The organism is Streptomyces sp. NPDC002403, assembly GCF_053593015.1.
Map to the genome: position 1 here is coordinate 1 of NZ_JBSFBQ010000049.1, position 56,949 is coordinate 56,949.

The 56,949-nt window shown below is 71.3% G+C and carries 46 protein-coding genes and 2 pseudogenes; 13 read left to right on the plus strand and 35 right to left on the minus strand.

Translation table 11 applies throughout. The annotated features are described in order from the left end of the window. Positions 1–182: pseudogene (locus tag ACWCPY_RS34410) on the plus strand (ATP-binding protein); the annotation flags it as partial. Positions 183–251: 69 nt separating this feature from the next. Here the strand turns inward: ACWCPY_RS34410 and ACWCPY_RS34415 are convergent. From ACWCPY_RS34415 to ACWCPY_RS34450, 8 genes are all read right to left on the minus strand, one after another. After that, positions 252–455, minus strand: a complete 204-nt coding sequence (locus tag ACWCPY_RS34415; RefSeq protein ID WP_451271688.1) for an acyl-CoA carboxylase subunit epsilon — start codon at positions 453–455, stop codon at positions 252–254. A gap of 70 nt (positions 456–525) precedes the next feature. Further along, positions 526–2,109, minus strand: coding sequence for an acyl-CoA carboxylase subunit beta (locus tag ACWCPY_RS34420; RefSeq protein ID WP_451271690.1), 1,584 nt, complete (start codon positions 2,107–2,109; stop codon positions 526–528). 153 nt (positions 2,110–2,262) lie between these two features. Then, positions 2,263–3,495 carry an extracellular solute-binding protein gene (locus tag ACWCPY_RS34425; protein WP_451271692.1) on the minus strand — a complete coding sequence of 411 codons (1,233 nt, stop codon included), beginning with the start codon at positions 3,493–3,495 and terminating at the stop codon, positions 2,263–2,265. Beyond that, a complete protein-coding gene (locus tag ACWCPY_RS34430; RefSeq protein WP_451271694.1) occupies positions 3,492–4,526 on the minus strand; it encodes a hypothetical protein in 1,035 nt (344 codons plus the stop codon). Before ACWCPY_RS34430 ends, ACWCPY_RS34425 begins: the two co-directional genes overlap by 4 nt. Then, entirely contained in the window at positions 4,523–5,932 is a 1,410-nt protein-coding gene (locus ACWCPY_RS34435; protein ID WP_451271696.1) for a hypothetical protein, read from the minus strand. Before ACWCPY_RS34435 ends, ACWCPY_RS34430 begins: the two co-directional genes overlap by 4 nt. Further along, positions 5,933–8,278 carry a tetratricopeptide repeat protein gene (locus ACWCPY_RS34440; protein ID WP_451271698.1) on the minus strand — a complete coding sequence of 782 codons (2,346 nt, stop codon included), beginning with the start codon at positions 8,276–8,278 and terminating at the stop codon, positions 5,933–5,935. Beyond that, complete coding sequence (locus ACWCPY_RS34445; protein WP_451271700.1) at positions 8,275–9,657, minus strand: S1 family peptidase; 1,383 nt, start codon at positions 9,655–9,657, stop codon at positions 8,275–8,277. Before ACWCPY_RS34445 ends, ACWCPY_RS34440 begins: the two co-directional genes overlap by 4 nt. A 156-nt stretch (positions 9,658–9,813) precedes the next feature. Further along, positions 9,814–13,689: an endo-alpha-N-acetylgalactosaminidase family protein gene (locus tag ACWCPY_RS34450; RefSeq protein ID WP_451271702.1), complete on the minus strand. Its 3,876-nt coding sequence runs from the start codon at positions 13,687–13,689 to the stop codon at positions 9,814–9,816. Positions 13,690–13,952: 263 nt separating this feature from the next. Between ACWCPY_RS34450 and ACWCPY_RS34455 the strand changes: the two genes are divergently transcribed. Next, on the plus strand, positions 13,953–14,420 hold the full coding sequence (locus ACWCPY_RS34455) for a hypothetical protein (protein WP_403778346.1): 468 nt from the start codon (positions 13,953–13,955) through the stop codon (positions 14,418–14,420). A gap of 92 nt (positions 14,421–14,512) precedes the next feature. Here ACWCPY_RS34455 and ACWCPY_RS34460 read toward each other — a convergent pair whose 3' ends face one another. Both ACWCPY_RS34460 and ACWCPY_RS34465 read right to left on the minus strand, forming a co-directional pair. Then, positions 14,513–15,385, minus strand: a complete 873-nt coding sequence (locus ACWCPY_RS34460; RefSeq protein WP_451271705.1) for an MBL fold metallo-hydrolase — start codon at positions 15,383–15,385, stop codon at positions 14,513–14,515. Between the two features lie 121 nt (positions 15,386–15,506). Continuing rightward, entirely contained in the window at positions 15,507–15,950 is a 444-nt protein-coding gene (locus ACWCPY_RS34465; protein WP_451271707.1) for an ATP-binding protein, read from the minus strand. Positions 15,951–16,061: 111 nt separating this feature from the next. Here ACWCPY_RS34465 and ACWCPY_RS34470 point away from each other — a divergent pair, with 111 nt between their 5' ends. From ACWCPY_RS34470 to ACWCPY_RS34480, 3 genes are all read left to right on the plus strand, one after another. Beyond that, positions 16,062–16,886 carry a helix-turn-helix domain-containing protein gene (locus tag ACWCPY_RS34470; RefSeq protein WP_451271709.1) on the plus strand — a complete coding sequence of 275 codons (825 nt, stop codon included), beginning with the start codon at positions 16,062–16,064 and terminating at the stop codon, positions 16,884–16,886. Continuing rightward, entirely contained in the window at positions 16,883–17,131 is a 249-nt protein-coding gene (locus ACWCPY_RS34475; RefSeq protein WP_451271711.1) for a DUF397 domain-containing protein, read from the plus strand. The genes ACWCPY_RS34470 and ACWCPY_RS34475 overlap by 4 nt, the downstream gene beginning before the upstream one ends. Positions 17,132–17,303: 172 nt before the next feature. Next, positions 17,304–18,518: a glycoside hydrolase family 64 protein gene (locus tag ACWCPY_RS34480; RefSeq protein ID WP_451271772.1), complete on the plus strand. Its 1,215-nt coding sequence runs from the start codon at positions 17,304–17,306 to the stop codon at positions 18,516–18,518. A 132-nt stretch (positions 18,519–18,650) separates the two neighbouring features. Here ACWCPY_RS34480 and ACWCPY_RS34485 read toward each other — a convergent pair whose 3' ends face one another. Beyond that, positions 18,651–19,175 carry a hypothetical protein gene (locus ACWCPY_RS34485; protein WP_362454161.1) on the minus strand — a complete coding sequence of 175 codons (525 nt, stop codon included), beginning with the start codon at positions 19,173–19,175 and terminating at the stop codon, positions 18,651–18,653. A 248-nt stretch (positions 19,176–19,423) separates the two neighbouring features. Between ACWCPY_RS34485 and ACWCPY_RS34490 the strand changes: the two genes are divergently transcribed. Continuing rightward, positions 19,424–20,056 carry a YceI family protein gene (locus ACWCPY_RS34490; RefSeq protein ID WP_451271713.1) on the plus strand — a complete coding sequence of 211 codons (633 nt, stop codon included), beginning with the start codon at positions 19,424–19,426 and terminating at the stop codon, positions 20,054–20,056. A gap of 91 nt (positions 20,057–20,147) precedes the next feature. On the opposite strand, the gene ACWCPY_RS34495 is transcribed toward ACWCPY_RS34490, so the two are convergent. From ACWCPY_RS34495 to ACWCPY_RS34540, 10 genes are all read right to left on the minus strand, one after another. After that, positions 20,148–21,146 carry an NAD(P)/FAD-dependent oxidoreductase gene (locus tag ACWCPY_RS34495; RefSeq protein WP_451271715.1) on the minus strand — a complete coding sequence of 333 codons (999 nt, stop codon included), beginning with the start codon at positions 21,144–21,146 and terminating at the stop codon, positions 20,148–20,150. 87 nt (positions 21,147–21,233) lie between these two features. Continuing rightward, positions 21,234–23,909: a SpoIIE family protein phosphatase gene (locus ACWCPY_RS34500; RefSeq protein ID WP_451271717.1), complete on the minus strand. Its 2,676-nt coding sequence runs from the start codon at positions 23,907–23,909 to the stop codon at positions 21,234–21,236. A 164-nt stretch (positions 23,910–24,073) separates the two neighbouring features. Beyond that, positions 24,074–25,447: a hypothetical protein gene (locus ACWCPY_RS34505; RefSeq protein ID WP_451271719.1), complete on the minus strand. Its 1,374-nt coding sequence runs from the start codon at positions 25,445–25,447 to the stop codon at positions 24,074–24,076. Positions 25,448–25,501: 54 nt separating this feature from the next. Then, complete coding sequence (locus ACWCPY_RS34510; RefSeq protein WP_451271721.1) at positions 25,502–26,929, minus strand: GH1 family beta-glucosidase; 1,428 nt, start codon at positions 26,927–26,929, stop codon at positions 25,502–25,504. 27 nt (positions 26,930–26,956) lie between these two features. After that, entirely contained in the window at positions 26,957–27,973 is a 1,017-nt protein-coding gene (locus tag ACWCPY_RS34515) for an ABC transporter ATP-binding protein (RefSeq protein WP_451271723.1), read from the minus strand. Beyond that, positions 27,970–28,974, minus strand: a complete 1,005-nt coding sequence (locus ACWCPY_RS34520) for an ABC transporter permease (protein ID WP_451271725.1) — start codon at positions 28,972–28,974, stop codon at positions 27,970–27,972. Before ACWCPY_RS34520 ends, ACWCPY_RS34515 begins: the two co-directional genes overlap by 4 nt. 3 nt (positions 28,975–28,977) lie before the next feature. Then, the gene (locus tag ACWCPY_RS34525; protein WP_451271727.1) at positions 28,978–29,958 is read right to left on the minus strand and encodes an ABC transporter permease; all 981 of its coding nucleotides are present in this window, start codon (positions 29,956–29,958) and stop codon (positions 28,978–28,980) included. Then, entirely contained in the window at positions 29,955–31,013 is a 1,059-nt protein-coding gene (locus ACWCPY_RS34530) for an ABC transporter ATP-binding protein (protein ID WP_451271729.1), read from the minus strand. Before ACWCPY_RS34530 ends, ACWCPY_RS34525 begins: the two co-directional genes overlap by 4 nt. A 30-nt stretch (positions 31,014–31,043) precedes the next feature. Next, positions 31,044–32,717, minus strand: a complete 1,674-nt coding sequence (locus ACWCPY_RS34535; RefSeq protein WP_451271731.1) for an ABC transporter substrate-binding protein — start codon at positions 32,715–32,717, stop codon at positions 31,044–31,046. A 79-nt stretch (positions 32,718–32,796) separates the two neighbouring features. Continuing rightward, the gene (locus tag ACWCPY_RS34540) at positions 32,797–33,771 is read right to left on the minus strand and encodes a LacI family DNA-binding transcriptional regulator (protein ID WP_451271733.1); all 975 of its coding nucleotides are present in this window, start codon (positions 33,769–33,771) and stop codon (positions 32,797–32,799) included. A gap of 277 nt (positions 33,772–34,048) precedes the next feature. Here ACWCPY_RS34540 and ACWCPY_RS34545 point away from each other — a divergent pair, with 277 nt between their 5' ends. Beyond that, the gene (locus tag ACWCPY_RS34545; RefSeq protein WP_451271735.1) at positions 34,049–34,354 is read left to right on the plus strand and encodes a hypothetical protein; all 306 of its coding nucleotides are present in this window, start codon (positions 34,049–34,051) and stop codon (positions 34,352–34,354) included. Between the two features lie 84 nt (positions 34,355–34,438). Here the strand turns inward: ACWCPY_RS34545 and cimA are convergent, their stop codons facing one another. The 8 genes from cimA to ACWCPY_RS34585 form a co-directional block, all read right to left on the minus strand. Beyond that, the gene (gene cimA / locus ACWCPY_RS34550) at positions 34,439–36,046 is read right to left on the minus strand and encodes a citramalate synthase (protein ID WP_451271737.1); all 1,608 of its coding nucleotides are present in this window, start codon (positions 36,044–36,046) and stop codon (positions 34,439–34,441) included. A gap of 280 nt (positions 36,047–36,326) precedes the next feature. Further along, complete coding sequence (locus tag ACWCPY_RS34555; protein ID WP_451271739.1) at positions 36,327–37,661, minus strand: MFS transporter; 1,335 nt, start codon at positions 37,659–37,661, stop codon at positions 36,327–36,329. Between the two features lie 98 nt (positions 37,662–37,759). After that, the gene (locus ACWCPY_RS34560; protein WP_451271741.1) at positions 37,760–38,365 is read right to left on the minus strand and encodes a TetR/AcrR family transcriptional regulator; all 606 of its coding nucleotides are present in this window, start codon (positions 38,363–38,365) and stop codon (positions 37,760–37,762) included. Positions 38,366–38,368: 3 nt separating this feature from the next. Continuing rightward, on the minus strand, positions 38,369–39,370 hold the full coding sequence (locus ACWCPY_RS34565; protein WP_451271774.1) for an agmatine deiminase family protein: 1,002 nt from the start codon (positions 39,368–39,370) through the stop codon (positions 38,369–38,371). 21 nt (positions 39,371–39,391) lie between these two features. Further along, complete coding sequence (locus ACWCPY_RS34570; RefSeq protein ID WP_451271743.1) at positions 39,392–41,080, minus strand: urease subunit alpha; 1,689 nt, start codon at positions 41,078–41,080, stop codon at positions 39,392–39,394. Continuing rightward, on the minus strand, positions 41,077–41,757 hold the full coding sequence (ureA, locus tag ACWCPY_RS34575; RefSeq protein ID WP_451271745.1) for an urease subunit gamma: 681 nt from the start codon (positions 41,755–41,757) through the stop codon (positions 41,077–41,079). Before ureA ends, ACWCPY_RS34570 begins: the two co-directional genes overlap by 4 nt. Before the next feature lie 173 nt (positions 41,758–41,930). Next, the gene (locus ACWCPY_RS34580) at positions 41,931–43,019 is read right to left on the minus strand and encodes a branched-chain amino acid aminotransferase (protein WP_451271747.1); all 1,089 of its coding nucleotides are present in this window, start codon (positions 43,017–43,019) and stop codon (positions 41,931–41,933) included. A gap of 239 nt (positions 43,020–43,258) precedes the next feature. Next, on the minus strand, positions 43,259–44,299 hold the full coding sequence (locus ACWCPY_RS34585; RefSeq protein ID WP_451271749.1) for a 3-isopropylmalate dehydrogenase: 1,041 nt from the start codon (positions 44,297–44,299) through the stop codon (positions 43,259–43,261). A 129-nt stretch (positions 44,300–44,428) separates the two neighbouring features. Here ACWCPY_RS34585 and ACWCPY_RS34590 point away from each other — a divergent pair, with 129 nt between their 5' ends. Then, on the plus strand, positions 44,429–46,003 hold the full coding sequence (locus tag ACWCPY_RS34590; RefSeq protein WP_451271751.1) for a purple acid phosphatase family protein: 1,575 nt from the start codon (positions 44,429–44,431) through the stop codon (positions 46,001–46,003). Positions 46,004–46,015: 12 nt separating this feature from the next. Here ACWCPY_RS34590 and ACWCPY_RS34595 read toward each other — a convergent pair whose 3' ends face one another. Continuing rightward, positions 46,016–46,144: a hypothetical protein gene (locus ACWCPY_RS34595; RefSeq protein ID WP_268246630.1), complete on the minus strand. Its 129-nt coding sequence runs from the start codon at positions 46,142–46,144 to the stop codon at positions 46,016–46,018. A gap of 610 nt (positions 46,145–46,754) precedes the next feature. Here ACWCPY_RS34595 and ACWCPY_RS34600 point away from each other — a divergent pair. The 4 genes from ACWCPY_RS34600 (at position 46,755) to ACWCPY_RS34615 (ending at position 50,210) form a co-directional block, all read left to right on the plus strand. Continuing rightward, entirely contained in the window at positions 46,755–47,327 is a 573-nt protein-coding gene (locus ACWCPY_RS34600) for a CDP-alcohol phosphatidyltransferase family protein (RefSeq protein ID WP_451271754.1), read from the plus strand. Then, the gene (locus ACWCPY_RS34605) at positions 47,324–48,184 is read left to right on the plus strand and encodes a phosphatidate cytidylyltransferase (RefSeq protein ID WP_451271756.1); all 861 of its coding nucleotides are present in this window, start codon (positions 47,324–47,326) and stop codon (positions 48,182–48,184) included. The genes ACWCPY_RS34600 and ACWCPY_RS34605 overlap by 4 nt, the downstream gene beginning before the upstream one ends. After that, positions 48,181–49,389, plus strand: a complete 1,209-nt coding sequence (locus ACWCPY_RS34610) for a lysophospholipid acyltransferase family protein (RefSeq protein WP_451271758.1) — start codon at positions 48,181–48,183, stop codon at positions 49,387–49,389. The genes ACWCPY_RS34605 and ACWCPY_RS34610 overlap by 4 nt, the downstream gene beginning before the upstream one ends. 110 nt (positions 49,390–49,499) lie before the next feature. Further along, a complete protein-coding gene (locus tag ACWCPY_RS34615; protein ID WP_451271760.1) occupies positions 49,500–50,210 on the plus strand; it encodes a nitroreductase family protein in 711 nt (236 codons plus the stop codon). Between the two features lie 91 nt (positions 50,211–50,301). Here ACWCPY_RS34615 and pruA read toward each other — a convergent pair whose 3' ends face one another. Both pruA and ACWCPY_RS34625 read right to left on the minus strand, forming a co-directional pair. Further along, complete coding sequence (pruA, locus tag ACWCPY_RS34620; RefSeq protein WP_451271762.1) at positions 50,302–51,933, minus strand: L-glutamate gamma-semialdehyde dehydrogenase; 1,632 nt, start codon at positions 51,931–51,933, stop codon at positions 50,302–50,304. 38 nt (positions 51,934–51,971) lie between these two features. Further along, entirely contained in the window at positions 51,972–52,898 is a 927-nt protein-coding gene (locus tag ACWCPY_RS34625; RefSeq protein ID WP_451271764.1) for a proline dehydrogenase family protein, read from the minus strand. Between the two features lie 179 nt (positions 52,899–53,077). On the opposite strand from ACWCPY_RS34625, the gene ACWCPY_RS34630 reads away from it, so the two are divergent. Continuing rightward, positions 53,078–54,220, plus strand: a complete 1,143-nt coding sequence (locus tag ACWCPY_RS34630) for a PucR family transcriptional regulator (protein ID WP_451271766.1) — start codon at positions 53,078–53,080, stop codon at positions 54,218–54,220. Here the strand turns inward: ACWCPY_RS34630 and ACWCPY_RS34635 are convergent. From ACWCPY_RS34635 to ACWCPY_RS34645, 3 genes and pseudogenes are all read right to left on the minus strand, one after another. Continuing rightward, positions 54,210–54,806 carry a TetR/AcrR family transcriptional regulator gene (locus ACWCPY_RS34635; RefSeq protein ID WP_451271768.1) on the minus strand — a complete coding sequence of 199 codons (597 nt, stop codon included), beginning with the start codon at positions 54,804–54,806 and terminating at the stop codon, positions 54,210–54,212. The two genes, ACWCPY_RS34630 and ACWCPY_RS34635, sit on opposite strands and share 11 nt — an antisense overlap. A gap of 80 nt (positions 54,807–54,886) precedes the next feature. Then, positions 54,887–56,479: a phosphoglycerate dehydrogenase gene (serA, locus tag ACWCPY_RS34640; protein ID WP_451271770.1), complete on the minus strand. Its 1,593-nt coding sequence runs from the start codon at positions 56,477–56,479 to the stop codon at positions 54,887–54,889. 273 nt (positions 56,480–56,752) lie between these two features. Then, a pseudogene (locus ACWCPY_RS34645) lies at positions 56,753–56,949 on the minus strand (ketol-acid reductoisomerase); the annotation flags it as partial.

Below are 56,949 nucleotides of genomic sequence, written 5' to 3' on the forward strand. Positions count from 1 at the left end.
CCTTCGTCATCGCCCTCAACGGCTTCGACGGACACCAGCCCTACACCCCCGACGAGGTCCGCGAGGCCCTCCAGATCGGACCCGACACCCCGATCCTGACCACGGACGCGCGCCACCGCGCCGACGCGAAGAGCGCGCTGATCACGCTCGTCGAGCACGCGCTCATGGCACGGCTCCGCTAGGAACGGTCCGGACGCACGAAAGGGCCCCGCACTCCGGAAGGAGTGCGGGGCCCTTTCACGCCCTGCGTATCAGTGCTGCCAGGAGTGCGGGGCGTGGAAGCCCGGGCTGCGCTCCAGGCGGCGCCATCCGGCGGTGTTGCGGCCGCGGTGGGCGGGGGGCGCGGCGGGCTGGGCGGCGGCGCGGGCGAGCAGGACCGCGGTTATCGCGGCCAGTTCCTCGGGGTCGGCGAGGCCCTTCTCGACACGCAGCACGGACTCGGCGGCAGTGGTCATGGGTGGTTTCTCCGTCTTCTCGGCAGGCAGGTCTTCGCGGGCCCGGCAGGGGTGCTGCGCGGCGTGCGGACTACTGCGGGGGGTTGCCGTGCTTGCGGGACGGCAGGTCGGCGTGCTTGGTGCGGAGCATGGCGAGCGAGGCGATCAGCACCTCGCGGGTCTCGGCGGGGTCGATGACGTCGTCGACCAGGCCTCGCTCCGCCGCGTAGTACGGATGCATCAGTTCCGCCTTGTACTCCTTGACCATGCGCTTCCGCATGGCTTCCGGGTCCTCGGCGTCGGCGATCTGCCGACGGAAGATGACGTTGGCGGCGCCCTCGGCGCCCATCACCGCGATCTCGTTGGTCGGCCAGGCGTAGGTCAGATCCGCTCCGATGGACTGGCTGTCCATCACGATGTACGCCCCGCCGTACGCCTTGCGCAGGATCAGCGAGATCCTCGGCACGGTGGCGTTGCAGTACGCGTAGAGCAGCTTCGCACCGTGCCTGATGATTCCACCGTGCTCCTGGTCGACCCCGGGCAGAAAGCCGGGTACGTCCAAAAGGGTGATGATGGGGATGTTGAATGCATCACACATCTGGACGAATCGAGCGGCCTTCTCGGAGGCCTCGATGTCCAGGACACCGGCCAGGGACTGCGGCTGGTTGGCGACGATGCCGACGACCTGGCCGTCCATGCGGGCCAGGGCGCAGACGATGTTGCGGGCCCAGCGCTCGTGGATTTCCAGGTAGTCGCCGTCGTCGACGAGCTCCTCGATGACCTTGTGCATGTCGTACGGGCGGTTGCCGTCGGCCGGGACCAGGTCGAGCAGGACGTCGCCGCGCCGGTCGGCGGGGTCGTCGCTGGCGACGGTGGGCGGGTTCTCGCGGTTGTTCGAGGGCAGCATCCCGATCAGGTACCGGACCTCGGCGATGCAGGTCTCCTCGTCGTCGTACGCGAAGTGCGCGACGCCGGAGGTCTCCGCGTGCACATCGGCGCCGCCGAGCCCGTTCTGGGTGATCTCCTCGCCCGTCACCGCCTTGACCACGTCCGGGCCGGTGATGAACATCTGCGAGGTCTCACGGACCATGAACACGAAGTCGGTCAGCGCCGGGCTGTAGGCCGCGCCGCCCGCGCACGGGCCGAGCATCACGCTGATCTGCGGGATCACACCCGAGGCCCGGGTGTTGCGCTGGAAGATGCCGCCGTACCCGGCGAGCGCGGAGACGCCCTCCTGGATACGGGCGCCCGCGCCGTCGTTCAGCGACACCAGCGGGGCACCGGCCGAGATGGCCATGTCCATGATCTTGTGGATCTTCGTGGCGTGGGCCTCGCCCAGCGCACCGCCGAAGATCCGGAAGTCGTGCGCGTAGACGAAGACCGTACGGCCGTCGACCGTGCCCCAGCCGGTGATGACACCGTCGGTGTACGGCTTCTTCTCCTCCAGGCCGAAGCCGGTCGCCCGGTGCCGGCGCAGCTGCTCGACCTCCTTGAACGAACCCTCGTCCAGGAGCAGCGCGATGCGCTCACGCGCCGTCAGCTTGCCCTTGGCGTGCTGCGCCTCGGTCGCCCGGTCACTCGGTCCGCGACGGGCCTGCTCACGCAGTGCCAGCAGTTCGGCCACACGGCCACGGGTGTCGCTCGGCTCGCCCGGGGTTTCGTCCACAACGGTCATGTACTGACCCTACGAAGCCCGGCAAGTAAATCCTGCCGTCGACTCCGTACAGTCTCCTGACCCGTTTCCTGGTGGAGCCCGACAGAAAGCGAGCCGCATGCAGGCGAAGTACCAGCCAGTACGGGGCAGTCTTTGTGCGAGTCCGACAAAGACTCACTGTGGTCTGCTGCACACCCCGGTCAGCCTCCGGGTGTGGTCCGGTTGGGCGTTCTGCACGCGTTGGACGTCGTTGAGCCGTGTCCTCACCGGGGCTCCGGGGTGGGCGATGGTCAGCAGCACCGCCTCGTAGAAGGCGTCCCGCACGGCGGCGGGCATCACGTCCGAGGCGTCCAGGCAGAGCGGCACCCGCTGGTCGGTGAGACGGCCGCTGATCCGCTTCTCGACCGTACCCTTCCTGGCGGGGACGTCGGGGTCCGGCGAGAATACCCCGGCCCTGCGGCCCCACTCCTCCTGCGCCGGGCGCGAGGTGAGCCGGGTGAGCAGATCGCGGGCCTGTCCGGAGTCGCCGAAGAGCGCGGCGAAGTCGGCGGACACCTCGCGGCCCTTGAGCGTCGGGCCCGAGGGCAGCAGCGCCGCGGAGTCCGTGAAGGCGGCCCGCCCGCTGCGGTCCCGGTAGAAGGACCGGGCGAAGGAGCCCTGGTGCTCCAGGACGCAGCCCTTGCCGCCGAAGAGCAGTCCGTGCTCGCCGGGCTCGCCCCGGTGGTCGTCGAGCAGGGCCCGGCGGGCGGTGTCCGGGGCCTGGGCCAGCAGGCCGGCCCACAGGCTCCAGGCATGGACCACGCGGGCGTCCGTCCAGCTCAGGTCCCCGGTCGCCCAGCGCTCGTACAGGACCGGGCCCGCCGTCTGCAGCATCAGGTCCTCGATCCAGTCGCTGCCCGGCCAGCCCGAGGCCCCGTCGTCGCCCATGCCGATGCACCAGGAGGTCAGCGGCGCGGGCCGGGAGGGCGGCGGCCGGTCCTTGCGGTACCAGACGATGCTCTTGAGGTCCGCCTTGAGCGGTACCCAGAGGCCGGCCTCTATGCCCTTCGCCTCCGGCTGCCAGGGCCTGCCGTACTTCGCGCCCGCGCCCTTGCCCAGCGGGCGCAGCCGACCCTCCGCGGCGTACTCGACGAGATCCCCGACGCCGGGCAGGATCGCGATGTCGGGCGGATTGCCCGCCTGCACCGCGGCGAGCAGGACCTCCCGGGTGGCGGCGGTGCCCTGGTAGGTGTACGGGGTTCCCAGGGTGTCCAGGACGGCCTGGAACTGGGCCTGCTGGTCGTCGGTCCACGGCCCGAGGATCGTCACCTTCGGCTGTTCGCCGCCGCCGGGCGCGGCGAGTCCGCAGCCCGCCGCGGCCAGTGCCAGACACAGGACGAGCAGGACGGCTCGGGCGCGCAGCATCATCCGGTCCTCCAGTAGTCGGCGTTCAGATGCCGGCCGATACCGACGGCGGGCAGCAGCACGAGCAGGGCACCGACCGCCAGCGCTCCGTAGTAGATGCCGCTCTGCCAGCCCTCGGCGGCCAGTCCGGCACGCGCCCTGGTCGACTCGTCGGTGACGGCCTGCTGGGCTCCGGCCAGCACGCGCAGGTCGTGGGTCCGTCGGCCCTGGGTCTGTTGGGCGTGGGCCTGCTGCTCGATCCGGATCAGCCGGTCGCGGGCGGTGGTGAGCTGGTCCTGCGTCCTGTTCGCCGCGATCAGCGGGACCGTCGCCAGGAGGACGACGGCCAGCAGCGAGAACAGCAGGCAGGCGTCGAGGCTGTGGCCGCAGCGGGTGCGCAGAACCCACAGCGCGGAGAGGGTGATCAGGGCCATGGCCAGCAGGCCGAGCTCGGCGACCGCCCAGCCGGACCACCGCAGGGGACTCATCGAGGTGAGCGTGCCGATCCGGTCCATCTGGTGCCCCTGGAGGACGTCCAGACGCGGCACCACACCGGTGCCCTTGCGGGTGAGGAGGGTCTCGGCCTCGGTGAACTTCTCCGTCTGCATCGGTTCGTCCGACACGTACTTCACCGCACCGGGGGTGATGGAGCTGCTGTACGAGGTGAGCAGCCCGTTCACGGTTTCGAGTACCCCGCGCCCCCGGTCCCCGTCGATCTGCACGTCGGAGAGCCGGGACAGGCCCTGGTCGGCGGCGGCCAGTTGGTTCTCGTAGCGGGCACCGGCGCCGACCACATCGGCGATGCCGCTGCTCACGGAGAGCTCGGCCTCCCGGTGGGCGCGCAGCAGGGCGAGCTGGGTGGCGGCCACGCCCTGCACGGCCGGGGCGCCCCGGTCGCGCATCTCGCCCGCCGAGATCTGCACCTCGCGGTACGAGACGAGCAGGGCGCTCATCGAGACCAGCGCGGTCACCAGCATCGCGGCCAGCTGCCGCTCCAGCAGCCGCCGGGTCCTGGAGCGGTAGGCGCGCTCGCCCGATCGGCGTCCGAACCTCACAGCTGCCTCCCGCAGTGGATGCAGAACACGGCCGCGGGTCCGGCCGGACGGTCGCAGTACGGGCAGCGGAGCGCCGGTCCGTCCGGGGGTGCCGGGGGCAGTTCCATGGGGTGTCCGGAGGTGATGCTCAGCATCCCCTCCCGGACGGCACCCGGGTCGACGGCCGGTCCGATCCGGACGATCCCCCGCAGGCCGTCCACGATGCGGGCGACCTTGCGGACCTCGTCCAGGACCCAGTCCGCGGCGATCTCGGTGGCGAGCCGGACGGCGAGTCCGAGCCGCGCCTCGGCCCGCTCGCGGCTCCCCAGGTCGAGGGCGGCGTACCCGTCGTTGAGCGCGGTCCGCATCCGTGTGGAGACGTTCATGGTGTGGATGTCGCGGCCCGCGGCGCCGGAGATGCGGGCGGTGGCCGCGGCGGTGCCCGACGGCAGCCAGCGGACCACGACCGCTCCGGTGGCGCCGCCGACGGTGACGGCGGCGAGCTGGAGGGGTACGCCCAGCGGGTCGTTGCCCGCGTCGGCCCGGAGGGTGAGGAGGTAGTCGCGGGATTCCGGCTGCCACTGGTGGGTGCGGAACTCCAGCCGTCGCGGGTCGCCGCGGACCGGTTCCGCCTCCAGCCGCTGCTGGTGCGGTGCGGTCTCGATCAGTGTCGCTTCCCGTACGTTCGGACGCATGGTCACCTCGATGGGCAGCTCGGGGCTGCGGACCTGGCGCAGCCGGCCCAGTGCGGTGGCCACGGCGGGGGCGAAGGCGTCGGGCGAGGAGGCGGCGGCGCCGTGCAGCCGTTTCGCGACGGCGATCAGCGGAGCCGGGTCCCAGCCCGCTCCCGGGGCGATGACATCAGCGGTGAACTCCCCTTCGCAACGGGCGAGTTCGACGCTCAGAGCACTGTCCGGGCGGGAGGCGTCGTCCTCGTCGGCCCGGCCGGCGCCGTCGGTGACGAGCACGAGATGCCGTACGGGGAGGGCGCGTTCGGCGAAGAGTTCGCGGGCCCCGGCCAGCCAGGTGGTGTATCCGGCCGGCGGCCGCCCCTCGGCGGCCGCGGCGATCCGTCCGACGCTGAAGGCGGCGTCCCGCCGGTCGTCGGGATCGGCGAGCGCCCACCGGCCGCGCAGCGGGTAGCACTGCGCGGCCCCGCCTCCCAGCACGGTGTAGGAGATCCCGTCGGGCAGGGCGCCCATGGTTTCGGCCAGCGCCGCGACGGCCGCGTCACGCCGCCCGGCGGCCACGTCCACCGCGAGGACCAGGGCGATGTCGACGGCGGGGATCCGGTCGCGCGGCCCGACGGCGGCGGCCCGGACGCGCACATGGGCGTCGATCCGGGCGTCCGGGTCCGGCCGCTGCTTCTCCGCGGCGTGGACGGACAGGCTGATCCCGAGGCCGGCCGGCGCGACTGTGCGGCCCATTCAGCTGCCTCCGGGGGTACGGCGCCGGGGTGGCAGCCAGAAACGGGTCTGCGGGCGGACGGCGTGGGAGAGGTCGATGAGCTTCTCGTGGTCGGCGGTGTCCTTGCACTGCCGGGCCATCCAGCGGTAGCACCGGGCCAGTTCCTCCCGGACGGCCCGTTCCCCGGGCGCCGGTGCCGGTGGCAGTCCGCGCCGCCACCAGCGGCCGTCGGGCCCCGGGCGGCCTGCCTCGGCCCGGACCGCGTCGAGCTTCCACTCGTACAGTTCGGTGCGCAGCAGCCGGGCCGGCTCGTCGCCCGTCACCACGGACGCCGGATGCGGCCCGGGGCCGCCCTCGCGCAGCGGGACGGCGGCGAGCACGGTGTCGATGCGCCGCCTGCCGGGCAGCGGGCGCCCGCCCGCAGCGAGCCGGGCCGCCCGGATGCGCAGCGCGGCGATCCGGGCGACGGCGTGGTCGCGCGACTCGTCCGGCACCAGGTCCAGGACCTCGGCCGCCGCGTCCCGGTCGCCGCGGGCCAGGGCCAGCCTGGCCAGGCCCAGCGCGGCGCCGACGTGGGAGGGGTTGCGGGCGTGCACGGCCCGGAAGAGTTCGTACGCCGAGGGGACCGGACCGGCCGGGCGGTCCGGCCCCAGCTGCTCCGCGGCGTAGGCCAGGGCCAGCTTCGCGGCGTACTCGCCGGGCAGTGCCCGGTGGACGGCGGCGAAGTGTTCCAGGGCTGCCTCCAGCAGCTGCCGGCGGTCGTCCAGGACCTCCGCGCCGCGCAGCGCGACGAGTCCCCGGTGCCAGCTGAGCCGCCACTGCCGCACCGGTCCGGGGCCGGGGATCGCGTCCGCCGCCGCCACCTGTTCGCGCGCCCGGGCCAGCGCCTCGCCGCCCTCCTGGCCGAGCAGCAGCCGGACGTTGTGCAGACAGATCTCCACCGACCGCTCCCCCTCGGCGGGCTGGGCGAGCAGCCGGCCGGGGTCGTAGCTGCTCACCAGGAACCGGGCCGCCTCCGGGTCCCCGGGGTAGGGCCTGGGGACCGGCAGCCGCCGGGCGATCTCGGTGGGGGTGGGGAGCCCGGAGTCCAGGACGGGCGCCTCGGGCGTCTGGTCGCGGCGGTGCGGGGCCCGGTCCAGCCAGTGCGCGTACTCGGGCACGGTGCCCAGCCGGGCGCCGAGCAGTTCGGTGGACGGGGTGAAGTAGGCGGACGGTTCGGTCCGGTCCCGTTTTCCGCGCAGCGCCCGGATCTCGCGCAGCACTCCGCGCAGCTGGCCGGCCATCTCCTCGGCGTCGGCGAACCGGCGTTCGGGGTCCACGTCGGTCGCCCGCTCCACCACCAGGCGGAACGAGCTGGTGCCGAGACCGGGTACGTCGTCGCCGACAGCCCAGCCCGCCAGTTCGGCCAGGGTCACCCCGACGGTGTGGATGTCGTGGGCGACGGTCAGCGGACTGCCGCCGACCGTCTCGGGCGCGGCGTACCTGGGGGTGATGACGGGCGGCGGCCCGGCGGTTCCGCTCCTGCGTACCCCGCCGAGGTCGATGACCTTGACCCCGTCGTACTCGTGGACGACGTTGGACGGCTTCATGTCTCCGTACAGGAAGCCCATGCCGTGCAGATGGGTGAGGGCTTCGAGGATCTGGCAGCCGTAGGTGATGACGTGTTCGACGTCGAGGACGAAGTTGCCCTGCCGGGTCGCCTCGATCACGGCGGAGAGTGTGCGGTCCCCGACGTCCTGCATCACGATGTAGCCGCCGGAGACCGTGCCGTCCGCGCTGCTGGTGCTGACGAAGTCCCGGATCTGGACGATGCGTTCGTGCCGGATGGCGACGAGGCTGCGGCGCTCCTCGGCGGCCTGGGCGGCGCCCCGTTCCGCGTAGCGGTTCAGCATCCCCTTCACGGCGACGAGGTCTTCCAGGTGGGTGTCGAGGGCGAGGTAGACCCAGCCCTGGCCGCCGTGGGCGATGGGCCCGAGGATCCGGTACTGGTCCTGGAGGAGGGGCCCGTCCCGGCTGAGCTCGGGGCGGTAGGAGTACGGGGCACCGCACTTGGGGCAGTGGCCCTCGTCGGGCGGCGGGGCGGCGGTGTACGGGGCGACGAAGTACGTGGCGCAGGACTTGGACGAGCAGCTCATCCGGACCTGCGCCTGTGTCACGGCGGCGCCCAGCCGCTGCTCCGGGGTGCTCGGGCTGAGCGGGGGCAGTTCCAGCAGCCCTCTGGGTCCGCACCGGTCGGGGGCGGTGGGCAGCGGCGGGAGTCCCGGGCCGTCCTCGGAGCGGCCGCAGGTGTCGCAGTAGCCGGTGGACAGTACGGCGCCTTCGCAGGGGGCTCCGGTGAACCGGCGGTGCGGGCAGGGGATCCTCATCGGCGGCCCGCCCGGTCCTGGTCGCCGCGTGGTCCGGGTACGCCCGCCCGGCCGTACCGCTCCAGGTCCGCCCGGAGTTCACGCAGCAGGGCGCGCAGGCCGCGGAGCTGCTCGTGCGGGTCCGGGGCGGCGCGCAGGCGGGCCAGCTGCTGGCGGCGGCGGGCCGCGCCGGTCCGTGGCAGGGGGATCAGGGAGCCCGACTCCACCAGGCCGTTCAGCCCGGCCCAGTCCGTCTCGATCGCCTCGACGCGGCGGATCAGCCGCTCGGCCCACTCGTCGAGTGCGGGCAGGAGCAGCTGCCGCGCGACCTCGGTGACCTCGTCGCCGTGGCTGTCCCGCACGATGACGAGCAGCCGGAAGCCGAGTGTCCGCACCCGTGCGAGCAGGGGCACCAGCCCGAGCGGGCGCGGGTCCTCGTCGAGTCCGATCACGGCGAGGGTGGGCCCCGCGCTCCCCTGCTCCCCGTCCGGCGGCCGCTCGGGCGGGGTGCCGCCCGCGAGCAGCCACTCCCGGCAGGCCCGGGCGAGGTGCGGGGGCAGTCGCAGCCGGGTCACCAGCTCGTCGGCGAAGCCCTCGGGGGTGGTGCGCCCGCCCCGGTAGACGAGGTGGGCTCGGTGCAAGTGGTGCTTGAGGGTGCGGTCGCGGCCCCCGCCGTGGGGTACGACGCTGAAGCGCACCGCGGGCTCGTCGCCCCCGGCGAACCATCTCCGCAGCCGCCGGTCCAGCCCGTGGTCCCAGCCGTCCGGGCCGCTCAACTCGGCTACCAGCGGAACGAGTTCGGCGATCCTGTCGATCGGGATCATGTACGAGAACGCCAGGTCGTTGTCGGCGGGCAGCGCCAGATCGAGGTCGCCGCGCCAGCTGACGACCATCCCGACGACCCGCTCGGGCGGTCCGGCCGGCCCGCCGCGCACCTGCACGGCGGCCCCGCTGAACCCTTTTCTCACCACGTGCTCGTTGCGCCCGGCGTCGAGCTGGATCCAGGCGCCGTGCGCTCCGCTGATCCGCCCGGTCAGCCACATCCCGTCGGCGAAGGACCGCGCGTAGCCGCCGATCCACACCTCGTCGCCGCGCTCCAGGCTCCGTTCGAGGGTCGCGGGGGTGGCGTGGGGACGTGGGCTGTCCAGGGCGAGTACGGCGACGTCCTCGCCGGTCGCCCCGAGTCCGGGCAGCCAGCCGCCCTCGGTCACACGGGCCCCGACGGGCGCGATGGCGGGGTTCTCGGCGAACTCCACCCAGATCCGGGCGTCGGGCTCCTTCACGACGTGCGCGCAGGTCAGTGCCCGGTCGCGGGTGAGCAGCACCCCGGCGCCGCAGACCGGTCCGTCCGCGCCGCCGCACCGTAATCGGAGCCGCCAGTCCGCCTTCAACTCCCCCATGCCGCAAGAGAATACGCGCGTAGCGGGTGCCGCTCCCAGCCCTCGGACACACTCCGGTCACCTGATGTCCACCGAATGTCACGGCCGGGGCCGGGGCCGCACGCGTGTGCGGGGCGGGTGCACCGGTCGGGTGCGCCCGCCCCGCATCGCGCGGGTTCAGCCGCCGCAGTGGAAGCGGGCGTCGCCCCAGTCGGCGTGGTCGTTGCCGTTGCCGTCGCCGCCGTCGCCGACGACGAGTTCGACGTACTTGGCTCCGGTGACGTCCGCCGTCAGCGACCAGGCGCTGTCGGCCGCCTTCAGCACGGGCGACTTCACCTTCTCGGTGCCGTCGGCCCTGACGGAGAACTGCACGCTGCCGGCGGTCTTCTGTACGTCGTCCACGCCGACCTGGGCGGTGAACGAGGTGCACTTCCCGCCCAGGTAGTAGCGGATCCTCGCCGGTGCGTGGCTGCCGAGGCCCTTGGTGTAGACGGTGCCGCCGATGGTCAGCGGGGAGCCGTCGCCGGTGCCGGTCTCACCGTTGGAGAGGTCCTTCTCCACCGGGCCCCAGCCGTTCTCGGCGGCCGTCCAGTCCAGGTCGCTGGCCCAGCTGTCGGTGGTGGGCGGCGGCGGCAGCGTCCGTACGGAGGTCTGCGCGCCGAGGGTGCGCCGTGCGCCGCCGACGGTGTACGCCGCCTCGGACGTCAGGCCGTACGTCTGGTACTTGGCGTCGACCGGCGGGGTGACCTGCCAGCTGCCGGTGGCCTCGGCGCCCGCCGCGACCGAGTCGAAGGTGACGGCGCCCGCGGGCTCCGCCTTCCAGCCCTCGGGTACGGACAGGCTCAGGGTGACACCGGTCGCCGCCGTCGCCTCGTAGTTGGTGAACGAGACCTTGACGGTGTTGGCCGTGCCCGGCTCCAGGGTCTCGGCGGCCGGCTCGACGCCGAGGGTGCCGCAGGCGGCCTGCTCGGAGTCGGGGGCCGGGCCGAGGTCGGTCACGGTGAAGGAGTCCAGGACGAAGTCGGCGCCGTCGGGGGCGTCGCCGCGCTTGCGCAGCCCGGTCCAGGTGTCGCCGCAGCCCGCGGTGACGGTCTCGGCGAAGTGGCCGGTGGTGCGCTGCTGTCCGATGGCGGTGGTCCGGGTCTCGACCGAGTCGGGCTTGCCGTCGGCGGTGATCCGGTCGTAGCCGTCGACCCACTCGTAGGCGCCCGCGTGGCTGGACTGGTAGTCGTACTCGACCTTGTAGCGGTGCCCGTCGGCCATCGGCACGGTCCACGGGGCGGTGCGGTAGACGAGTCCGGCGTTCTCCTCGTGGGACTTGAGGGACTCCTTGCCGCCGATCACGTCGTCGATCAGCTTCCCGTTCCACCCGGCCTGGGTGTACGGGGCGTGCAGCTGGGAGATGACGGTGCGGGGGTCGGTGGAGCCGCCCGCGTCACCCTTGAGGAAGGGGCCCCAGCCCTGGTCCACGGCCTCGAAGTCCTCGTAGGAGAGGGTCTTCGCCTTCGTCGCAGGGGCGTTGGCGACGATACGCACGTCGTCGGCCCGCACGCTCGCGGCACTGCCTCCGGCCGCCTCGACGCGCAGGGTGGTGCGGCCGTCGGCGGGGGCGGTGAAGTTCACCTTGGCCCGCTGGAAGTACGTGCCGTGCCGTTCGGACGCGGCGACGTAGTCCTTCGCGGTGGAGCGGTCCACCGAGACGGACTTCCCGCCGATCGAGAGCGTGGTGTGCCGGGTCTTCCCGGGCTGGACCTCGATGAGCGCGGAGGCGGTGTAGCGCTTGCCGGGGGTGAGGCCGTCGATGCGCTGTGCGAGTGCGGCGGTGCCGCTGCCGGAGAGCCGGGCGCTGTGGAGGCCGTTGGCGTCGGTCTCGCGGGCGACGGTGCCGGTCTGCGACCAGGCGGTCAGTGCCTGGTCGTTGAAGCCGGGGTCGTCGACCGGGGTGCCCTCGCCCCACTGGGGGTCGGCGGCCTTCGGCGCCTGCTTCGGGTAGAGGACGTACGGCTGACCGGCCTTGGCGGTCAGCGTGATCCTCCCGTCGGCGGGCTTGACCGTGCCGGCCTTGACCCGCCCGTTGTCGGTGAGTTCGTAGACGGTGTACGTGCCGTTCGACGGCACCGCCCAGCTGCTCGTGCCTCCGGACCTGCTGTAGTGGTACAGCTTCTTCCCGCCGTCCCACGGCAGCAGGTAGTCGGTGCCGCTGAGGACCTTGCGGCCGTGGTCGTAGAAGGTCCGCTTGCCGTCCTCGACCGTGCCCCGGACACCGCCGGTGAGGGTGATGTCATTGCCGTCCCAGCGGGTGATCCGCTGCTGCTGGAGGTACTTGGCGGGCAGGTTGCGCTGCCAGATGTTGTCGTAGAAGGCGTTCCAGTCGGTCTCGTTGGTCCAGCCCTCGAACTCCTCGATGGCACTCTGGCCGAGGACGGGGTCGTTGTTCCAGACGTCCTTCTCGCCGTTGCGGATGAACCGGATGATCTTCGAGTTGAGGCCCTTGTTGGTGGCGCCGCCGTAGTCGAGGTCATTGGCCCAGTGCGACCAGAGCGAGCCGCGCTCGAACTTGTCGGCCCACTCGGTGGCGACGTTCCAGCCCTGCTTCTGCACGGACTGGAGGGTCTTGTCGGCGATCCAGCCGTGCGAGTAGTAGACGTCGATGTAGAGCAGGCTGAGATTGGGGTCGGTCTCGTCGCGCAGCTGCTGGAAGCGCTTGGCCAGGTCGCCGCTGTTGATGTCGCGGCGCTGGTCGATGTAGTAGCTCTGGCCCAGCCAGTTCCACCCCGGCTTGGTCTTGTCGACGAGCTTCTCGTCGAAGGCCTTGGCCTCCGGGTACGCCTCGGTGGCGTTGACGTGGACGCCGAAGGTGGCGCCCCACTTCTTGCCGTCCTTGAGGAGCTCGTTGAGGTCCTTCAGCCCGCCGGCCCGCTTGTTGTAGTCACCGCCGTAGTCGGGGTGGGCGGAGTCGTGCCCCTCGGAGGCGTACCCCTTGAGGAGCGCCATCTGCCCGAGGCCGTCGGTGGCCAGGGAGATCCGCTTGACGTCGTCGAGGGTGCGCAGGAAGGGGTGGGTGGCCTGGCTGGCGAAGTTGAACGGGATGTGGGTGATGACCCGGTCCGCGGTGTCCTTGCTGCCGGGTGCCTCGACGCCGATGGAGCGGAACGCGACGGCGCCGTCCTGCCAGTCGACCGTCTTGTCGCCGTTGGCGTCGGGCGTGACGACGACCTTCGCCCAGGGGAGGTTGTCCCCGCTCTCCGGCTTCGGGGCCCCGTCGCCCCGGTAGGTCCACTGCCCGGACCAGACGCCGACCCGGACGCTGCCGTCGTCGGCCTTGCGGGCCTGGTGCCAGAACCGGGCGTCGTCGCCGCCGGTGGCGCCGGACGGCTTGTCGTACGAGGAGTTGGACTCGACGGCCGCGGCGAGCGAACCGGTGTTGACGATCGCGTACGAGGCCCCGACCGGCGCCTTGTCGGCGGCGGTGTCCGCGGTGACCTTCGAGAAGACGTCGGCGGTCTTCGTCGAGTCGTTGTCCAGCCGGGTGAAGGCAGTGGCGCCCCCGGTGTCCGTGGACCCCACGGACACCAGGTCGTGGCCGGGTATGTCGATGGTGCCGACGCGGAACGCCTCGGTGTCGCGGACGGCCGTCACCTTGAAGGTGGTGGCGCGTCCGGAGACGGAGAGCGAAGCGTCGATCTCGATGCCGGGCAGGTCGGTGAAGGTCAGCGTGTAGCGGGCGGCCGAGGCAGTGACCTTGGGGGCGCCCTTGAGCTTCACCGGGTGCGCGGTGCCGTTGAGGGTCACGGCGGTGACCGGCTGGGTACTCCCGAACAGCCGGCTGCCGGTGGCCCTGTCGGTGTACGCCAGGACGCGCGGGAAGTCGTCGGCGACGGCGACCGAGAGCTGCGCGGACCCGATGACGGTGGCGCCCGCGGGAACGGCCGGTCCGACTGCGGCGGGTGAGGGAGCGGAGGCGGCGGTGGCGGGGAGCGCGGTCCCCACCAGCGCCAGGACGGCGGCTGAGGCGGCGGCGACAGCGCCCGCCGAAGTGAATCTTCGCGACATGTGCTCTGAGTAGTCCCCGTGACCGGACACCGTCAACGACCTGCGGCGACTCGGAGCCCTCCAGTCCAACAACCGCGTTGCGTAAGTCCAAGCGGGGCTCCGGACAGGGGAAGTGTCCACTCGTCGGGCACGTGGAGGAGTTCCCCGAAGCCGGCCCCCGTCCCGAGGCCCTCCACGTAGCCTGGTGCCGGATGACGAGCGCGCGGTGGGGGCGGTGCGTGTGCGCTGCCGCGGCTCACCGACGGATGACCTCAGGAGGCGGCATGCTCAAGCTGGACGCTCCGGGTAAGTCTTTCCAATCCGCGATCTCCAACCACGACTATCCGGATACGGAGGCCGAGTGGAACGGGACCGGGCCGGGGTGGAGCTGGATGTGGGTCCCGTACCCCTTCAACTCTCAGTACGTACAAGGACAGTTCAGTCGTCAGGTCTTCAGGCGCAACCACACGTCACGCGATGATCTCCGGGCCTTCATCGGCGAGAACCTCGCCGAGAACGACCGACGCTGGTCCAAGGCGGCCGCTGCCGCCCTTCGTGGTGTCACTGCGCAGGAGTTCGTCCTGACCTGCTCGCACGTCTGGGCGTTCGCCTTGTTCGAGGTCAACTCGGGCTCGACCGCGAGTTCCGGAACCGCGTTCTACAACCGGTGGGTCGCAGCGGTGAACGCCGATCCGCAGGCCTCGTACATGCTGATGGCCGCGGAACAGCCGACCGTCATGGCGATGGGCTGACCACGGTTTCACCTCGCGGCCGAGCGCCTGCCGGACGGCGTGGAGCCGGTCCGGCAGGTGTCACGGCAGGCGCCACCGGCAGACGTGGAACGTCACCAGCGCAGGGCGGTGAAGTCGATCGGCCGGGGCCGCAGCAGCGCGGTGCGTTCCGCCAGCGCGTGCAGCCGCCGGGACATCTCGTCGGCGTCCCGGCGCTGCCGGTCGCCGTGGCCGGGCAGCACCCACTCGAACCGCAGCCGCCCCGCCGTCCGCGCCAACGAGGCGGCCAGCTCCTCGATGGAGTACCAGGTCACGCTCTCCGCGACTTCGAGGTCGTCGGTCGTACGCGACCAGTAGAAGCTGTCGCCGCTGAAGCAGTACCGGTCGTCCGCGAGGTAGAGCACGCTGCCCCGGGTGTGGCCGGGCAGCGGATGGGCGGTGACGCCCTCGCCGATCTCCACGGGGTCGAGCCCCCGGATCACCCGGTCCGCGTCCGGCGCCGCGTCGAGGTCCCCTTCGTGGATCCACATCCTGGCCCCGAAGTGGTCGGCGTAACGGCGCCCGTGCGCGACGTGGTCGCGGTGGGTGAGCAGTACGTCGGTGACGGGCCCCGTCGTCGCCACGTACCGCTCGGCCAGCTCGGCGCTCCAGCGCGGGGTGTCGATCATCATGACCGTGCCGGACGGGCGCCGCAGCAGATAGGAGTTGGCGCCGGCGGTCTGCCGGGAGTTGTGCCCGCAGACCAGTACGCCGTCGTCCAGCGCCATCGGGAACGGATCGAGCGCGGGATCGGGCTGCCCCGACGCGGGCCGGATCGAGCGGGTGTGACAGGCGAAGACGGCAGCGTGTAAGCGCCGGTTCTCCGCGTCATCGCCCGGTTGCCGCAGAATCCGCGACGCCCCTTCCTCCTCGACGATCAGCTCGGGTGCGAACTGTCGGGCCACGTCGCAGTTGGTGCAGCGATCGTCCACGTACCAGTCGTCCACGGCAGGTTCTTCCTTCCACGTCCACGGAAAACGGACCCCGTGCGGGGCCGCCGTTCCAGGGATAGCCCACGCGCGGCCGGAACCGGTAGACCCTGCCGATCTTGTGTCTCGGCCCCCGGGTCTATCTCCTCGGCATCCCGCGCGCCGCCCCCGACGGCAACTCGAACTCGCACCACACCACCTTGCCCGGGTTCCGCTCCCCCACCCCCCACTTGTCGGCGAGCGCCTCCACCAGCCGCAGCCCACGGCCCCCTTCCTCGTCGGAGTCCGCCCAGGAATCGGCGGGCCGGACCTCCCCGTCACCGCTGTCGTGGACCTCGACGCGCAGGGTGTGGTCGGCCGGCTCCAGGTAAAGGTGGAGCCGGAAACCACGACCGGGCGGTACTCCGTGCAGCAAGGCGTTGGTGACGAGCTCGCTCACGCAGAGCAACACATCGTCGGCGCGGGACTCGCACGCCCAGTCGACGAGGGCCTCGCGCACGAACTGCCGTACGAGCGGGACGGATCGGCGTTCCCGGCGGTGGAACACCTCGCGGAAGTGGGGGAGTCGGGTTGTCTCGTTCACGCTTCCAACGTCACACAAAGTCACTACGGTTGAGCAGCGCGTCGAGTCGTACAACGGAGATGTACGACTTCTGACGGGTCATCCGGGGTTCGTGAGGGGGAGAGGCAGTTCATGCAACCGGCAAAGAAGAAGAGCAAGCGGATCACGTCCTGGCACCTGATCGGCGCCCAGCTGGCGATGTTCCGCAAGGCGGCCCAAATGACGCAGGCGGTACTTGCCGAGCGGTGCTCCGTGGGCGAGGACACGATCGCGTCGATCGAGCAGGGCCGCAGAGCGTTGCAGTGGGACTTCGCGGTCCAACTGGACGAACTGCTGGACACGAAGGGGGCGTTGCACGTCGCAGTGTCGAAGGTGCCGCAGAAGGAGCGGTTCTCTGCGTTCGTACAGAACTTCGTGGACTACGAGCAGGAGGCGGTGACGCTGCTCTCGTACCAGAACCAGGTGGTGCCGGGCCTGCTCCAGACCGAGGAGTACATCCGGTTCGTCTTCTCCTGCCTCTACCCGCCCCTGGAGGCGGACGAGCAGGAGGAGTGGGTAGCAGACCGACTCGATCGGCAGAAGCTCCTCAGCCGCAAGCCCCGCCCCATGCTGCACTTCATCCTGGAGGAGAGCATTCTGCGCAGCCAGATCGGCGACCCCGCCATATTGCGGGAGCAGATCCGGCATCTGCGTAAGTGCATGGAGCTCCCGTTCCTGGGGCTCCAGATCATGCCGATGAAACTGCCGAAGCACGCCGGACTGTCGGGGCCGATGGTGCTGCTGGAAACCCCCGACCACGACCACCTCGTCTACGTGGAGGGACAGCTGACCAGCTACCTTCACGAGGATCCAGATGACGTCAGTCCGCTCCAGCACAAGTATGGGATGCTGCGTTCGCAGGCGCTTTCCGTCGAGGCGAGCGCACGCCTACTGGACGAACTGCTTGGAGAGACATGACCCACGCACGTACCGCTGCCCTCGCCTGGTTCAAGTCCAGTTACAGCAGCGACCAGGGCGGCAACTGCGTCGAAGTCGCCTACGACTGGCGCAAGTCGAGCTACAGCAGCGACCAGGGCGGCGACTGCGTAGAGGTGGCTGCGCACCCCGCCGCCGTGCACATCCGTGACTCCAAAGTGACCGACGGCCCCGTCCTCACCGTTCCCCCCGCCGTCTGGACCGCGTTCCTCAACGCCACGGTCTGATCGTGTTACGGCCCGGGACGCCGGGCCGCAATCTCCCCCGCACTCTGTCGAGTTGTGAAGACTTCCCGTTTCTGAGAGCGCTCTCAGTCATAAGTCTTGACGCCTGATGCGGCCCTCACGAGAGTGGTTGACCCCCCACAAACCTCGGGAGTCTCTCGTGATCTCGCGCAGAATGTTCCTGACGGGCGGCGCTGCCGCCACCGCGACCGCCCTCACGTACCCTCTCTGGGGCAGCGCCCTGAGTCCGAGCGCGTCCGCCGCCCCCGCGACCTGTGAACTAGCCCTGGAGAACCGCTCGTTGCCGGGCAGGGTCAACGCCTATGTCACCGGCCACGAGCAGGGCACCGATCGCTGGGTGCTGCTGCGGGCCAACGGCAGCGTCTACCGCCCCGACTCCCCCGCCGCGCCGCAGACCCCCCTGCCGGTCGACTGCGCCATTCCTCTGAACGCGGCGGGCGGCGGCCCGGTGGTGCTCACCCTCCCCCAGATGTACGGCGCCCGCGTGTACTTCGTACGCGACGACACGCTCACGTTCTACCTCAACCCCGGCCCCGCCCTGGTCGAGCCGGCGTTCGCGACGTCCACCGACGTCAACTACGGCCGCACCTGGTCGTTCTGCGAGTTCACCTTCAACCCGCAGCAGCTGTACGCGAACATCAGCTACGTCGACCTGGTCACCGCGCTGCCGATAGGCCTGACCCTGACCGGCGACGCGACGCACACCGTGGCGCCGCTCCCGGACGGGGCGGTGCAGCGGATCGCGGACGGCCTCACCGCCCAGGCCGCCGCCGACGGCCAGCCGTGGGACAAGCTGGTGATCCGTGGGTCGGACGGCAACGTACTGCGGGTGATCTCACCGCAGAACCTGATGGCACCGTTCTTCGACCGCCCGGACGAGATGCCGTTCCGGGACGTGTTCACGTCCTACATCGACCGGGTCTGGGAGAAGTACCGCTCCACCGACCTGCGCATCGACCTCCAGGGCGGCCGGGGAGTCCGCACCGGCCGGGTGAACGGCGACGTCCTGACCTTCGAGGGCGGGCACACCTTCACCAAGCCCGTCTCCAAGGACGTCTTCACCTGCAACCACGGCCCGTTCGCCAACAACCCGGGCGACCCGGACGACAAGAAGGCCCTGCTGGCCCGCCTGGCCTCCGGCTTCAACCGCTCCCTGATGCTCACCCACCCCGACCAGCCGAACGGCACCTCGACCGCCGACTACTACCGGGACCCGGCCACCAACCACTGGTCCCGCGTCGTCCACGCCAACACCCCGATCGGCTACGCCTTCCCCTACGACGACGTCCGCCCCGACGGCGAACCCGACGTCTCAGGCGCCGCCAACGACGGCAACCCCCACCGCTTCACAGTGACCGTGGGGGCCTGAGCCGAGGCGCGCGGACGAGCGGCCCCACCTGTGCGGGCCTCTCGCCCGCGGCCACCCATGATCACGCACCCGTGCGGGTGCCCCGTCCGGTGGACGGGGCACCCGCACGAACTGGCGCTCGCGGTACGGAGATCAGCAGCCGCCGCAGTTGTAGTACGTCACGTCCCAGTGGTTGCCCTCGTCGGCGTAGACGTTGCCGGAGCCCGCCTGGTACTGGGGGGCACCGTCGCCGCGCACACCGATGTAGGTGAAGACGTTGTGGACGTAGTTGGTGAGGCAGGTCGACTTGGCGAAGTCGAGCTTGTAGCCGTTCCAGTGGGAGTACGTGCCGCTGGCGTGACCGGTCTCGGTGCCGCCGGTGATGTTCAGCGCGCAGCCCGTGGCGCTCTTGAGGGTCTGGGCGCCCTGCGCGGTGGCCAGGTTGAGCTGGTCGAACGAGGTGCAGGTGGCGACGTTGCGGTTGGAGCAGCCGCCGGAGGACGACCAGGTGACCCCGGAGGAGCTGAACCGGGCGGTGGCCTGGGCGTGGGTGAGCTTGGTGTCGGCGTGGGCCTGGGTGGCGCCGCCGCCGAGGACACCGATGCCCGGGGCGAAGAGAACGCCCAGGACGAGGGCGAAAGCGGTCAGCACGGGGCGCAGTCTCATATGGGACAGCATGGGGGGACTCCTCCTGCTCATGACAAGTAAGGGCATGGAGATACTGCCCGAGTTCTACGCGCGTCCGCCAGAGGGGGCGGCGATCGGGCGCGGGAGTTGCGTCATCGTTCGGCCGCCATTCACGAACACGCGCCACCTCGATGTTGAACATTGAACTAGATCGCGCTACAGTCAATCTCGTTGAAGGTTAAACAACTACTTCGACCCCCGCTCGATCACCGCTCGATCACGTCCCCCGAGGAGGAGCCATGGCTCTGTTCAGCCGCAAGAACAACAACGCCCCGTCCGCCACCGCCACCGCCACCGTCGCCCCCGCCGTGGACCCGGCCCTCGCCGCCCTCACCGGTGACTACGCGATCGACCCGGCCCACAGCAGCATCGGCTTCACCGTGCGCCACGCCATGGTCACCAACGTGCGCGGCACCTTCGGCGAGCACGAGGGCAGCCTGAAGCTGGACGGCTCCGACCCGGCCAACTCCACCGCCTCGATCGACGTCAAAATCGCCAGCGTCGACACCGGCATCGCCGACCGTGACGGCCACCTGGTCAGCGGCGACTTCTTCGACGCCGAGAAGTTCCCGCTCATGACGTTCCGCTCCACGCATGCCGCACAGCTCGGCGGCGACAAGTACCGCGTCACGGGCGACCTGACCATCAAGGACGTCACCCGTCCGCTCTCCATCGACCTGGAGTTCAACGGCTCCGCCACCGACGTCTACGGCAACGAGCGGGTCGGCTTCGAGGGCAGCGCCGACATCCTGCGCTCCGACTGGGGCCTGACCTGGAACGCGGCCCTGGAGACCGGCGGCGTGATGGTCAGCGACAAGGTCAAGCTCAACTTCGACATCTCCGCGATCAAGTCCGCCGTGACGACGGCCTGACATCCCGCCGCCCGGCCGAACGCCCGACCCGAGCGCGCCCGTCCTCCCCTCCCCCGCCGGGGAGGGAGGCGGGCGCTCGGCGTCCGCCCGGTCAGGCCCGGCGGGCGGCGACCGCGCGGTTCACGTCGTCGGTGATCAGCTCGGCGTTGATCGCCGCGGCGGCCTGCACCCCGGCAGCGGCGGCCGCGACGACCTTCCCCGTCGGGTCCGCGACATTGCCGGCCACCCGGATGCCGGGGGCCTCCGTCGCCCCGGCCGGGTCGGCGGCGACGTACGTCCCGATCACCTGGTCCGCCGCCTTCATCTCGGTCACGCCCAGCCCCAGGCCCGCGAGGAAGTCCGCGCGGGCGGTGAAGCCGGGCTGCACCACGACGGCCTCGGCGGCGACGACCCGGCCTCCCGCCAGCCGGACGCCGGTGAGCCGGTCGTCCGTCACATCGAGGCCGGTCACCTCGCCGTCGACCACGGCGATGCCACGGGCGGCCAGCTGCTCGTACTCCTCGTCCGTGGGCTCGGGCCCGGTGTGGCGGAAGAGGGTGACGTCCTCGCTCCACTGGCGCCACATCAGCGCCTGGTGCACGGCCAGCGACCCGGTGGCCAGGACCCCGACCGGGCGGGAGCCGACCTCCCAGCCGTGGCAGTACGGGCAGTGCAGGACCTCGTGCCCCCACCGTTCGGCCAGACCCGGCACCGGGGGCAGCTCGTCGACGAGGCCGGTGGTCACCAGGAGCCGGCGCGCCACGACCGGGGCCCCGTCCTCGCGCACCACGCGGAATCCTTCGTCCCCGGGCAGCCGCTCGGCGGCCACCACGGTGTCCTGGACGACCTCCGCCCCGTAACGGGCCACCTCGTCCCGGCCGGTGCTCAGCAGCTCCGAGGGCGGAAGGCCGTCGTGGCCCAGGTAGCCGTGCATGTGCGAGGCAGGGGCGTTGCGCGGCTGCCCTGCGTCGATCACCAGCACCGACCGGCGCGCCCTGGCCAGGGTCACCGCTCCGCTCAGTCCGGCGGCTCCGCCGCCGATCACCACCACGTCGTAGCGGCGTTCCGCGCCGCCGCTCTCCACGCTGTCGTCTCCGGTCGTTCCGCTCATGAGGAGCACCTCCCTTTCACCGGAGAGCGTCCGCGAGGCGGGGCCGTTTCGGCAAGCCTCATTGCCGGAACAGCAAATAGCGCATCGCTAGACGTCGTCCTCCTCCGGTTCGCCGACCGTCTGCTCCGACCAGATGACCTTGCCCGTCTCGGTGTAGCGGGTGCCCCAGCGTTCGGCGAACTGGGCGACGAGGAACAGGCCCCGGCCGCCCTCGTCCGTCGTCGCCGCGTAGCGCAGATGCGGTGAGGTGCTGCTGCTGTCGGACACCTCGCAGATCAGATTGCGGTCGTAGAGCAGACGGACCTCGATGGGTGCCGTGCCGTAGCGCACCGCGTTGGTGACCAGTTCGCTCAGGATCAGCTCGGTGGCGAACGCCTCCTCCTCCAGGCCCCGGTCGGTGAGCCACTGGGCGACGTTCTTGCGCACTCCGGCGACGGCCGCCGGATCGGTGGCCACGGCCCACTGCGCGACCTGGTCGGGATCGAGCGTGCGGGTGCGGGCCACGAGCAGGGCGACGTCGTCGTCCGGCCGGTCCGGCAGCAGTGCGGCGATCACGTCGTCGCAGGTCTCCTCCGGTGTGCGGTCGCGGCCGGCGAGGGCACCTCGCAGCAGGTCGAGACCGGTGTCGATGTCCAGGCCACGCCGCTCGACGAGACCGTCCGTGTAGAGGACCAGTCGGCTTCCCTCGGGCACGTGGAACTCGGCCGCCTCGAAGGGCATGCCCCCGATGCCCAGGGGAAGTCCGGTCGGGATCTCGGGAAACTCGACGGTGCCGTCCGGGAGCACCAGCGCGGGCCCGGGGTGGCCGGCCCGCGCCACCGCGCAGTTCCCGGAGACCGCGTCGTAGATCGCGTACAGGCAGGTGGCACCGGCGATCTCGGGATCGCCCTCCTCCGCCTCGTCCCGGTCGATCCGGGCCACCAGTTCGTCGAGATGTCCGAGGAGTTCGTCGGGCGCGGGGTCCAGCGAGGAGAAGTTGTGGACGCTGGTGCGCAGCCGCCCCATGGTGGCCGCGGCGTGGAGACCGTGCCCGACCACGTCGCCGACGACCAGCGCCACCCGGGCACCGGACAGCGGGATGACGTCGAACCAGTCGCCGCCGACCCCCTCGTACGCCGGCAGATAGCGGTGGGCGACCTCCAGAGCGTTCTGCTCGGGCAGGGCGCGGGGCAGCAGACTGCGTTGCAGCGTCACGGCCAGTGCGTGCTCCCGCGTGTAGCGGCGGGCGTTGTCCACACCCACCGCGGCCCGGGCCACCAGTTCCTCCGCGAAGGACACGTCGTCGTCGTCGAAGGGTGGCGAATCTCCCGAGCGCCAGAAGTTGGCCATGCCCAGGATGGTGCCGCGCGCGTGCAACGGCACCGAGACGATCGAGTGGAATCCCTTGGCCCTGATCCGCTCGGCCGCGGTGTGATCCCAGTTCCGCCAGCCCAGCCTCTCGAAATCGCTCTTCAGATCGGCATCGTCGCTGTGCACCCGCATCGCCCGGGTCCTGGTCGGGACGAAGCCCACCACATGGCCGACCGGGTACAGCGGATGGTCCGCTCGCACCGCCGCGACGGCGGTGCGGCGCATCTCCAGCATGCCGCCGTCCGGGATGGCCGGTTCGTCCCCGCTTCGCACGGGGTCGGCGAGGTCGACCGTCGCGGCGTCGGCGAAACCGGGGGTCGCCACGTCGACCAGCTCCTGCGCCGTCCGGGTCACATCGAGCGTGGTGCCGATCCGGGCACCGGCCTCGTACAGGAGCAGCAGCCGTTCGGTCGCGAATTCCGCCTGTCCCGTGACCGCGCGGAGTTCGGTGGTGTCCCGCAGGGTGACCACCGTGCCGAGCGGCCCGCCGTCCGTCTCGGTGGGACGGAGGTTGACGGCGAGCATCCGGCTGCCGGCCCGCAGCACCTCGTCCGTGACGGTACGGCCGGAGACCAGCAGGTCCGCGGTGTCCGGGTCCAGTCCGAGTTCCGCGACGGCCCGGCCCTCGGCGTCCGGCGGCAGGTCGAGGAGTCTGCGGGCCTCGTCGTTGGCCAGGGTCAGCCGCCGGTCGGACCCGACGATCAGGACGCCCTCGCGGACGGCGTGCAGCACCGCGTCGTGGTGCTCGTACATCCGGGTCATCTCGGCGGCCCCGAGGCCATGGGTCTGGCGGCTCAGCCGCCTGCTCAGGAGCGTGGCACCGGCCGCGGTGATCGCGAGGGCGACCACCGCGGCGCCCGCGGCGAGCGGGATGGAGCGGTCCGCCACCGCGTTCACCGTCTCGACGGTGATCCCGACCGAGACCAGCCCGGCGATCGAGCCGTCCGCCCGGGGCACGGGCACGACCGAGTTGACCGAGGGCCCGCGGTCTCCGTTGTACGTCCAGGTGTACGCGTGCCCGGCCAGTGCCTCCTTGTACGGGCCGGTGAGGTGCCCGCCGATCAGCGCGGGGTCGGGGTCGGTGTAGCGGATGCCCTCCGGGCCGGCCACGACGACGTAATCGACCTGGGCCCGTTTGCGGACCTCCTCGGCGCGCGGCTGCAGGATCGCGGTCGGGTTCCGGCTGTCCAGCGCGGCGGCGGTCCCGGGCGCGTGGGCGAAGGTCTCGGCGACACTCAGGGTGTGGGCGCGGGCCTCGGCCATGCTGTCGCGGCGGCCCTGCACGACCAGGGCGATCGCGCCGGCGGTGACCAGCAGCAGGACGAGGCCGAGAACGAAGACGAAGACCTGGCCCGCCACGGTGCGCATGCTGAAGAGGGCGCGCACCGGGCGGTTCGGGGGCCGGCCGGTCATGTCCGGTCCGGAGGGCGCGGGGGCCGCCCGGCCCGTGCGTCCTCCATCGTGCCGATGTGATCGCCGGACGGCGCGCCGCAGCCGCGCCCGGAATCGGCCGATAGCAGACATGTATCCAGGTCTAGCATGAATCACACCTGCCCGAGAGGTCGCTGATCAGCGGCTCAGAACCCGCTGCCGTCGAAGCCGCCGCCACCCCCGAAGTCGCCGCCGCCCCCGCCGAAGCCCCCGCCGTCGAAGCCGGAGGGGTCGAAGTCGGAGCCGGAGAAGTCGCCGCCGCTCCAGTCGCCGCCGGAGCCGAAGTCGCCGCCGCCGTACTCCGCCGCGTACGCCGGGCTCGACAGCATGGACCCGAGCACCGTGCCGACGAGCAGTCCGGGGAGCAGGCCGCCGCCGAAATAGCCGCCCGCCCACGGACCGTACGCCGGGCCCGCCTCCCAGTAGGGGCGGCGGCCGTCGCCGGTGTCGACGGTGCGGCTCAGCGGTTCCCGGCCCTCGCGCAGCCGGACCTCGTCGGCCGCGCAGACGGGGACCTCGCGGGCGGTGCCGCCGGACGGGGACCACCGGACGTCGGCGACCGAGGGACCGTGGCGCGGGTCGAAGAAGCACGGCGGGCGGCGGGCCGGCAGTTCGCCGCCGGTGCGGCGGGCCTCCAGGACGGCGAGGGAGAAGCGGCCGTCCTCCAGGGCCCGGGTGACCCCGCGCACGTCGGACGGGTGCCGGGCCCGCTCCATCCGGGACTTCGCGGTCTCGTAGGAGTCGAGGGCCCGCTCGTAGTCCGCGCGCATGTTGTCGTCGGCGCCCGGTTCGGCCGGGTGGAAGTCGAGCCGGTCGAGGGTCTCGCCGTACGCGGTGATGTCCTCGTCCACGACGACCCGGAGCCTGTCGAGTGCGGCGCGCTCCTCGGCCGCCTTGCGCCTGCGGCCGCGGCGGACGAGCGCGTAGGCCGTGCCGCCGCCCAGCACCAGGATGGCGCCGGCCGTGATCAGTCCGGCGGCGGGCGAGGACCCGCCGCCCCCGGACGAGCCGCCCCAGGAGGCGGGGGCGCTGCCCCGGGCCTGTTCGACGGCCCGGTCGACGAAGGCGTTCAGCTGTGTGGCGGCGTCGGTGTCCGCGCCGGGCGTCTTCACCGCGGCGGTGAGGTTGTGGACCGCCCGGGTGGACATCACCTGGGGGTCGGCGCCCGCGTCGAAGCCGTCGCCGAGGCGGACCGCGTAGACGCCGGTGATCCCGGTGTCGGTGCGCAGGGTGGCCAGCAGGGTCTTGGCGGGGAACGCGGAGGTCGGGGGCAGCACCGCCACGAACACGGGCTTGCCGGCGTCCTTGATCTTCTTCGTCAGGGCGGCGGCCCGGCCCGGTGGGAGCTGGCCGGACGCCGCCGGATCGACGTACACCGGCCCCCTGCGCAGGGCCTGCGCGACGTCGTCGACGGTGGATGCCCCCGTCGCCGGGGGCGCACCGGGCGCCATACCGAGCACGGCCGCCGCCAGGATCAGCAGCAGGACCGCGAGCATCGACGGGAACAGTCTGTTCCGCATACCTCGAAGCTAACCCGGATGGTCACCGCCTGCGACAGCCGCCGCGAGCCGTCCTCACCGGTCCCTGGTGAGCCGGATGGTGTCGCGGTACCACTTGGCGCTGTCCTTGAGCGTCCGCTCCTGTGTGCCGTAGTCGACGCGGACGATGCCGAACCGCTTGTCGTAGCCGTAGGACCACTCGAAGTTGTCCATCAGCGACCAGGCGAAGTAGCCCCGGACATCGGCCCCGGCGGCGCGGGCCGCGGCGACGGCGGCGATGTGGTCGGCGAGATAGGTGGTGCGGTCGGCGTCGTGGATCTGCCCGTCCTCGGAGACGGTGTCCTCGAACGCGGCACCGTTCTCGGTGACGACCGTCGGGACGCCGTACTCCTCCTCCAGGCCCACCAGCAGGTCGGTGAGGGCGGTGGGGGTGATCTCCCAGTCCATCGCGGTACGCGGCAGGTCGCGCTCCACCCCCCGGGTGACGGGCAGCCCTTCGGCGTCGGCCGGGGAGCCCTCCTCCGTGACGCCGGAGAAGAGGGTGCCTCGGTAGAAGTTGACGCCGAGGACGTCGATGGGGGTGGAGATGACGTCCAGGTCGCCGTCCCGGACCGGGAGCTCGGCGCCGTGCAGGGCGAGATCGGCGACGACGTCCTCGGGGTAGGCGCCCTTGACCAGCGGGTCCAGGTAGAGGCGGCGGCCCATCCCGTCGGCGCGGCGGCAGGCCTCGGCGTCCTCGGGGCTGTCGGTCTCGGGGGTGGCGGTGCCGAGGTTGAGCGTGATGCCGAGTTCGAGTTCGTGGCCCCGGGCGGCGGCCGTCTCGCGGATGTGCCGCGCGGCGAGGCCGTGGCCGAGGAGCAGGTGGTGGACGGCCCTGATCGCGTCGCCGAAGTCCTGCCTGCCGGGCGCCTGGTTGCCGTACGCGTAGCCGAGCATGGCCGAGCACCACGGCTCGTTCAGCGTCGTCCAGTGCTTCACCCGGTCACCGAGCGCGTCGTGGGCGAGCGCGGCGTACTCGGCGAAGCGGTGGGCGGTGTCACGGGCCGGCCAGCCGCCGGCGTCCTCCAGTTCCTGCGGGAGGTCCCAGTGGTAGAGGGTGATCCAGGGGGTGATGTCCCTGGCCTCCAGCTCGTCGAGCAGGCGCTTGTAGAAGTCCAGCCCCTTCGCGTTGGCCGGTCCGCGCCCGCCCGGCTGGATGCGCGGCCAGGCGAGCGAGAACCGGTAGGTGTCGACGCCCAGGTCCGCGATGAGCCGCACGTCCTCGGGCATCCGGTGGTAGTGGTCGCAGGCCACGTCGCCGTTCTCGCCGCGGACGACCATGCCGGGCACCCTGCAGTAGGTGTCCCAGATGGACGGGGTCCGGCCGTCCTCGGCGGCGGCGCCCTCGATCTGGTACGCGGCGGTGGCGACGCCCCAGCGGAAGCCGGGGGGCAGGCCGGGGACGGCCGCGGCGGTGATCTCGCGGGCGTAGGTCTCGGAGGCGGTGGCGGGGGTGGTGTTCATGGGGCTCCTGTGGTGTGGGTGGGGGCGCTACGGGCGGGAGGCCATGGCCGGGGCCTGCGCATGGAGCCAGCAGGCGACCGTGCGGGAGCCGTCGCCGTCCGGTGCGGCGAGCGTCGGGACATGGGTGGCACAGGCGTCGAGCGCCCGGCCGCAGCGGGGGTGGAAGGCGCAGCCGGCCGGCATCGCGGACAGGTGCGGAGGTGAGCCGGGGATGCCGGTGAGTTCGCGGCGGGCGCCGTGCAGGGCGGGGAAGGAGTGCAGCAGCCCGTCGCTGTAGGGGTGGCGGGGGTCCCGGTAGATCGCGGAGGCCGCCGCCTCCTCGACGATCCGGCCGCCGTACATGATCGCGATCCGGTCCGAGAACTCGATCAGCAGCGAGATGTCGTGGGTGATGAAGACGACCGAGAAGCCCAGCTCCTCACGGAGTCTGACCAGTTGGCGCAGGATCTGGCGCTGCATGACGACGTCCAGGGCCGTCGTCGGCTCGTCCATGATGACGATCTCGGGCTCCAGCGCGAGCGCCATCGCGATCATCACGCGCTGGCGCATCCCGCCGGAGAGCTGGTGCGGGTAGGCGGGCAGCCGGTCGGCGGAGATACCGACGAGCCCCAGCAACTCCTTTGCCCGCGCGGTCCGTTCGGCCCGCTTCCACTCGGGTCGGTGGGCCCGCAGTACGTCGGTGAGCTGGCTGTGGACGGTGTGCACCGGGTTGAGCGAGTTCATCGCGCCCTGGAACACGATGGACAGCTCCTGCCAGCGGAAGGCCCGCAGCCCGTCGGCCGACAGGGCCAGCAGGTCGAGCGCCCCGCCGTCCCGGCGGTGGTAGCGGACCTCGCCACCGGTGATCACGCCGGGCGGCGGGAGCAGCCGGGTCACCGCGTATGCCAGCGTGGACTTGCCGGAGCCCGACTCCCCTGCCAGGCCCAGGACTTCGCCCCGGTGCAGGGTGAGGTCGACGTCGCGCAGCGCGTGCACCGCGCCGTCCCCGGTGCCGTAGTCCACGTTCAGGCCGCGGACGGTGAGGACGGCCTCGTCGCCGCTCATGAGCCGGTCTCCTTGTCGTCCGTACCGCGTGCCGCGGATCCACGCGTCACGGGGGTGAAGCCGACCCGCATCCGGACCTTCCGGGACGCGCCCGTCCCGGTGCGCAGGCGAGGGTTGACGAATTCGTCGATGCCGAAGTTGATCAGGGCGAGCGCCATGCCGAGCAGGGCGATGCAGAGCCCGGCGGGGACGAACCACCACCAGGCGCCCTGGGCCAGGGCCTGGTTGGACTGCGCCCAGAACAGGACGGTCCCCCAGTTCCAGTCGGAGATGTCGGCGACGCCGATGAAGGCGAGGGTGATCTCGGAGAGGATCGCGAAGATCACGGTGGAGACGAAGCCGGAGGCGATGACGGCCGTCAGATTGGGGAGCACCTCGAAGAAGATGATCCGCCAGGTCGGCTCGCCGGTGGCGCGGGCCGCCTCGACGTAGTCCCGGCGGCGCAGCGAGAGCGTCTGGGCGCGCAGCACCCGCGCTCCCCAGGCCCAGGAGGTGAGGGCGATGACGGCGGCGATCAGGAGGTCGCCCGCGTCGGAGACGAAGCTGGCGATGATGATGATCAGCGGCAGCCCCGGGATGACCAGGAAGACGTTGGAGAGCAGTGAGAGCAGCTCGTCGGCGGTGCCGCCGAGGAAGCCTGCGCTGACTCCGATCAGTACGGACAGGACCGTCGCGAGTATCCCGGCGACGAAGCCGACGACCAGGACTCCCCGCGTGCCGACGAGGATCTGCGAGAGCACGTCCTGCCCGGTCTGCGTGGTGCCGAACCAGTGGGCGCCGGAGGGCGGTCGGAGCAGTTGGTCGCTCATGGTGTCGGGGTCGTACGGGGCGATCCACGGTCCGATGACCGCGATCACGGCGAAGAAGGCGAGGATCCCGAGGCCGATGACGGTCTTGCGGCCGCGCAGCAGGCGCGTCCCGCGTCTGCCCGGCGCCCGGGGCCCGGCCGGATCGGTTCCGGCCGGGCCGGTCACGACGGCCTCGGCGGCGGCGGTGGCCATGGACTAGGCCTCCCTTCGGGTACGGGGGTCGAGGACCATGTAGAGGACGTCGGCGAGCAGGTTCGCCGCGAGTACGGAGAGCGTGATGATCAGGAAGACGCCCTGCATCAGGGGGTAGTCCTTGGCGCCCACGGCCTGGAAGAGCTGGTAGCCGATGCCGGGGTAGGAGAAGACCATCTCCACCAGCAGGGTGCCGCCGACGATGAAGCCCAGTGAGAGGGCGAAGCCGGAGATGTTGGGGAGGATCGCGTTGCGCGCCGCGTACCCGAACATCACCCGGCGCTCGGAGAGCCCCTTGGCCTGGGCGACCATGACGTAGTCCTCGGAGGACACCGTCACCATCATGTTCCGCATGCCGAGGATCCAGCCGGCCACGGCGCTGAGCACGATGGTGAGGCCGGGCAGTACCCCGTGGTAGAGCGCGCTGGAGACGAACGGCCAGTCGAAGGCGGGCACGAGCGAGCTGTCGTAGCCCCCGGCGGCCGGGAAGAGCGGCCATTTCACGGCGAACAGGGCGATGGCGATGAGCCCCAGCCAGAAGTACGGGATGGCCGAGATGAAGGTGGTGACGGGCAGCAGGCTGTCCATCCAGGAGCCGCGCCGCCAGCCGGTGAGGACGCCGATGCCGGTGCCGAGCAGGAAGCTGATCAGTGTGGTGACGCCGACGAGCGCGAGCGTCCACGGCAGCGACTGGGCGATCACCTCGCCGACCGGCGTCGGGAAGAAGGTGAAGGAGAGCCCGAGGTCGCCGTCGAGCAGATGCGACCAGTAGTCGGTGTACTGCTGCCAGAGCGACTGCTGCTCGTCCAGGCCGAAGAGTGCCTTGAGCGAGTCGACGGCGTTGGTGTCGAGCTGGCCCTGGAAGCGGGCGAGCAGCGCCTGGACCGGATCGCCCGGCATCATGCGCGGGATCAGGAAGTTGATGGTGACGGCCGCCCAGGCGGTGACCAGGTAGAAGGCGAGCCGCTGCAGCAGGTATTTCACGCCGCGCTCTCCTTCCGGGGTTCGTGGCCGGCTTCCGCGCCGTCCGCGTACAGCCAGCAGGCCGCCCACTGGCCGCCTTCGAGGTCGAAGCGGGGCGGTGCCTCGGTGCGGCAGCGGGCCATGACCTTCGGGCAGCGGGGGTGGAAGCGGCAGCCCGGGGGCGGGGCGATGAGCGAGGGCGGTTCGCCGCTGCCGGTCTCCTCCTGCTCCGCCTCGGCGACCACCCGGTCCGGGTCGGGCGCCGAGGCGATGAGGAGCTGGGTGTAGGGGTGGGCGGGGTGCTGGGTGACGGTCTCGCTCCCGCCGCCCTCGACGATCCGGCCCGCGTACATCACCAGCGTCGTGTCCGCGAAGTAGCGGGCCGACGCGATGTCGTGGGTGATGTAGAGGACCGCCAGGCTCAGCCGGTCCTTGAGGTCCTTCAGCAGGTTGAGCACGCCGAGCCGGATCGACACGTCCAGCATCGAGACGGGCTCGTCGGCGAGCAGTACCTGGGGGTCGGCGCCGAGTGCGCGGGCGATGGCCACCCGCTGGCGCTGTCCGCCCGACAGCTCGTGCGGGAACCGGTCCAGGTACTGGTGCGCGGGGGTCAGCTGGACCCGGTCGAGGAGCGCGGTCAGGTTCTCCTCCAGCTCCGCCTCGCCGCTGCCCGCCCGGCCGTGGATCCGCAGGGCGCGGGTGAGGTGGTAGCGCACGGTGTGCACCGGGTTCAGCGAGGCGAACGGGTCCTGGAAGATGAGCTGGACCCGGCGCACGTAGGCGCGGAAGGACCGGCCCCGTCCGGCCTTCACGGGTGTGCCGTCCAGCCGGATCTCTCCGGAGGTGAGCGGATGGAGCCGGGCGAGCAGTCTGGCCACGGTGGACTTCCCGGAGCCCGACTCCCCCACCAGCGCCGTGACGGTGCCGCGCCGCAGTTCCAGCGAGACGTCGTCGACGGCGTGGACGGTACGGCGGCTGCCCGTGACGAGGTCGCGTCCGGTGCGGCGTACGGGGAAGTGCTTGGTGACGGAGCGTGCTTCGAGCACGACGTGGTTCGGTGGGGGCTGATTCGACATGGCCGTTCCCTGTGTCCCGTGTCCCTGGCTCTACTTGGCGGGTTCGAGCTTCAGCACGATCTGGAGCGCGGAGGGCTGGGTGTGCTGCGGCGGCGCGTACGGATCGGCCTCGGTGGGCCAGCCCACCCAGTTCTTCGTGGAGTACTCGGCTCCGATGGGGGCGGCGGCCGTCGGGATCATCGGCGCCTGCTCGACCATGATCTTCTGGAGGGTGTTCATGGCCGCGGTGCGGGCGGAGTCCTCGGTGGCGTTCGCGAAGTCCTTGAGCGCCGCGGTGGCCTCGTCGTTCTTGAAGCGGCCGAAGTTGCCGAGCTGGGACGCCTTGCCGACGGGCTGGAGCAGCGCGCCGTCCATGATGTTCTGGTACATGTCGTACGGGGTGGCGCCGCTGTTGGTCCAGTGCAGGGTGGCGTCGAAGTTGCCGTTGGCGACGTCCGCGCCCCAGGCCTCCGCCGTCTGCGTCTTGACCTTGGCCTCGATGCCGAGCTGCTTGATGTTGTCCTTGATGATGGCGAGACCGGTGATGTAGTCGTTCCAGCCGGCCGGGTCGGTGAAGGTGAGCTTCACCGGCTTGCCGTCCGGGTCCTTCAGCACGCCGCCGCTGAGCTCGAACCCGGCGTCAGCGAGCACCTTCTTGGCGCCCGCCACATCGGGTGCGGTGGTGGCGCTCTTGTACTCGGGGGCGAGGAAGGACTCACCTGCGGGCAGCGGGATTCCGGTCGGGTTGGTGATCTCGGGGTAGAGGGTGGCCTCGGCCTGGGTGTAGATCGCCTTGCGGTCGACGACCATCGCCATGGCCTTGCGCAGCGCCGGGTTGTCGAGCGGCTTGCGGGCGGTGTTGAACCAGAGTCCGTGGACGCCGAGCCCGGAGGGGAACCACAGCTTGTGGTTCTTCGGGTCCTTGGCTATGAACAGCTGCTTGTAGTTGGGCATGAAGACGAACGACCACTCGACCTTGCCGTTCGCCAGTGCCGTGGTTGCCGCGCTGTTGTCGTTGTACGCGGTGTAGCGCAGCTCCTTGACCTTGGTCGCGCCCTTCCAGTACGTGGGCGTGGCGGTCAGCGTGGTGGTCTGCGGGGTGAACGTCTTCAGCTTGTACGGGCCCGAGCCGACGGGTGTGCGGTTGGGCCAGGTCTCGGGGTTCTCGACGCCCTGCCAGATGTGCTTGGGCACGATGAACTGCTGGATGATCTTGTTCTGGTTGACGTACTGGGACTCCTTGAAGGTCAGCTCGACCTGTTCGCCGCGCACCGCGATCCCGTCGAACGGGATGCCGTTGCCGTTCAGCGCCGGGTGCTTCTTGAGGAGCTCGAAGGTGTACGCGACGTCGTCGGCGGTCAGCGGCTTGCCGTCGGCCCACTTGGCCTTCGGGTCTAGGGTGAAGGTGACCCGGGTGAAGTTGGACTCCCACTTCCAGTCGGTCGCCAGCCACGGGGCGGCCTTGTCCGCGGGCCGGATCTGGTTGGTCATGGCGAGCGGCTCGTAGATCATGAAGCGGTAGCCGAGCGTGGCACCCGCCGAGGTGCTGAGGAACGGGTTGCTGTTGTCGGTCTGCGGACCGTCGGGCTTGCCCACGGTCAGCACGCCGGAGGCACCGCCCCCTTTGCCCGCACCCGAGTTGGCGGACGAGCAACCGGCGGCGAGCGCCACCACGGCGGTGGCGATCGAGAGCGCTCTCAACGTGGCGTGACGTCGTTCGGACATGGCGACTCCAAGAGGGACTGCGATCGGGAGGATCCGGGGACTACGAAAGTGCGGTCGGCCGCGGGATCCGGCCGGACCGCTACGGCGCCGAGTGGCGCACGACCAGTTCGGTGGGCAGCACGACCGGTGCGTCGGGCACGGGCGTGCCGCCGAGGCGGGAGAGCAGCAACCGCGCGGCCGCCTCACCCATCTGCCGGGTGGGCTGGCGCACGGTGGTCAGTGGCGGTTCGGTGTGCTCGGCCATGGGAATGTCGTCGAAGCCGACCACGGCGATGTCGTCCGGCACCGAGCGTCCGGCCGCGCGCAGGGCCCGCAGCACGCCCGCGGCACTGATGTCGTTGTGCGCGAAGACCGAGTCGAACCGCGTGCCGGAGGCGAGGAGTTGCTCCACGGCCAGCCGGCCGCTGCTTTCGGTGAAGTCCCCGTGGACGACGAGATCGGTGGGCAGGACCGTACGGAATCCGTCCAGCCGGTCGCGTACGCAGCCGAAGTGCTGGGGCCCGGTGATCACCAGGGGTGTGGTGCGTCCGGCGGCCAGCAGATGGCGGGCGGCACTCGCGCCCCCTTCGTGATTGGTGGTCACGACGGAGGCGAACTCGGGGTGGTGGCCGCGATCGTCGATCAGGACGATCGGCAGTCCGCCGCGGTGCAGGGCGGTGAGGTGGTCGAGCGTGTTCTCGGGTTCGACGACCAGGAGCCCGTCGAAGGCGCGCGCCGACACCTGCCCGGTGAAGCGCTGTACGGACTCGGCGCCGCGGTTGCAGGTGAAGAGCAGCAGCCCGTAGTCGGCCGCCTCGACGGTGTCCACGACGCCCTGGAGCACTTCGCCCATCCACGGCCAGGTGAGCGAGGGCACCAGCATGCCGACCGTACGGCTGCTGCCGCGGGCCAGTCCGACGGCGCCCGAGCTGGGTACGTAGCCGAGCTGTGCGATCACTTCACGAACGCGGGCGGCCGTGGAGCCGTCCACCTCGCCCTTGGTGTTGACGACCCGCGACACGGTCGTCTTGCTGACGCCGGCCACACGGGCGACATCGGCGATGGTGACGCGCATCGGGGCCTCCGGGACAAGGCGTGGCTACGGAGATGGAACCGGTTCCGGAACCGGTACCGGCGTTGCGGCGTGAGTTAACCCCGCCGGAACAGTGCCGTCAATACTTCACGCCGACATTGGTCCGTACCCATTTCCTGTACCGGCACGGCGAGTTGTGCGTTCAGCTTCTGAACGCGAGCCCTGCCCTGGGAGAACGGCGGAGCAGGCAGTGAAGCCCGCTCCGCGACTGCCGATGTACGGCCTACCAGGTGGTGGTGCGCCCGCGTACCGTCGCGTCATGCACTTCGAAGACGACGAACCGGTGTTCAGGAAAAGCCGCTTGGGGACGAATCGCTACGAGTACAACCCCCGCAACCCGGTCGGCTTCGCCCTGATCGTCATCAGCGTCCTGCTCGTGGGAGGGATGCTCCTGCTCATGCATCTTCGCGCGGGCCCGTTCGCGTACCCGTCGACCCCCGCACCGGTGAGCACGGAGACCGACGACACATGGCGGTACGTGCCGGGGGCACAGGACCCCGGCGACGGCGCGAACCCCGGGTCCGGTCCCTCCACGCCGCCGGAGGGCGACGACCCGGCGCCGTGACGCGGACAACCGGACTACCGGACTACCGGGCGGAGGAATTCCGGGCCCACGGCAACCGCGCCGTGGGCCCGTCCCTCGCGAGGGCTACTCCGTCGGCTCGATCCCCGCCCGCAGCAGGCCGTAGGTGTACGCGTCCTCCAGGGCCTGCCAGGACGCGGCGATGACGTTCTCCGCCACGCCGACCGTGGCCCAGTCGCCGGTTCCGTCGCCCGTGGTGATGAGGACTCGGGTGGTGGACTCGGTGCCGGTGCGGCCTTCCAGGATGCGGACCTTGTAGTCGATCAGCTCCAGTTTGGCGAGCTGGGGGTAGATCCGTTCCAGGGCGACGCGGAGCGCCCGGTCGAGGGCGTTGACCGGGCCGTTGCCCTCGGCGGTGGCGACGATGCGTTCGCCCTTGGCCCAGAGCTTCACGGTCGCCTCGTTGGCGTGCGTGCCGTCGGGGCGGTCCTCGACGATGGCGCGCCAGGACTCGGTGCGGAAGTAGCGGCGTACCCGGCCCTCGGCCTCGGCGCGCAGCAGCAGTTCGAAGGAGGCGTCGGCGGCCTCGTACGTGTAGCCCTTGAGTTCGCGCTCCTTGACCCGCTCGACGACGCGGCCGACGAGCTCGCGGTCGCCGCCGAGGTCGATGCCGAGTTCCTTGCCCTTGAGCTCGATGGAGGCGCGGCCCGCCATGTCGGAGACGAGCATCCGCATGGTGTTGCCGACCAGGGCGGGGTCGATGTGCTGGTAGAGGTCGGGGTCGACCTTGATCGCGGAGGCGTGCAGTCCGGCCTTGTGGGCGAAGGCGGAAACACCCACATAGGGCTGGTGGGTGGAGGGCGTCAGGTTGACGACTTCGGCGATGGCGTGCGAGACACGGGTCATGTCGGCGAGCGCGCCCTCGGGCAGGACTGTCTTGCCGTACTTGAGTTCCAGGGCGGCGACGACGGGGAAGAGGTTGGCGTTGCCGACCCGCTCGCCGTAGCCGTTGGCGGTGCACTGGACGTGGGTGGCACCCGCGTCGACGGCGGCGAGGGTGTTGGCGACCGCACAGCCGGTGTCGTCCTGGGCGTGGATGCCGAGCCGGGCGCCGGTGTCGGCGAGCACCGTGGCGACCACGGCCTGGACCTGGGCGGGGAGCATGCCGCCGTTGGTGTCGCAGAGGATGACGACATCGGCGCCGGCCTCGGAGGCGGCGCGTACGACGGCCTTGGCGTACTCGGGGTTGGCGCGGTAGCCGTCGAAGAAGTGCTCGCAGTCGACGAAGACCCGGCGGCCCTGCTCACGGAGGTAGGAGACGGTGTCGACGACCATCTCCAGGTTCTCTTCGAGGGTGGTGCGCAGCGCGAGTTCCACATGGCGGTCGTGGGACTTGGCGACCAGGGTGATCACCGGGGCGCCGGACGCCAGCAACGCCTTGACCTGGGGGTCCTCGGCGGCCTTGCCGCCGGCCCGGCGGGTCGCGCCGAAGGCGACCAGCTCGGCGTTCTTGAACTCGATCTCCTGCTGCGCGCGGGCGAAGAACTCGGTGTCGCGGGGGTTGGCGCCGGGCCAGCCGCCCTCGATGAAGCCCACGCCGAAGTTGTCCAGGTGCCGGGCGATGGTCAGCTTGTCCGCGACCGTCAGGTTGATGCCTTCACGCTGGGCCCCGTCGCGCAGTGTGGTGTCGAAGACATGGAAACTGTCGTCGGTGGCCTTGGCCTTGGTGGTCATGCTGGTCTGACTCCTGTCGGATGAGCGGATCCGGACGATCTGGCTCCACTTGCCCCCATCATCCCGTGTGCGTCTCGCCCCGGCCGAGGTGAGGGCCGGAAAACGAAAAAACCCCTCGCGGGTGCGAGAGGTCTGCGCGCGGGTCTGGGGCACGGTGGCCGTGCCGCACGTGGTGGTGCGGGACGGTCACTGCGGACCGGCGCGCCTGCTGCCAATAATCATGACGGACGAGGGCACGGAAGCAGTCTCGCACAGGGCCGCCGCCGTGCCCCGCCCCGTCTCAGGATGCGGGCGTGACGCTGGTCGCTCCGGACGGCTCGGCGCTGCCCCGGTCCGCGTCCTTGGCGCCGACCCGGCCCAGGTCGATGTCGCGGGTCTCGCGCATGGTCAGGTAGACGACCAGGGAGACCGCCGCGCACCCGGCCACGTACCAGTAGAAGCCGGACTCGACGCCTGCCTTCTTGAACCAGAGCGCCACGTATTCGGCGGTGCCGCCGAAGAGCGCGTTGGCGATGGCGTACGGGAGGGCGACGCCCAGGGCGCGGATGCCGGTCGGGAAGAGTTCCGCCTTCACGCAGGCGTTGATCGAGGTGTACCCGGTGACGACGACCAGAGCGAGCAGCGCCAGGCCGAAGGCGGGCCAGAACGTGCCGGCGTGCTTGAGCATCGTCATGATCGGCACGGTCAGGAAGGTGGAGCCGACGGCGAAGGTGATCAGCAGCGGGCGGCGGCCGATCCGGTCGGAGAGCAGGCCGGCCAGCGGCTGGATGCACATGAAGACGAACAGGGCGCAGAAGCTGACGAGCGAGGCGGTGGGCTTGTCCATGCCGGCGCTCGTGGAGAGGAACTTGGAGAGGTAGGTCGTGTACGTGTAGTACGCGACGGTCCCGCCCATGGTCAGCGCCATCACCAGGAACGCCTCGCGCCGGTGCCGCCACAGGGCCCTCAGCGTGCCGCGGTCCTCCTGCCCGGCGGCGCCGGACTCCGCGTACACCTCGGTCTCCAGCATCGAGCGTCGCAGGTAGAAGACGATCGCGGCGCCGAGCGCGCCGACGATGAAGGGGATGCGCCAGCCCCAGCTGTGCAGGGCCGCCTCGGACATGTTGCGCTGCAGCACGATCTGGAGGCCGAGGCCGATCAGCTGCCCCGCGGTCATGGACACGTACTGGAAGCTGGAGGCGAAGCCGCGCCGGTGGGGTGCGGACGCCTCGGTGAGGTACGTGGCGCTGGCGGCGTACTCGCCGCCGACGGACAGGCCCTGGAGCAGCCGGGCCACCAGCAGGACGGCGACACCGCCGTAGCCCGCGACGTCGTACGTCGGCGCGGCGGCGATGAGGATCGCGGAGGCCGACATCAGGGTGACGGTGAGGGTGAGCGCGGCCTTGCGGCCCCTGCGGTCGCCGATCCGGCCGAGCAGCCAGCCGCCGACCGGGCGCATGAAGAAGCCGACGGCGAAGATGCCCATGGTGTTCATGAGATTGGCGGTCTCATTGCCTTCGGGGAAGAACGAATCCGCGAAGTAGACCGCGAAGGTCGCGTACACGAACCAGTCGAACCACTCGACCATGTTGCCGGCCGAGCCGACCCAGATTTTCTTCCACTGCTCTCGTCCCATGGTCCGTCACCGTGCCCGAACGGCGGGGACCGGAACAAGGGCGCCGTGCGCAACGATCGCGCGTACTTACGTGCGTTTCGTTCACGGCCCGGTGGCCGCTACCGGACGGCGAGCGATTCCTCGACGAACTCCCTGACCTGCGCGATGACTTGGGAACGCCCGGTGCCGGGGAGGCCGACCGCGACATGGACGCTGAAGCCGTCGAGCAGGGCGCGCAGGCGGGTCGCGAACCGTTCGGCGTCGACCGGGCGGAACTCCCCGGCCGACGCGCCCCGCTCCAGCAGGTCCACCAGGTCGCGGTGCCAGGCGTCCTCGATGGCGGCCTGGCGGGCGCGCGCGTCGTCGTCCGCGTTCTGCGAGCGGTTCCACACCTCCAGCCAGAGCGTCCAGTGCGGATCGCGGTGGCCGTCGGGGAGGTACAGGTCGATGTACCCGTCGAGCCGCTCGCGGGCCGTCGCCGGCCCCGAGAGCAGGGCGCGCCTTTCCGCGCCGAGCCGTCCCTCGCTCCACTCCAGGGTCTGGAGCAGCAGCTCGTCCTTGGTGCGGAAGTAGTAGAGGAGGTGTCCGCTGCTCATCTGGACCTCACGGCCGAGTCCGGCCATGGTGAGGCCGTCGAGCCCCCGTTCGGCGATGGTCGCCATGGCGGCGGCCAGCAGGTCCTCACGGGGCGGGGCGGTGTTGCGACGGCGTGGCGCGGGGGGCACGTTTCAGACCTTCGGCTGCTGCTGGGTGATGCAGTGGATGCCTCCACCGCCGGCAAAGATCGTACGGGCGTCGACGAGGGTCACCGTACGGTCGGGGAACAGCTCGCCGAAGATCTCCGCCGCTTCCTTGTCGCGCGGGTCGTCGAAGGCGCAGAGGACCACACCGCCGTTGCAGAGGTAGTGGTTGATGTAGGAGTAGTCGACCCACTCCCCGTCCACCTGCACCACGGTGGGCGCCGGGACCTCCACGACCTCCAGCGAGCGGCCCCTGGCGTCGGTGGCCTCGCGCAGGATGCGCACGGTCTCGCGGGTGATCTCGTGGTCGGGGTGGGCCGGGTCCGGCTGGACGTGGACGACGACGGTGCCGGGGCGGGCGAAGGCGGCGACGATGTCGACATGGCCGAGGGTGCCGTACATGCCGTAGTCACCGGCCAGTCCGCGCGGCAGCCAGATGGCCTTCTCGGTGCCGAGCCGGGCGTGGATCTCGGACTCGACCTGCTCACGGGTCCAGTCGGGGTTGCGCTCCTTGCCGAGCTGGACGGTCTCGGTGAGCAGTACGGTGCCCTCGCCGTCGACGTGGATGGCGCCGCCCTCGTTGACCAGCCGGGAGCTCCGCACGGGTACGTCGGCGAGCTCGGCGACGGAGCGGGCGATGTGCTGGTCGTGTTCCCAGCGGGCCCAGTCCTGGGCGCCCCAGCCGTTGAACGTCCAGTCGACGGCGGCCAGCCGGTTCCCGTCGGTGACGAAGGTGGGGCCGATGTCCCGCATCCAGGCGTCGTCGAGGGGGCGGACGGCGAGCTCGACGTCCGGGCCGAGGAGCGCGCGGGCACTGTCCTCCTGGCCGGGGCCCACCACCATCGTGACGGGTTCGAAGCGGCGCACGGCGCGGGCGACGGTGGCCCAGGCGGCGCGGGCCTCGTCCAGTTCGGCGTCGGTGTCGAAGGTGGGGTTGGGGCCGGGCCAGGCCATCCAGGTGCGTTCGTGCGGGGCCCACTCGGGCGGCATGCGGAAGGTCACTGCGGGTCCTTAGAGGAAGTAGAGGCGGTTGAGGGAGACGGATTCGGCGGGCTCGGAGCGCAGCGGGTCGCCGTCCAGGGTGACCAGACCGCTGCGGGCGTCCACGGCGACCTCTCCGGTACGGGAGTTGTGGATCAGGTCGCCGGGGCCGATGCCCCGGGTGCCGCGCACGCCGACGCGGCGGCGGCGGGTGGGCATCGAGTCGGCGCCGAGCTGGGTGGCCGCCTGCGAGACGAAGGCCACGGAGATGTCGGCGGCGGTGGCTCCGTACGCCCCGAACTGCGGCCCCAGGACCAGGGGTTCGCAGGTGTCGGTGGCGGCGTTCGGGTCACCCGTGACCCCGTACGCGGGGAAGCCGGACTTCAGTACGAGCTGCGGCTTCGCGCCGAAGAACTCCGGCCGCCAGAGCACGATGTCGGCGAGCTTGCCGGTCTCGATGGAGCCGACCTCGTGCGCGAGGCCGTGGGCGATGGCGGGGTTGATGGTGAGCTTGGCGATGTAGCGCAGCACCCGGGCGTTGTCGTCCGCCGGGCCGTCGCCCTCCATCGGGCCGAGCTCGGCCTTCATCTTCCCGGCCATCGCGAAGGTGCGGCGCACGGTCTCGCCGGCCCGGCCCATGCCCTGTGCGTCGGACGAGGTGATGCCGATGGCCCCCAGGTCGTGCAGGACGTCCTCGGCGCCCATCGTCCCGGCGCGTATGCGGTCGCGGGCCATGGCCGCGTCGCCCGGCAGGTCCGTCTTGAGGTCGTGTACGGAGACGATCATCCCGTAGTGCTCGGCGACGGCGTCCCGGCCGAAGGGCAGCGTCGGGTTGGTGGACGAGCCGATGACGTTCGGCACGCCCGCCATCTTCAGGACGTTGGGGACGTGTCCGCCGCCGCAGCCCTCGATGTGGAAGGCGTGGATCGTGCGGCCCTCCAGGACGCGCAGGGTGTCCTCGACCGACAGGCACTCGTTCAGCCCGTCGCTGTGCAGGGCGACCTGGACGTCGTGCTCCTCGGCGACCCGCAGCGCGGTGTCCAGGGCCCGGGTGTGGGCGCCCATGTCCTCGTGCACCTTGAAACCGCAGGCCCCTCCCTCGGCGAGCGCCTCGACCAGTGGGGCCCGGTGGGAGGACGAGCCCCGGCCCAGGAAGCCGATGTTGACCGGCCAGGCGTCGAAGGCGTTGAAGGCGTGGCGCAGCGCCCAGGGCGAGTTGACGCCGACGCCCCAGACCGGGCCGAACTCCTGGCCGATGATCGTGGTGACGCCGGAGGCGAGCGAGGCCTCCATGATCCGCGGCGAGAGCAGATGGACATGGGTGTCGACGGCGCCCGCCGTCGCGATCATGCCCTCGCCGGAGACGATGGTCGTGCCCGTGCCGACGACGACATCGACGCCGTCGAGGGTGTCCGGGTTGCCGGCCCGGCCGATCGCCGCGATCCGGCCCTCGCGGATGCCGATCGACACCTTGCGGATGCCCTGCACGGCGTCGATGACCAGCACGTTGCTGATGACGATGTCGCAGGTGTCGCGGACCGCGGCGGCCTTGAGGTGCAGCCCGTCGCGGGCGGTCTTGCCGAAGCCGGCGAGGAACTCCTCGCCGTACCGCTGTGCGTCGGACTCGACGCGGACGGTCAGCCCGGAGTCGCCGAGCCTGACCCGGTCCCCGGCGCGGGGGCCGTGCACGGAGGCGTACTCGTACGGATCGATGCTCATCGCTCAGCTCCCAGATATCCACAGGCCGCGGCGCGTCGCAGGGCCTCTTCGCGCGCGCCGGGGGCGTCCAGCGGGCCGTCCACCAGGCCCGCGAAGCCGATCGCGATCCGCTCGCCGCCGATCGGTACGAGGCCCACCTCGACGGTCTCTCCGGGGCCGAAGCGGACGGAGGACCCGGCGGGGACGCAGAGCCGCATCCCGTAGGCCCTCGCGCGGGCGAAGTCGAGCCGGGGGTTGGCCTCGAAGAAGTGGAAGTGCGAGGTCACGGAGACCGGCACGGTCGCGGTGTTGTGGACGGTCAGCCGCACCGCGGGCTCCGGCTCGGGCGTGGCGGGCCCGGGGACGACGGCCCCGGGCGCCTCGTCGCCCAGCCCGTCGCCCAGCGGCCGGGAGACCACGGCGAGCCGCGAGCCGTCGTCGAAGACGGCCTCCACATGGACCTCGGTGACGACGTCGGCGACGCCCGGCAGCACGTCGTCGGGGCCGAGCACGGACCGGGCGGCCTCGATGGCCTCGGCCAGCCGGCGCCCGTCCCGGGCGGCCTCGCAGACCGTGTCCGCGATCAGGGCCGTCGCCTCGGGGACATTGAGCTTGAGCCCCCGGGCGCGGCGGGCCCGGGCCAGTTCGGCGGCGCTGAAGAGCAGCAGCCGGTCGCGTTCCGTCGGAGTCAGTCGCACGTCTCCACACCTCTCGGTTAGAGCAGCACTCTAACTCATGGTTAGAGCGACGCTCTAACCATGTGAGAGGGCACACCCCGGGGAGCGGGACACGGCCCGGCGCATACGAAAGCCGCGCCCGGCGGGGAGCGGGGCGCGGCTTTTCGTGGGTGCGGGGCTCGGGGCCGGGGGCCTCAGCCGAGGGGGTGCATCCAGCCGTGGGTGTCCTCGGCGACACCGCGCTGGATGTCCAGCAGGCGCTCGCGCAGCTTCATCGTGACCTCGCCGGGCGTGCCGTCGCCCTGGATCCACTCGCCGCCCTCGCACTTGACGGTGCCGACCGGGGTGATGACGGCAGCGGTGCCGCAGGCGAAGACCTCGGTGAGGGTGCCGTTCGCGGTGTCCTCGCGCCACTGGTCGATGGAGACGCGCCCCTCCTCGGACTCGTAGCCGAGGTCGCGGGCGACCTTGAGCAGCGAGTCACGGGTGACACCGGCGAGCAGCGAGCCGGTCAGGGCCGGGGTGACGATCTTGTTCCCGTACACGAAGTACAGGTTCATGCCGCCGAGCTCCTCGACCCACTTGTGCTCGACGGCGTCGAGGTAGGCGACCTGGTCACAGCCCTTCTCGGCGGCCTCGGCCTGGGCGAGGAGGGACGCGGCGTAGTTGCCGCCGGTCTTGGCGTCGCCCATGCCGCCGGGGACGGCACGCACCCGGTTCTCCGAGAGCCAGATCGAGACCGGCTTCACACCGCCGGGGAAGTACGCGCCGGCCGGCGAGGCGATCACCAGGAACAGGTACTCGTTGGCGGGCCGCACACCGAGACCGATCTCGGTCGCGATCATGAACGGGCGCAGGTAGAGGGACTCCTCGCCGCCGTGCGCCGGGACCCAGGCCTGGTCCTGCTTGACGAGCGCGTCACAGGCCGCGATGAACGTCTCGACGGGCAGCTCGGGCATGGCCAGCCGGCGGGCGGAGGCCTGGAAGCGCTTGGCGTTGGCCTCGGGGCGGAAGGTGGCGACCGAGCCGTCGGGCTGGCGGTACGCCTTGAGACCCTCGAAGATCTCCTGCCCGTAGTGCAGGGTCATGTTGGCGGGATCGATCGAGAGCGGTGCGTACGGCACGAGCTGGGCGTCGTGCCAGCCGCGGCCCCCGGTCCACTTGATCGTCACCATGTGATCGGTGAAGCGGCGGCCGAATCCGGGGTTGACCATGCTCGCCTCGCGCTCCGCGTCGGACAGCGGGTTCGAGGAGGGCTTGAGCTCGATCGTGGGCGTCGTCATGAGTGCGTGTCCTTCACCGTTGTGTGTGTTGGACCGCGCTCACGCCACTCCTGCGAGACAGGTGCTAGGACGTCCGAGTTCTGTTGCGAGCCACGGCCCCGTTCGATTATCGCTCCCGGGTGGCCGTGCACGAAACGGCGTGTGTGCGGTCCAGTGGTCGATGGTGGCACCCGGGGCCGCACGAGGTGAAGCCGCCGGGAGCGGTGGTTGCCCGGCGGCTTCGAAACGGAGTCGTCGGGTCAGTTCGCTACGCGTACCGCGAGCGCGTCGCCGATCTGGTCGGTCGTACGGCTGGTCGATCCGCGCTCCGCGAGGTCGGCGGAGACGGCGTCCTCGATGCGCGCGGCCTCGGTCTCGTGGCCGAGGTGGCGCAGCAGGAGGGCGACGGAGAGGACCGTGGCCGTCGGGTCGGCCTTGCCCTGACCCGCGATGTCGGGGGCGGAGCCGTGGACCGGTTCGAACATCGACGGGAAGGTGCCCGTCGGGTTGATGTTGCCGGACGCGGCCAGGCCGATGCCGCCGGTCACGGCAGCGGCGAGGTCGGTGAGGATGTCGCCGAAGAGGTTGTCGGTGACGATGACGTCGAAGCGCTCCGGCTGGGTGACGAAGAAGATCGTCGCGGCGTCGACGTGCAGATAGTCGGTGGTGACCTCGGGGTACTCGGTCGCGACCCTGTCGAAGATGTTCTTCCACATGTGGCCGGCGTACACGAGGACGTTGTTCTTGTGAACCAGCGTCAGCTTCTTGCGCGGACGGGCGTTCGCCCGCTCGAACGCGTCACGGACGACGCGCTCGACGCCGTACGCGGTGTTGACGCTGACCTCGGTGGCGACCTCGGCCGGCGTACCGGTGCGCAGCGAGCCGCCGTTGCCCGTGTACGGGCCCTCGGTGCCCTCGCGGACGACGACGAAGTCGATGTCCGGGCGGCCGGCCAGCGGTGTCGCGGTGTTCGGGAACAGCTTCGACGGCCGCAGGTTGATGAAGTGGTCGAAGGCGAACCGCAGCTTCAGCAGGAGCCCGCGCTCCAGGACGCCCGACGGCACGGAGGGGTCGCCGATCGCGCCGAGCAGGATGGCGTCGTGGCCCTTGAGGGCTTCGAGCTCCGCGTCGGGGAGGGTTTCACCGGTGCGGTGCCAGCGCTGGGCGCCGAGGTCGTACTCCTTGGTCTCCAGCTTCACGTCCTCGGGGAGAACAGCGTTGAGGACCTTGAGACCCTGGGCCACGACCTCCTGGCCGATACCGTCACCGGGGATCACTGCGAGACTGATGCTGCGAGACATGTCCGCACCTTACTGCGCGTCCCACCCCATGACACGTAACGTCCACCATCCGGACACATGGGGAGCTGTACGTGCACCGTTCATCTATCCGACGGTACGGCGTCAGGAGATGGGTGGATGTTCTGCTCCATGGACATCCCCCGTTTCGGAATCCCCGAGAAGCTCGCCGACCGCATGAGCATGGCCGAGCAGCACGAATACCTGCGCACCCGGCTGACCCGGCGCGGCGCACTGCGTACCGGCGTGGCGACCGCGGCCGTCGCCGGTGCCGGGCTCGGCACCTCGCTCGCCGCCTCGCCCGCGTACGCCGCCCCCACCGCGCTCACCTCGCGCCGCACCTCCACCCAGGTGGACGGTTCGCTGGTGGCACCGTTCGGCCGGCACCTGGCGTACGGCGCCGACCCCAGGACCCGGATGGCGGTCTCCTGGCAGGTCCCGTTCGCCGTGAAGCGGCCGTACATCCGGATCGGCCACAAGCCGTGGGCGCTGAGCCGCCGGATCGACGCCGAGGTCCGCCATCTGACCACTCCGGAGCTGAACGGCGGCAAGATCGCGGCCGCCGAGCAGTTCTACGTACACGTGAGCCTGGAGCGGCTGCAGCCCGGCACGACGTACTACTACGGTGTCGGCCACGACGGCTTCGACCCCGCCGACACCCGCAATCTGGGCACGCTCGGCACCTTCACCACCGCGCCCGCGCGCGCCGAGGCCTTCACCTTCACCGCCTTCGGCGACCAGGGCGTCAGCTACCACGCGCTCGGCAACGACCAGTTGATCCTGGGCCAGAACCCGGCGTTCCACCTGCACGCGGGCGACATCTGCTACGCCGACCCGTCCGGCTCCGGGCAGAGCACCGACACCTACGACGCCCGTACCTGGGACCAGTTCCTGGCGCAGACGGAGACCGTGTCGAAGACCGTGCCGTGGATGGTGACCACCGGAAACCACGACATGGAGGCCTGGTACTCGCCGGACGGCTACGGCGGCCAGAACGCCCGCTGGACGCTGCCCGGCAACGGCCCGGACCCGGTGAACCAGCCCGGCGCCTACTCGTTCGTGCACGGCAATGTGGCTGTCGTCGCCCTCGACGCCAACGACGTCTCGTACGAGATCCCGGCCAACTTCGGGATCAGCGACGGCCGGCAGACCCGCTGGCTGGACCGGCGCCTCGGCGAGCTGCGGGCCCGTCACGACATCGACTTCGTGGTGGTCTTCTTCCACCACTGCGCCTTCTCGACGACCAACGCGCACGCCTCCGACGGCGGGGTGCGCGACGCATGGGTGCCGCTCTTCGAGAAGCACCAGGTGGACCTGGTCATCAACGGTCACAACCACGTCTACGAGCGGACCGACGCGATCCTGAACAACGCCGTCCGGCGCAAGGTGCCGATCGGCGAGCGCACCGACCCGACGCGGGACGGCATCGTGTACGTCACGGCGGGCGGCGCGGGCAAGGCGCTGTACAACTTCCCGGTACCGGACAGCTTCGAGGGGCATGTCGCGGACCTGGACAGCGTGGACACGTACCACGTGGTCAAGGGCGGCGGCAGGGCGACCGAGACCGTGGAGTGGTCCCGGGTGCGCTACACCGGGTTCTCGTTCCTGGCGGTGGAGGTGGAACCCGGCCGGCACGCCCGGATGAAGGTCACCGCGCTCGCCGAGTCGGGCGAGCGCATCGACCACTTCGAGATCAGCCGGGGCTGAGCAGAGCCGGTCTCAGTGACCGGTGGAACCGCCGTTGTCCCTGCGGTCGAGGGCGCGCTGGAGGGCGGCGGCGGCGTTCCGGCGCTCCGACTCGGTCGGGCGGTGGGAACGGCGGACACGGCGGACAGTCGTCTGGACCATGATGGATCGACTCCTTGAGATCGCGAGGATTTCGAGATCGAAAATCGTGAAGCTGATTTCGAGATCAGGATTTCGAGGCGCCGGAAGGGCGGGGAGCGGGCGCCGCAGGGGTTGCCTGCACAGGGGCGCGCACTCACGACCGCCAGTCGCTGGATCTAGCGTGACGTTCGGCTTCTACAAAGCTAAGGCAGCTCGGCCGGTCTGTCTCCACAATTACTCGGACTTCCTACTATCTGAGACGGAGGTTTACCGCCGGCCGTCCCCGGATTCCGGACGAGAGCCCGGACGACAGGCCATCGTGCCTGCTCAGAGGGGGTAGCACAGTCGGCGGGCGGCCTCGCCGGGGCGGCTGTTGCCCACATCACGTCGTCGTCCCGCCGGCCGAGGACGAACGTCCCGGAGCCGACGGGCCGGCCCCCGGCCCCCGCGCCGCGATCCGCCCCGGATCCCGTCGAGTGCGGCCCGGGCCGGCCGGCAGAGGTGTGCGGTGCGCGGGATCGCCCCGGTCGTACGCCCCAGCCTCCCAGGCACCACGGTCACCAGGTACTCAGTCGGCATCTGAGTACCCGCCACGTGTCGAAGGCCTGTGCACCGCAGGAGAGTTGGGCCCATGAACGGCCTCTACGCTCTCAAGCCCTGGTACGCGGACCGGCTCTCCGGCGTCCGCGCCTCGCTGGTCCGCCGTGCGGTGTCGCCCGACACCCTCACCGCGGCCGGTGTGGTCTCGGCGGCCGGTGCCGCCGCCGCGCTGGCCTGGCTGCCCACCGGCCTCGCCGCCCTGCCGGTCGCCGTGCTGCTCGCGGCCCGGCTCGCCTTCGCCAACCTGGACGGCGCGCTGGCCCGCGACACGGGCCGGACGACCCGGCGCGGCGCGGTGCTCAACGAACTGGGCGACCGGGTGGCGGATCTGGTCGTGCTGGCCGGATTCCTGGCGCTCGCCCCGCTGTGGCTGGTGGCGGTGGCCGGGCTCGCGGCGACGCTGCCGTCCTGGGTGTCGCTGGCCGGCGCGGCGGCGGGCGCGCCCCGGCGCAACGGCGGCCCGGTCGGCAAGACCGAGCGCTGCCTGCTGGTCGTGGTCGCGGCGGCGAGCGGCTGGGCCGTGCCCGTCCTGACCGTGATCGCCGCCGGTTCGCTGCTGACCGCGGCGCTCCGGCTGGCCGGCCTGTGGCGGGAGCTGGCATGAGCACCGTACTGATCGCCGAGGAGGCGGCGGCCCGGGCCGTGCCGCTGGTCGCGGGGGTGCTGGGGGCGGGCGGTGTCGCCGTCGCCGTGCTGCCGTCGAAGGTCCGGATGCGGGCCGAGCTGCGCAAGCGGTGGCGTACCTGGGCACTGGTGGCGCCGGTCTTCCTGGGGGCGTACTTCCTGGGCGGCGGCGGCACGTTCGCGCTGGCCGCGGGGCTCGGGGTGGTCGCGGTGGGCGAGTTCGCGCGGATGGCCGGGCTGCGCCGGGGCGACCTCGCGGTGCTCGTGGCGGCCGCGGTGGCGCTCCCCGCGCTGGCGTGGCTCGCGCCGCAGACCCTCGACGTCCGGCCGGCCGCGCTGCTGCTGGTCGCGGCCGCGCTCCCCCCGGTGCTCGGCGGGGACGACCGGGCCGGTTTCACCCGCGCCGCGCGTACCGCCTTCGGGCTGCTGTGGATCCCGGTCGCCCTGACCGGGCTGGTGACGCTCGGGGACACGGGTGTCGCGGTGGGGCTCGCGGTGGCGCTCGGCGATGTCGGTGCCTGGTGCGGGGGGACGGCGCTGGGCCGCCGGGGCCCGCTCGCCCGGCCGCTGTCACCGCTCTCCCCCAACAAGACCTGGGCGGGGGTGCTCGGCGCGGCGGTGGCGACGGCCCTGCCACTGCTCGTGCTCGGCGGGTTCGCGTTCCCGCTGTGGGCCGCGGTGATCGGCGGCTGTGTCCTCGGCGACCTGCTCGAATCGATGGTCAAGCGCGAGTCGGGGGTGAAGGACGCCGGCAGCTGGCTGCCCGGCTTCGGCGGTCTCCTGGACCGGATCGACTCCCTGCTGGTGGCCCTTCTCCTGGCGATGGTGATGACATGACCCCCACCCTTGCGCGCACCCGCGACCGGATCGCGCCGCCCGTCCGTTCCCGGCTCGCCGCCACGCTCCGGCGCGGTCTGTGGTGGGGCGTCCTCAGCCTCACCGGCGGGGTGGAGCGGCGTGGCCGACTGCCGCGCGGCGGCTGCGTCGTGGTCGCCAACCACTCCTCGCACGCGGACACGGCGGCCCTGCTCGCCGCGCTCGACGCCCGGCACACCCCGGCGATCGGCGCGGCGGCCGACTACTGGTTCGCCTCGCCGTGGCGGCGCCGGATCTGCCGCAGGCTCGCGGCCGGGTTCCCGGTGCGGCGTGCCGGAGGCGGCATGGACGACCTGCTGTCCATGGCGGACGAGCTGCGCGCCGGCCGGGCGGTCGTGCTGTTCCCGGAGGGGACCCGGGGCGGGGACGGTGAGCTGGGGGCCTTCCATCGCGGCGCGCTGGTGCTGGCCGAGCGGGCCGGGGTGCCGGTCGTGCCGGTGGGGATCGCGGGCACCGACCGGTTGCTGCCCAAGCACGGCCGGCTGCGTTCGGCGCTGGTGCGGGTGTCGATCGGTGACCCGCTGCCGTCGGCGGCCGGCCCTCGTGAGGCCCGCGACGCGGTGGTCGCGCTGCACGCGCGCACGGTCGCCGAGCCGCTGCGGGACTCGGCGACGCGGCGTCGGGTGGCGTCGGTCGTGACCTCGCGCCTGGGTGTCCCGCTGGCATTCGTGTGGGCGCTGGCGGAGGCGCTGAGCTGGCCGTTGATGCCGGAACTGCTGCTGGGCGCGGTCTGTGCGGCGGTGCCCCGGGCGGCGCTCAGGATGTCGCTGGGCGCGCTCGCCGGCAGCCTGGCCGGGGGCCTGCTCGCCCTTCAGCTGGCCTCGGCCGGTGTGCACCTGCCCGCCCCGCTGACCACGGACCGGATGCGGGCACAGGTCCGGGCCGAACTCGCGCCGGAGGGGGCGTCGGCGGTACGGCACCAGCCGTGGAACGGCATTCCGTTCAAGGTGTACGGCGCCGAGGCGGGCCGCGCCGGTGTCCCCGCGCTCGACTGGCTCACCGCGTCGGCGGCGGCCCGGGGCTCCCGGACACTCACCGTGGGCCTCGGCTTCGCCGCCTTCGGGCTGCTGATGCGGCGCCACCGCCGTCAGTACGGCCGCTATCTGGTCCTGCTGGGCGGCGGCTTCGCGGCAGGGCTGTCCCTGATCGTGAACGGCTGGAGCTGAGCGGCCCGAGCTCGACCGGCCGGGGCCGACCGGACACTGACCGACGGGCGTGCCGCTTCTGTCCGGCGGCACTCTGGTCCGGACCTGCTGCCGCCCGCCAGACTGCCGCCATGTCCGACACCACAGCCGTACCCCCGCAGTGGACGCCCATCCATGGCGCGCCCTACCAGCCGGTCCCCCACCGCCCCGAACGGATCGCGGCCGAGGAGTCCCTCGCCCGTGCCGCCCGGTTGCGGGAGCTGATGGGCGAGCGCAGGACCGTGCGCCGGTTCTCGTCCGATCCCGTTCCCGAGCAGGTCGTGAAGGACGCGATCGCCTGTGCCGCGACCGCCCCGTCCGGCGCGCATCAGCAGCCGTGGACCTTCGTCCTGGTCAAGGACCCGGACGTACGCCGGCAGATCCGCGAGGCGGCCGAGCGCGAGGAGCGGATCAGTTACGACGGCAGGCTCGGCGAGGAGTGGCTGGCGGCGCTGCGACCGCTGGGGACCGATGCCGTGAAGGCCCATATGACCGACGCCCCGGCCCTGGTCGTGGTGTTCCAGCAGCGGTACTGGGTGGGCGAGGACGGCACCCGGCACAAGCACTACTACGTCGACGAGTCGGTCGGGATCGCCGTCGGAATGCTGCTCTCGGCCCTGCATCTGTCGGGCCTGGCGGCGCTGATCCACACACCGAGCCCGATGCGCTTCCTGCGCGAGGTGCTGGACCGGCCGGAGAACGAGAAGGCGTTCGCGGTGATTCCGGTCGGGTACCCGGCCGACGACTGCGAGGTGCCCGGTCTGGTACGCAAGTCGCTGGATCAGGTGCTCGTGGAGATCTGAGGCACATGGAAACCGCCTCCCGGCCGGCAGGGGAACCGGGCGGGAGGCGGAATTCGTGGCGGGGCGCCGGGGGTGGGGCGCCCCGAGGGGATCAGCCCTGGTGGGGGTAGGTGTAGTCGGTCGGCGGAACCAGCGTCTCCTTGATGGCCCGGGTCAGGGTCCAGCGCTGCAGGTTCTGCGGGGCGCCCGCCTTGTCGTTCGTACCCGAGGCACGGCCGCCGCCGAAGGGCTGCTGGCCGACGACGGCGCCGGTCGACTTGTCGTTGATGTAGAAGTTGCCCGCGGCGTACCGCAGCTTCTCCATCGTGTACGCGGCCGCGGCGCGGTCGTTCGCGATGACGGAACCGGTCAGCGCGTAGTCGGAGACCGACTCCATCTGCTCCAGCATCTCGTCGTACTTGTCGTCCTCGTAGACGTGCACGGCGAGGATCGGGCCGAAGTACTCGGTCGTGAAGACCTCGTTGGCCGGGTCGGTGCACTCGATGACGGTCGGACGGACGAAGTAGCCCACCGAGTCGTCGTACGTGCCGCCCGCGATGATCGTGCAGGACGGGTCGGCGGCGGCACGGTCGATCGCGGCCTTGTTCTTGGCGAACGAGCGGTCGTCGATGACGGCGCCGATGAAGTTCGACAGGTCGGTGACGTCACCCATGGTGATGGCGTCGACCTCGGCGGCGAACTTCTCCTTGAAACCGGCGTTCCAGATGGAGGCCGGGACGTACGCGCGGGAGGAGGCCGAGCACTTCTGGCCCTGGAACTCGAAGGAGCCACGGGTCAGCGCGGTCTTCAGGACGGCGTGGTCGGCCGAGGGGTGGGCGACCACGAAGTCCTTGCCGCCGGTCTCGCCGACGAGCCGCGGGTAGGTGCGGTAGTTGGCGATGTTGTTGCCGACCGTCTTCCACAGGTGCTGGAAGGTGGGGGTCGAGCCGGTGAAGTGGATACCGGCCAGGTCGCGGTGGTTCAGGGCCACCTCGGAGACGGCGATGCCGTCACCGGTCACCAGGTTGATGACGCCCTTGGGCAGACCGGCCTCTTCCAGGAGCTGCATCAGCAGCACGGCGGCGTGGGTCTGCGTCGGGGACGGCTTCCACACCACGACGTTGCCCATGAGGGCGGGGGCGGTGGGCAGGTTGCCCGCGATGGCCGTGAAGTTGAACGGCGTGATCGCGTAGACGAAGCCCTCCAGCGGGCGGTGGTCCATGCGGTTCCACACGCCCGGCGAGTTGGCCGGGGGCTGCTCGGCCAGGATCTGGCGCGCGTAGTGCACGTTGAAGCGCCAGAAGTCGACGAGCTCGCAGGGGGTGTCGATCTCGGCCTGCTGGGCGGTCTTCGACTGGCCGAGCATCGTGGACGCGGCCAGCGTCTCGCGCCACGGGCCGGACAGCAGCTCGGCGGCGCGCAGGATGATCGCGGCGCGGTCGTCGAAGGACATCGCGCGCCAGGCCGGGGCGGCGGCGAGCGCAGCGTCGATCGCGTCCTGCGCGTCCTTCTGCGTGGCGCCCGCGAACGTACCGATGACGGCCTTGTGGTTGTGCGGCTGCACGACGTCGAAGCGCTCGCCGCCGCCCATCCGCTTCTCGCCGCCGATGGTCATCGGAAGGTCGATCGGGTTCTGGCTAAGCTCCTTGAGCTTCACCTCCAGGCGGGCACGCTCCGGGGAGCCCGGGGCGTAGGAGTGGACCGGCTCGTTGACCGGCGCGGGGACCTGGGTCACAGCGTCCATGAGTTCCGTTGCTCCTTGAGTAGAGAGGTGGAGGGGGCTCAGCCCTTGGTGAGGATGGAGCGGCCGAAGAACAGCAGGTTCGCCGGCTTCTCCGCGAGGCGGCGCATGAAGTAGCCGTACCAGTCGGTGCCGTACGCCGTGTAGACGCGCATCCGGTGGCCCTCGGCGGCGAGCCGGAGGTGCTCCTCGCTGCGGATGCCGTACAGCATCTGGAATTCGTACTCGTCCAGCTTGCGCCCGGCCTTGCGGCCCAGCTCCTGGGCGATGGCGATCAGACGCGGGTCGTGGGACCCGATCATCGGGTAGCCGTCGCCCTCCATGAGGATCCGCAGGATGCGGACGTACGCCTTGTCGATCTCGGCCTTGTCCTGGTACGCGACGGAGGCCGGCTCCTTGTAGGCGCCCTTCACGATGCGGACGCGGCTGCCGGCGGCGGCCAGGCGGCGGGCGTCCTCCTCGGTGCGGAACAGGTAGGCCTGGATCACGCAGCCGGTCTGCGGGTAGTCCTTCCGCAGCTCCTCGTGGATGGCGAACATCGAGTCGAGGGTGGTGTGGTCCTCGGCGTCCAGCGTGACCGTGGTGCCGATCGCGGCGGCGGCCTCGACGACCGGGCGGACGTTGGCGAGCGCCAGCTCGTGGCCACCGTCCAGCGCTTGGCCGAACATGGAGAGCTTGACGGACATCTCGGCCTTGGTGCCCAGGCCCAGGTCCTTGAGGCGCTCGATCAGTTCGAGGTAGGCGTCACGGGCGTCGGAGGCCTGCTCGGGGGTGGTGATGTCCTCGCCCACCACGTCGAGGGTGACTTCGAGTCCCTTGGCCGCGGCGTCCTCGATGATCGGGACGACCTGGTCGACGGTCTCACCGGCGATGAACCGGTCGACGACCTGCTTGGTGCCAGGTGCGGCCGAGACGAAACGGCGCATCTTGTCGCTGCGGGACGCGGCGAGAATCACGGGACCCAGCACGGGGCACCTCCACGGAAAGTACGAACGAAGGCCATACCGGGCGATGGGGAACAGACCGGTACAGCACGGAGAACCACCGTGAAATCTAAGGATCTCTCCGATCCTGTGCCATCGACAGCTGTCACGCATCCGTTCCCCTGTTCTCAGACATATGTCTGAAGGGGTGCGAGAATGGCCGGGTGAAGGGCGATTACCAGGAGCTGGTCGACGAGATCTCCGGGCTGCTCGGCGCCCCCGCGACGCTGGAGAACCGGGACTTCGGCCTGGTCGCCTTCGGCGCCCACGACAGCGACGACGACACCGCGATGGACCCGGTCCGCACCCGCTCGATCCTGACCCGCCGCTCCACGCCCGCCGTCCGCGCCTGGTTCGAGGGCTTCGGCATCACCCGCGCCACCGGCCCGGTCCGCATTCCGGCGGCCCCGGAGGCCGGGGTCTTCCGGGACCGGATCTGTCTTCCGGTACGCCATCGGGGTGCCGTGCTCGGCTACGTATGGCTGCTCGACGCGGACCCGGGGCCCACCGACGAGCAGCTGAAGGCTGCGATGGAGGTGGCCGCCCGGATCGGGGCACTGCTCGCCGACGAGGCGCGGGCGGGCACCGATCCGTCCCGGGAGTTCGGCGCGGTGCTGACCGCCGGGCGGGGCTGGCAGCACGACATGGCGGTGGCCGCGCTGGACGAGGCGCTGGGACCGGACGCGAAGGGGCTGCACACGGTGGTGTGCGTGGCCCCGTGGCCGGACGATCCGCCGTCGGTCCGTACGGTGCCGTCGACGGCGGCGCTCGTCGCGATCCCCGGGGCCGGGGCGTCGCCCGCCCTGGCCGCGCTGATCCGACTGCGCTCCACCGATGTGCTCGACCCGGCACTCCTGGCCGCGGACCGGCTGCGTGCCGCCGCGGGCGGGGGCGCCACCGCAGGAGTCGCGGCGCCCCGCCGGGGTCTGACGGAGCTGGCCGCGGCCTGGCACGAGGCGGTGGCCGCCGCCCGCGCGGCGACGGCCGAGTCCCGGTTCGGGCCGGTCGTCCAGTGGTCGGCGATCGGACCGTACCGGCTGCTGACCGCGCTCCCCGTGGAAGCGGCCGCGGACCCCGTGGTCCGTCCCCTGCTCACCCCGCCGCACAGGGATCTGGCCCGCACCGCCGAGGTCTTCCTCGACTGCGCGGGCCAGGCCTCCCGGACGGCCGCCGCACTCGGCGTGCACCGTCAGACGCTCTACTACCGGCTCTCCCGGATCCAGCAGCTCACCGGCCTCGATCTCAACGACGGCGAGGACCGGCTGCTGCTGCACATGGCGCTGAAGAGCGCGCGGCTCAGGAGTTAGGGCCTGCCCGGCCCTCCAGCACGACCTTCAGCCCGTCCGTCAAGTCCTGTGCGGACGGGGCGGATTCACTGTCCATCATCCACTGGACCATCACGCCCGCAAGGAGCGCCTGGCAGAACAGCCCGGCCACCCGCGCCCTCTCGGGGTCCTTCTCCACGTCGATGCCGAGCATGTTCTCGGCCAGCCCGTCGCGCCCCTCGCGCTGCGGGCCCATCAGGGCCTTCCGCAGCTCCGGGTCCTGGTCGATCCGCGAGACGACCTCCATCTGGAGCTGCCAGACGGACCGGGTCTCCGCGTAGCTGTCGATCACCCGCTGCCAGGTGTCGCGGAACTGGTCGAGCGGCGACCGGGGCTCGGCCTCGGTCTCCGCGCTCTCGTCCGGCTTCTCGGTGAGCACATCGCCCCACTCCTCCGTCACCTTGAGGAAGGCGAGGTTGAGCAGCGCCTCCTTGGAGCCGTAGTGGTAGCCGATGGAGGCGAGGTTCGTACCGGAGGCGGCCACGATGTCGCGTGCCGTCGTCCGGGCGTACCCCTTCTCCAGCAGGCAGCGCTTGGCGCCTTCGAGCAGATCCTCGCGATGTCCCATGAAAGCAGCGTACCCGGCATGCAGACGTTCGTGTAAGACGCACGTCTAGATGCCGGGTGCGCGGAGGGACTCCGGAACCGTCAGTCGGTCAGGTTCACCGTGCGGGCCGAATTGGCACCGATCTCGGTGGAGATCTCGGCGAGCACCGACGCCGGGACGTCGTCGTCGACGGTGAGCACGACCAGCGCCTCGCCGCCCGCGTCCGTCCGCGAGACCTGCATGCCCGCGATGTTCAGACCGGCCTCGCCGAGGATCCGGCCGACCGTGCCGACGACACCGGGACGGTCCTCGTAACGCAGCACCACCATGTGGTCGGCCAGCGCCAGGTCCACGTCGTAGTCGCCGACGGCGACGATCTTCTGGAGGTTCTTGGGCCCGGCCAGCGTGCCGGAGACCGCGACCTCCTCGCCGCCGGAGAGCGTGCCGCGGACCGTGACCACGTTGCGGTGGTCGGGCGACTCGGAGCTGGTGGTGAGGCGGACCTCGACGCCGCGCTCCTGCGCGAAGAGCGGGGCGTTCACGTACGACACGGTCTCGTCGACGACGTCCTCGAACACGCCCTTGAGCGCGGAGAGTTCGAGCACCTTGACGTCGTGCTGGGTGATCTCGCCGTACACCTCGACATCGAGGCGGACCGCGACCTCGCCCGCGAGCGCGGTGAAGATCCGGCCGAGCTTCTCGGCGAGCGGCAGACCCGGGCGCACGTCCTCGGCGATCACGCCGCCCTGGACGTTGACCGCGTCCGGCACGAGCTCGCCGGCGAGGGCCAGGCGCACGGACTTGGCGACCGCGATGCCCGCCTTCTCCTGGGCCTCGTCGGTGGAGGCGCCGAGGTGCGGGGTGCAGACGACCTGGTCGAACTCGAACAGCGGGGAGTCCGTGCAGGGCTCCTTCGCGTACACGTCGAGGCCGGCACCGGCGACGCGGCCTTCCTTGAGAGCGGAGGCGAGTGCCGCCTCGTCGACGATGCCGCCGCGTGCGGCGTTGACGATGCGGACCGAGGGCTTCACCTTGTGCAGCGCATCGTCGCCGATCAGGCCGAGCGTCTCGGGCGTCTTGGGCAGGTGCACGGTGATGAAGTCGGCGACCTCCAGCAGCTCGTCGAGCGTGAGGAGCTTGACGCCCATCTGCGCGGCCCGCGCGGGCTGCACATAGGGGTCGTACGCGACGATCTTCATACCGAAGGCCGACATGCGCTGCGCGACCAGGACGCCGATGCGGCCGAGGCCGACGACACCGAGGGTCTTCTCGCTGAGCTCGACACCGGTGTACTTGGAGCGCTTCCACTCGCCGTTCTTGAGGGCGGTGTTGGCCTGCGGGATGTTGCGCGCGGTGGCGACCAGCAGACCGCAGGCCAGCTCGGCGGCGGTGACGATGTTGGAGGTCGGCGCGTTCACGACCATCACGCCCGCCTTGGTGGCGGCGGAGACGTCCACGTTGTCCAGACCGACGCCGGCGCGGGCGACGACCTTCAGCTTCTTCGCGGCGGCGATGGCCTCGGCGTCGACCTTGGTGGCCGAGCGCACCAGAATGGCATCGACATCGGCGATCGCGGGGATGAGCTCGGCGCGGTCCGCGCCGTTGCAGTGCCGGATGTCGAAATCCGGACCCAGGGCGTCAACCGTGGCGGGCGACAGCTCTTCAGCGATGAGTACGACAGGTTTCGAGCTCACGTGAGTCCTCACAGATCCAGTGCGGACGGCCGTCCCGACGGCCGCAGGCGTGGAGGGGCTTGCCGCGTGGAAGACGCACGACACTGTGGGCCTGACGCGTGTATGTGTGGAGAAGTGTAGTCATGCGCCAGGACGCATACTGCGCCCCGTTGGAAGGATCACCCGCACGGGGGTGGACGACTTGTACACACGTACGGCGCCGCTTCTTCCGGCGGTGGGATGACGGGAACGCCCCGGGGGCGGGTCGCAGGACCCGCCCCCGGGGCGTCGGTGTTACGCGTCCTCGTCGTTGACCCAGCTCATGAGCTTGCGCAGCTCGCGGCCGGTGGTCTCCAGGAGGTGGTCGCTGTCGGCCTTCTTGTACTCGTTGTACTTGGGCAGACCGTTGTGGTACTCGGCCATCCAGTTCTTGGCGAAGGTGCCGTCCTGGATCTCCGCGAGGACCTTCTTCATCTCGGCCTTGGTGGCGT

Coding starts and splice junctions, on each gene's coding strand:
- ACWCPY_RS34570 (WP_451271743.1), bottom strand. CDS start 41,080: ATGAGCATCGATCCGTACGAGTACGCCTCCGTGCACGGCCCCCGCGCC.
- ACWCPY_RS34470 (WP_451271709.1), top strand. CDS start 16,062: ATGCAACCGGCAAAGAAGAAGAGCAAGCGGATCACGTCCTGGCACCTG.
- ACWCPY_RS34510 (WP_451271721.1), bottom strand. CDS start 26,929: ATGAACACCACCCCCGCCACCGCCTCCGAGACCTACGCCCGCGAGATC.
- ACWCPY_RS34535 (WP_451271731.1), bottom strand. CDS start 32,717: ATGTCCGAACGACGTCACGCCACGTTGAGAGCGCTCTCGATCGCCACC.
- cimA (WP_451271737.1), bottom strand. CDS start 36,046: ATGACCACCAAGGCCAAGGCCACCGACGACAGTTTCCATGTCTTCGAC.
- ACWCPY_RS34505 (WP_451271719.1), bottom strand. CDS start 25,447: ATGCGGAACAGACTGTTCCCGTCGATGCTCGCGGTCCTGCTGCTGATC.
- ACWCPY_RS34580 (WP_451271747.1), bottom strand. CDS start 43,019: ATGACGACGCCCACGATCGAGCTCAAGCCCTCCTCGAACCCGCTGTCC.
- ACWCPY_RS34415 (WP_451271688.1), bottom strand. CDS start 455: ATGACCACTGCCGCCGAGTCCGTGCTGCGTGTCGAGAAGGGCCTCGCC.
- ACWCPY_RS34530 (WP_451271729.1), bottom strand. CDS start 31,013: ATGTCGAATCAGCCCCCACCGAACCACGTCGTGCTCGAAGCACGCTCC.
- ACWCPY_RS34635 (WP_451271768.1), bottom strand. CDS start 54,806: ATGGGACATCGCGAGGATCTGCTCGAAGGCGCCAAGCGCTGCCTGCTG.
- ACWCPY_RS34445 (WP_451271700.1), bottom strand. CDS start 9,657: ATGGGGGAGTTGAAGGCGGACTGGCGGCTCCGATTACGGTGCGGCGGC.
- ACWCPY_RS34520 (WP_451271725.1), bottom strand. CDS start 28,974: ATGGCCACCGCCGCCGCCGAGGCCGTCGTGACCGGCCCGGCCGGAACC.
- ACWCPY_RS34455 (WP_403778346.1), top strand. CDS start 13,953: ATGCTCAAGCTGGACGCTCCGGGTAAGTCTTTCCAATCCGCGATCTCC.
- ACWCPY_RS34495 (WP_451271715.1), bottom strand. CDS start 21,146: ATGAGCGGAACGACCGGAGACGACAGCGTGGAGAGCGGCGGCGCGGAA.
- ACWCPY_RS34540 (WP_451271733.1), bottom strand. CDS start 33,771: ATGCGCGTCACCATCGCCGATGTCGCCCGTGTGGCCGGCGTCAGCAAG.
- ACWCPY_RS34545 (WP_451271735.1), top strand. CDS start 34,049: ATGCACTTCGAAGACGACGAACCGGTGTTCAGGAAAAGCCGCTTGGGG.
- ACWCPY_RS34515 (WP_451271723.1), bottom strand. CDS start 27,973: ATGAGCGGCGACGAGGCCGTCCTCACCGTCCGCGGCCTGAACGTGGAC.
- ACWCPY_RS34435 (WP_451271696.1), bottom strand. CDS start 5,932: ATGGGCCGCACAGTCGCGCCGGCCGGCCTCGGGATCAGCCTGTCCGTC.
- ACWCPY_RS34590 (WP_451271751.1), top strand. CDS start 44,429: ATGGACATCCCCCGTTTCGGAATCCCCGAGAAGCTCGCCGACCGCATG.
- ACWCPY_RS34420 (WP_451271690.1), bottom strand. CDS start 2,109: ATGACCGTTGTGGACGAAACCCCGGGCGAGCCGAGCGACACCCGTGGC.
- ACWCPY_RS34490 (WP_451271713.1), top strand. CDS start 19,424: ATGGCTCTGTTCAGCCGCAAGAACAACAACGCCCCGTCCGCCACCGCC.
- ACWCPY_RS34450 (WP_451271702.1), bottom strand. CDS start 13,689: ATGTCGCGAAGATTCACTTCGGCGGGCGCTGTCGCCGCCGCCTCAGCC.
- ACWCPY_RS34475 (WP_451271711.1), top strand. CDS start 16,883: ATGACCCACGCACGTACCGCTGCCCTCGCCTGGTTCAAGTCCAGTTAC.
- ACWCPY_RS34440 (WP_451271698.1), bottom strand. CDS start 8,278: ATGAGGATCCCCTGCCCGCACCGCCGGTTCACCGGAGCCCCCTGCGAA.
- ACWCPY_RS34565 (WP_451271774.1), bottom strand. CDS start 39,370: ATGCCGCCCGAGTGGGCCCCGCACGAACGCACCTGGATGGCCTGGCCC.
- ACWCPY_RS34500 (WP_451271717.1), bottom strand. CDS start 23,909: ATGACCGGCCGGCCCCCGAACCGCCCGGTGCGCGCCCTCTTCAGCATG.
- ACWCPY_RS34610 (WP_451271758.1), top strand. CDS start 48,181: ATGACCCCCACCCTTGCGCGCACCCGCGACCGGATCGCGCCGCCCGTC.
- ACWCPY_RS34480 (WP_451271772.1), top strand. CDS start 17,304: ATGTTCCTGACGGGCGGCGCTGCCGCCACCGCGACCGCCCTCACGTAC.
- ACWCPY_RS34600 (WP_451271754.1), top strand. CDS start 46,755: ATGAACGGCCTCTACGCTCTCAAGCCCTGGTACGCGGACCGGCTCTCC.
- ACWCPY_RS34555 (WP_451271739.1), bottom strand. CDS start 37,661: ATGGGACGAGAGCAGTGGAAGAAAATCTGGGTCGGCTCGGCCGGCAAC.
- ACWCPY_RS34585 (WP_451271749.1), bottom strand. CDS start 44,299: ATGTCTCGCAGCATCAGTCTCGCAGTGATCCCCGGTGACGGTATCGGC.
- ACWCPY_RS34595 (WP_268246630.1), bottom strand. CDS start 46,144: ATGGTCCAGACGACTGTCCGCCGTGTCCGCCGTTCCCACCGCCCGACC.
- ACWCPY_RS34605 (WP_451271756.1), top strand. CDS start 47,324: ATGAGCACCGTACTGATCGCCGAGGAGGCGGCGGCCCGGGCCGTGCCG.
- ACWCPY_RS34615 (WP_451271760.1), top strand. CDS start 49,500: ATGTCCGACACCACAGCCGTACCCCCGCAGTGGACGCCCATCCATGGC.
- pruA (WP_451271762.1), bottom strand. CDS start 51,933: ATGGACGCTGTGACCCAGGTCCCCGCGCCGGTCAACGAGCCGGTCCAC.
- ACWCPY_RS34485 (WP_362454161.1), bottom strand. CDS start 19,175: ATGCTGTCCCATATGAGACTGCGCCCCGTGCTGACCGCTTTCGCCCTC.
- ACWCPY_RS34425 (WP_451271692.1), bottom strand. CDS start 3,495: ATGATGCTGCGCGCCCGAGCCGTCCTGCTCGTCCTGTGTCTGGCACTG.